This is a genomic window from Burkholderia cepacia complex sp. TUM26381, assembly GCF_057439935.1.
On the sequence record NZ_CM172008.1, the window covers coordinates 743,292 to 800,962 of the forward strand.

Here is a 57,671-nt window from a genome sequence, read left to right on the forward strand (position 1 = left end):
TCCGACAACGAAATCGCTCGAACGCTGGTATCAGATGTACGAGCGATGTCTGGACTTGCCGAAGGAACGTATCTGCCTGAGGCCCCGCTATTCGACAGAACAAAAAAAGGCGGCCACAGACCACTATATGACCCATGACCAGTGTCTGGCAGCAACGACAAAGGCTTTGGGGTATCCGGGACGCGGAACGCTCGTCGCCTGGCTCGACGAGCTGCATCCTGAGCGAAAGAAACGCGTTCTTGGGAAGGCGTCGGGTATTCGGTATGCACCAGAGCTCAGGCAGACAGCGGTCATCGATCTATGCACTCGACGAGAAAGCGCAGAGGAAGTTGCTAAAAAGATTGGCGTGAGCCGCCCAACGCTGTACAACTGGAGAAATCGGTTACTCGATCAGGAGGCCGTTTCAGCCATGACACGCCGCAACGATCCGCCGCAAACCTCGGAGAAAGCGACGCTGGAGCAGCAGATCGAATCACTCCGACGAGACATTCGAAAGCTCCAGATCGAACACGACATTCTGAAGAAGGCCAACGAAATAATAAAAAAAGGCCTGGGCGTCGACCCGCAACTCCTGACGAATCGGGAGAAGACGGCGCTGGTTGATGCCCTGAAACAGACTTACACGCTGCCGGAACTCTTTGCTGAACTGGGGCTCGCCCGTAGCTCCTACTTCTATCACCGGGCACGGATACAAGTTGCCGACAAGTATGCCGGTGTACGCCTTGCCATCGCAGATATCTTTGAACTGAATCACCGCTGCTACGGATATCGCCGAGTGCGCGCGGCACTTGGCAGGCAGAAAGTCTTCATCTCGGAGAAGGTCGTTCGGCGCTTGATGAAGCAGGAACAGCTAAGCGCAGCCACAACGAGGCGACGTCGATACGGCTCTTACGCCGGAGAAATCGGTCCGGCTCCAGAGAACCTTATCAACCGGGACTTCCGCGCCGCAGCACCGAATGAAAAGTGGCTCACAGACATCACTGAGTTCCAGATTCCGGCCGGTAAAGTCTATCTGTCACCGGTCATCGATTGCTTCGATGGACTGGTGATCAGTTGGTCGATCGGTACGCGACCAGACGCCGAGCTTGTGAATACGATGCTCGATGCCGCCATCGAAGCAATCGGTAGCAGCAACAGTCGGCCTGTGGTTCATTCAGATCGCGGTGCGCATTATCGCTGGCCAGGCTGGCTTGCCCGGATACGTGAGGCTAGGTTGATTCGCTCAATGTCGCGCAAGGGCTGCTCGCCCGACAACGCGGCGTGCGAAGGCTTCTTTGGAAGGCTGAAAACGGAACTGTTTTACTCTCGAGACTGGCGGACCGTCAGCACCGACCAGTTCATTGAGGTCGTTGACTCGTACATTCGCTGGTACAACGAGAAACGGATCAAGATCTCGCTTGGCGCACTCAGTCCGATTGAATACCGGGAGAGCCTCGGGCTGACGACATAAACCAGTCCAAGAATTCCGCCGCACCCCCAGATGCGACATTACAACTTTGCTCTTACAAGAAAATTGTCGATAATTGCATTTATGAAAATTATAGTTTGGAGTGCGAATTTATCGACCCGGCGAGCGGGAGGAAACTCGAACTGACACTGATCACAGGGTCCTCGCCGCGTCCGCCGTGCACTCGGTTGAAGCGGTCGGTTTCCCAATCGCAGGAATATAATGTGTCGATCGTGGACAGACTTGCACCTATACGTCAAGCCGTCTCGACCACTGGCCAACCTTCTAAATCCGGGTTCCTCCACGTACATGGCTACCTATCTCGAACTTAAAGCTCAAGCAGAAGCCCTGGCGCAGCAAGCGGAAGAAGCACGGATCGCCGAGCTGGACAGCATCATCACGACGATCCGTGACCAGATCACCGAGTATGGCATCACGGCTGAGCAACTTTTCGGACGACGACGCGCGCCTGCGTCGGGCACGCGTGCGCCGGTTGCGCCGAAGTATCGCGCCCCGAAAACGGGGGCGACCTGGAACGGTCGTGGCAAGGCGCCGCACTGGATTGCACACGCGAAGAACCGCGATCGGTTTTTGATCGTGCAGTGAGTGGGGTTGACGGTTGAGCTCGATGCCTTCACTGCTGCATGATGGAAATTATCGCGCGATATGCCGTGAACGAACGGTCTTGGCTGCCAAGGCGATGGGGCACGGCGAGGTATTTCCATACGCTGAGATGATCGTCAAGGATGGATGGGCTACCTTCACCCGTGACGGCGTCGAAGTGTGGAACTGCAGCGCGCGGTATGCCGCAGCTCACTTCGACATTCAGTCCGCTTAGGAACATCCACAGATGAGCGAACTTGTGCAGATTGCGCCTGGCGTTGTGTTCTCGTCCGATGTACTTGGCGCCGATTGGGTGCGGAAGTATCAACCGGGCGCCGAGCGTACTCAGTCCACGACCCAGCAGAACTCAGCCGTAAAGGAAAGCGATCACGCAGGTCGTACAAGCATACCGGGTCAGTTGTCGTTGTTGTAGAGAACCGACGATGACAGGCACCTTGCGATTGTCGGCCTTCGCGTTACCGCCGACGTTCCTCCCGAGCCGGTGCCCGACGCCTGTACGTGTTTCGTCCGCGAGTGCGTATTTCCAAGGACGTACTAAAGCATTTCAAGCGCCTGACCGACGGCAAGGTGGTGTGGGAACGAGGTGACAGATCGTGGCGGGTTCTACGGCCAGGCGAGGTCTATAGAGGTCGTCAAAAGGACCAGGAAAACGCGAAAATGGCCAAGACCCAGAAGCGCCCCACATCAGTAGCCTGTTCCAACTGCGGCCGTTCGCTCTCTCTCACCCAATACACAAGTGACGGACCGACCGACGGATTCGACAAGAACATGGTCCACGAACGGCACGACGGCACGCTAGCTGGTACGAGCGTTCAGTGCAGCACTTGCGGCCATTACACCATTTTCGTGCGGCGTCGAGATGTCGGAACAGGCAACAGATAGGAAAACCCGACATCGTGCAACGGCTGGCGATATTTGTCGTGGTCGTCAGCCCGATCGGCTTGGATCCGGGCAGGTTTGCGCAGGGCCGACCACGCAAGCCGCGAACTGGTGGGATGGCCGGTGCGAAGGAGCGGATTGAACGCTGGCGACAGTTCTACAATGAACGCCGGCCCGATAGCGCGCATCGCTATCAACCTCCCGCCACGCTCGGTCGAGTCTGGCTATCCGGTGACTCAGGTCAGAGGCGGTGGTCGGTGAAACTCAGCTGTTCGCGGAGATAGCGGACGAACGCCTGCACCTTGGGCGACGGTGCGCGTTCTTTCGGGAACAGTACATTCAGATCCTGCGGTGGGCCTTTCCAGTCCGACAATACGCGGCGTAGCCGGCCCGCCTTGACGTCTGGCTCCATGCTCATGTCCATTGCCAGCATCAGGCCTTGTCCCGCCCGCGCCGCATCGAGGATCAACGCGGGATCGCTCGCGACGATCACCGGATCGAGGGAGTAGTGTTCCGGCTTGCGGCCTGGTTTGCGCAGCGTCCAGATGTAGCAGCCGGTGCCCTTGGCCTGATGCAGAACCAGGGCTGGGTGGTGGTGCAAATCGTCTGGCCCGGACGGCGCGCCGTGGACGTCCAGATACCCGGGGCTGGCATAAATCGATGTCGCGAAGCTGCCGAGGTGCCGCGCGACCAGACTCGAATCCGGGAGGATGCCGAAGCGTAGCGCGATATCCACGTCTTCGGCGAACAGGTCTAGCGGCACATGTGTGGCGACGATCTCGAGCCGAACATCGGGGTAGCGCGAACGGAAGCCGGCGATCAACGGGGCGATCCAGGTGACGCCGAACGAATACGGAAGGGTCACGCGCAGCCACCCACGCGGGCCGTCGCGCAACTGGTGCACCGCGCTTTCTGCCGCATCGAGCCGGTCGACAATCGCGCGGCATTGCTCGAAGTAGGCTGTACCCGCCTCGGTCAACCGTAGCTTGCGTGTGGTTCGGTGCAGCAACTGCGCGCCCAGATGGGTTTCCAGTTCCTGGACGCGCCGGCTAACGGTTGTCTTCGGAATTTGCAACGCGTTGGCCGCGCCGGTGAAACTCCCCGCCTGTACGACGTGGACGAAGACGAGCGTGTCGTTCAGATCCCTTGCCATGGATGCACTCTTGTAGGGAGCGGTCGTGACGATGGAGTGCAAGGCTAACACGTCCATTGTTCCATTGATGGGGCAATGCTTGCCACGACGACGGACTAATCGGCTGCGCGCCGATCCCCTATCTTCGGCGGTACCAAACCAACCGGAGCACCCCATGAATCTCACCGAATACACCGCCATTGACGGAGTCGGGCTGGCTAAGCTCGTCGCCGCCCGGGAAGTTACACCGGCGGAACTGGCGGAATTGGCACGCGTCGCGGCCGACATCGTTAATCCAAGTCTCAACGCGATCGTCGAACATTGGCCGTTCGAGGCAAGCGGACGCGTGTCGCTCGACGGAGGTGGACCGTTGGCCGGCGTGCCTTTCCTGATCAAGGACATCGCAATCTCGATGGCGGGCAGGCGCCTCGAACTGGGTAGCCGCCTCGCGCAAGGATGCGTAGCGGCCGGCGATTCGGTTCTGATGGAGCGCTTTCGCGACGCGGGCCTGGTCACGATCGGCCGGACGACGACACCCGAGATGGCGTTCAGCACGACCACCGAGTCGACGCTTCAAGGGGCGACGCGCAACCCGTGGCAACTCGGATTGAGTGCGGGTGGCTCGAGCGGTGGCGCGGCGGCGGCCGTCGCGGCAGGCGTTGTCCCCGTCGCACATGCGACCGATGCGGCGGGATCGATCCGTGTGCCTGCCGCGTACAACGGACTGTTCGGACTCAAGCCGACGCGCGGGCGCGGTTCGAACGGGCCGGCGCTGGACGAAGTGTTCTCCGGGTTCGGCGTCCAACTGGGCGTCAGCCGCAGCGTGCGGGATAGCGCCGCGTTGCTGGATGCTGTGCAAAGCCGAGACGCGGCGGGCGAACCGTATGTCACGTCCGCGCCAGCGCATAGCTTCCTTTCCGAGGTTGGCCGTGACCCGGGGAGGTTGAAGATCGGCTTGATGATCGACCCGTGGAACGGCGATCGCACCGATCCGGCGATCGCGGCCGCCGTCAGCGACACCGCGCGCCACCTCGAAGGGCTAGGTCATCACGTGAGCCTCGAGACGCCGGGTATCGGGGTGTCGTGGGAGGCGCTCGTGCAGGCGAACGCGACGATCTGGACGGCGACGATGATCGGCTGGATCGACAGCATCGCGGCGTCGACCGGTCGACCGGTCGACGCAACGACGCTTGAGCCGGCGACGCTGGCCTGCGTCCGGTACGGCCGACGGGCGCGGGCGACGGATTACGCAGCCGCCCTGGATATCCGGAACACCGTCACGCGTGCGGTTGGTGCATGGTTCGAGCGGTTCGACGTGCTGTTGACGCCAACGTTGCCGCATGGCGCGCCAGTCATCGGCACCTACGCGCAGGGTTCTGAGTCAATGAATGGGCTCGAGTGGACGGATCGGGTGTTCCGACATTCGCCGTTCACGCCGCCGTTCAATGTCGCAGGCGGGCCGGCGATGTCGGTGCCGCTGGAGAGCGATCCGAAGACGGGGTTGCCAATCGGGGTGCAGTTCGCGGCGGGTTTCGCGCGTGAGGACAGGTTGCTGCGGCTTGCTGGGCAACTGGAGCAATCGCGGCCGTGGAGCCGCCGGCGGCCGGGGGTGTGGGCAGGGAGCCGAACATGACGGCGACGTCTGGCACAGAATGAGGGGCGGCGGACATCGTGAGGGCGCCGGCAATTTGGCCGGCAGCAATGAACACTCGATGGAACCCCACACGATTTCCGCAGATTTGCGTGAGGCGACAATGCAGGTGCAATCCTGCTCGCACGCCGACTTCCCGGTGCGTGCCGAAGCACGCGCGAAACCGGGGCGCCGATCCCGTGGAGCGGCGTTGTCGCCGGAAACGGAGCGGGCCGGGGCGGCCCGATGTGAGTGCGACGCCGGCGTTGGGCTACCTGAAGCGAATGACGTAATCGACGTAGACGTTGATCGGCCGCGACTCTGGGTCGCCGCCGGCAATCGCGTGAGTATGCATGCCCGAGCCCGAGGTAGGACTGCCGTTGGGGTTGTTTTCGGCCAGGTCTACGCCCATCACGACATCGATGACGTGCGTGTCGGTCGGGACATTGGGCATCGAGTGCGAGTGGCCGCCGTCGGTCGTTGAAATGACCGGATTCGCCGGATGCCCCGTCGTCGATACGCTTTGCACGGTCCCGACCGGAATCCGGCCTGCGCCGGCGATGAAGTAGCCGCGCAGGTCGGGCACGGCGAACTTGAGCGGCGCGCTGCCGAATACCGTGCCGATTGCGCCGTACAACGCCTGAAACGCGCTGATGCGCACGAGACTGCCGTCGCAGGGCAGCCATCCCGAAGCCATCAGCGCGGCCTTGATGCCCGGATCGGTGGTATCGCCGCCATAGCTCATCACCGTGCCGATCGGTGGAGCCGACTGGGTCAGAACGTCCGAAGCGATGAGGAAGTCGACGTAGATATTCTCCGGCCGTGTCTCGCGGTCGCCGCCGGTAATCGCATGGTTGTGCTCGCCGGCCTGGGACGAGGTGGTCGTGTCGTTTGTCCAGACCATGCAGTTGTAGGCAGCCGGTCCTGACGCGCCCCACGCCGCGTGGTGGTCGGTCAGCGGGATTCTGGCGATGTTGTGCGAATGGTCGCCGACGCTCGAGACGGCGAGCGCACCCGGCGTGGCAGTCGCATGCAGTTGGGCGGAGCCCACCGCATCTCCGGTGTTGCCACCGGTGTGAAGCGCGTGACGGTTGCCCGCGTTTGGGTCCCGATTCGTCGCGTGGTTGGTGCCGCGCAGAAAATAGCCGCGCAGGTCGGGCGTATTGACCACGCTTTGACCGTCGCCGCCGAAATTGTAGAAAACGGTATTGAAGAGGTTGGGGAAGCGGCTCGTGCCGTATGCCGTGCCGTCGCACTTGAGCCATTTGACCGGGACGGCGGCAAGCGGCCCGCCGAAGGCCGCGATGGCGCCTGCTGGCACCGAGCCGGTGGGCACCTTCGGCTCATCGGCCTTGATGATGAAGTAGAGCGCCACGCTGATCGGCGTGGTGCTGTCGTCGAAACCCGTCACCCCATGGAAATGGGCGCCTGCGTTGTCGGTCTGGGCCGGCGCATTCCAACGCGCCATCGTATACGTCGAGCCGCTCCAGGCCATATGCATGTCCGCGTTCAAATGCTGGCAGCTGTGCGCATGCAGACCATTTGCTTGCAACAACCAGGGCGCGTTGGGCAGCGCGGTTGCGGACTTTTGCAGCGATCCCGTGTTGCTGCCGATGGCGCCGCCAGCGGCGGCGGCAACGCGGGTTGCGGTGTCGGGATCGGTACCGTTCGTGGCGTTGGCCGCACCGCGAGGAAAGCGACTGCGCAAGTCCGGCAGCCGGAAATTGATCGCGTCGCCACCGTTCGCCGTACCGATGGCGTCGAACAGGTCGGGATACTCGCTCGAGCTGCGTGCGCTGCCGTCGCACAGCAGCCAGCCGGCGTCGTTCACGACTTTCAGGATGGCCGGGATGGAAAGGTCGCCTGCAAACGTCGTCACGGTGCCGATCGGCAAATCGCTCAGGGTGAGCGCTTCCACGAAATAGCGGTAGTTCGTCGGCGATGCCGTCGCGAGATCCGGTGCGTGATCGGCCAGATAGCGCGCGCCGGTCTTGTCGGCAGCCATGACCGTCTCGGCCTGCGTGCAGGCTTGCGCGACCAGTTGAACGATCGATAGCGCGGCCTTGATGATGGCGAGATCGAGACTCGTTTGCAGAAACAACGGCTGGCACGGCACGAACACTGTCCGGCCGGGCGCCGACTCGCTGCCGGTACAGAGCAGCAACTCCGGCGTCGGCTGCGCGCTCGTCATCGGCGCAAAGTCGTACAGGAAGGTGTCCGACGCCAGGCGGGCCGACATGGTGTTCAAGGTCTGGCCGACCGTGGTCCTGGAGCCGGTGCCGAACCATCCCGGAAAGTCGGCGGAGGTCGCAGCCGCGGACGCGGCCTCTGCGACGAGTTTTTGGGCTTTGTCGTGCGCCTGGCGTATGAGATCCTGTTGCTGCGCACTTCCGCCATTGAATGAAATGCTCATGTCTCGTTGCCGCCTTAGTTGATGTCGGAAAACTCGTAAATGCAGGCTGCGTAGGCCCAGTACCACGGCGGCTCGATACGGCTGAGCACACTGATGGGCAGCGGCACGGCACATACGCCTTGCTTCGGACCGGCAACATTGGTCCGCATCCGCGCAGCCCAGTTCTGCGGGGTGTCCATGCCCCAGTGAGCGAACACGGCTTGCCGGATCGGCAGGACGGCGGCGGTCGACGAGATGCCGATGCTGCATTCACCGTCGTAAGTCAGGCTGCGCGAATTGAAGTTGGCGCTGCCGACGATCGCGTAGCTGTCGTCGAACAGCGCGAGTTTGGAGTGGATGTAGATGCTCCTGAAATTCGGCGACAGGTCGGGGCATTGAAACTTCGGTTCGTTCGGATCGATCGTGGTGAAGTAACGCACGCCGGAAGTAAAAACGAAACTCGACTGGTCGGTCTGAACGACGTCGAGCAGACTCGTTCCCAGCATGATCGAAGTGCTCTGCCCGCCGATCGCGTAATTGAATGTCGCGTATTCGATCCCTTTACCCGGCAAGAACGTAACCATGGCGCTGCTGCATTGATTCTTCTCGACGGTCACGTTGCCGTTGAAGGTCGCCCGGGTCCACTGGCCCGTATTGATCAGCATGGTCGCGAACGCGATCCGGATCAGGTAGTCCTGGCCTTTCTGATCCTCGGTATCGTTGCCGTTCGTCGGGTAAGGCAGATTGATGATGCACGTGAGGCCCGGCGCGGCATTGACCTTGTTCACCAGCGCATTGACAACGTCGAGATCATGGAAGGTGAAATTTTCGAAGTACACGTAGGCGGAAGCCGTACCGATCTTCTCGATCATCTTCTTCTTGATCTGGGTAAACTTTTCCTCATACTCGGATGACGTGACAAGCACGTCGACCGGTACTGGGGCGTTGCCGTTGAGCGGATTTTCGTAGGGAATGAGCGACGGCGATGTGTTGCATTTTCCCGGCCCGTCGAGGCAGGTATCATGCTTGACGTGATAGCAGGCGAATTTCACGTACGTCGCTTCATTGGCAGGGCCGGTGTCGAAATTGGCCTTGATCCATCGCCGATCGAACTCCTTCTCGACTTCGTCGACGATCGGCCCTTGCAGCAGGACGGCCGTGTCGTGCCAGCTGTGAAAGTTGCCGTGGTCGTACATCGGATGGTCTTCGTCGTCCCAGTAGCTGGGCGTGATGTTGAATCCGCCGACCAGCGCGGTTTTTACGCCATTCACACTGAACACCGCCAGTTTCGAGTGCTGTGAGTAGATCGGCGTGTAGCTCGCCTGAGACCCGTAGGTTTCCAGGCGTGCCTGGACGTTCGCGTACTTCTTCAACGCGTCGCGCGCCCGGTAGTTGTCTCGCCCGTCGACACCCGTGACCCATACGCGCGGATAGAACTTCAGGATGTCGCTGTTCTCGATCATGTGATAGATCGCCGAGGTATCGAACATCAGGACATAGGCTTTCCTGCCCGCATCCGAAACCGCCTTGAACATGTTCTCGAAGGTCGGGCAGACGGGCGGCTGTTTGCCTGCGATGTCGTAGGAGCCGGTTTGTACGGCCATCAACAGATTGCGCAACAGCGGAAAGTAGTTCTCGCCGTCCAGCACCAGCGAACACGAGCCCGTGTTCTTGCCGCCTGCCGAATTGCTCCCTACGCCCATCTGGTACGAGGCGTCGTAGGCTGCATTCGAGATTTGTCCGCTCAGTCCGGCGTTGACCAGCACACTGCCGACGCCCGCGGCCACGGCGGACGCATACAGCAGCGTGGAGCCGATGGCAGCCCCGGTGATGACCGGCCACGCCACCACCACGACAGCGACGGTCGCGATGCCCACGCCCGCCCAGAGGACGATGTCTGCCCAACGCACGGTAAAGGCGACCAGGGCTTCCGGCTTGCGGGCCGCGAGGAATCGCACGTGAGCTGCGGGCGGCTGCGAATACACCGTGCGCAACGCGCTGGTGATGGTCTGCGGAATCTGACTCGACGGAATGGTCTGCGCGTTGAACAGAACGGGAACGTTGGTGGGGCTCGTCAGTTCGAATACCCACTTTCCTGCCTGCGGATTCTGGATCAGGAAGACCTGAACCGACGAACCGGCGAACATGATCAACTGCGTATCGCTGGCGTCGCCGGGGCGAAGGGGGGTGCCATCCGGGCGGTAGACGTTGAGCACGGTCTCCGCCGGGAAATCGCCGCTGTTGAGTGCCTTGTCGAACACGCCTCCGTACAGGTACGGGGTGCCTGCCGCAATGTTGAGCGACTGCCGTCTGTTCGCTGGATGGTGAACCGGCGTGAAGGTGACCGCTCCGGAGGCGGAGCCGGTGTTGCGGGTAGGGCTGGCGTCGGCGAAATCGTTGTCCATCTTCCAGAATCCGACAAGACCGGGCTCGGCGCCACTCAGCCCGTTAAAACGGGTCATCTGGATTTCGGTCGTCGTGATGGCACGGTTCCATATCGTCACGTCTTCGATCACCCCGAGAAACTGGCCGTTCGGCGTGACCGGTCGATCGGTATTTCCAATCAGCACGCGTGTGCTGCTCGATACGTTGAGCGGTGTCGGCAAGGTGGATCGGACCGTGGTCGAAAGCTGCTCGGCATCGAGATAAACCAGCAATGTGCCCGCCTGCCGCACGACGGCAATACTGCGCCAATGCCCGTTCAGCGCGGTAGTCGGTGCCGTGGCCACGGCGTAATATCCGCTGCCACTGTCGGTAGAGACCGTGAGCGCGCCGTCGCCGCCGACGGCAACGACCCACCCCGCGTCGCCGGGGCCGGACTCCGTGGCGGACTTGCGCGAGATAATCGTGCCGCCGCGGGTCGTCTGGAACAGGGCCGTGATCGAGAAGTCGCCGGCTCCAAAGTTGTACGCATTGTTTGACGGGACGACGATCATGCCGCCCGCACCGATCCGCGCGCCCCAGTCGTTGTCGACGTCCTCGTGCATGTCGATCGAGCAGTACGAATAGGCGTTCACGCCCTCGACCCAGACACAGTGATAGACCGGACGGAAGGCCACGCTTCCCACCGGGGTCGCGAAGTTCATCGTCGTGGACGAGTCCGCGAAGTTCCGGTTCATCTCCCACAACCCGACCAGCCCGCTGCTGCCTGGCTGAACGTTGTTGAAGATCGTGTTCACGATTTCGTCGGCCGCGAGGGCGCGATTCCAGAGCGTGACGTCCTCGATCACGCCCTCGAACTGCGCGTTCGGCTCGAGTTCGGGATCGATCCGGCCCATCAGCAGGTCCATGCCGTTGGATACGCTCAGCGGCGTCGGCAGCGTCGACCGGACACTGGCAGCAACGGGGTTACCGTCGAAGTAGATGGTCAAGAGCCCGTTCTGCCTCACGACCGCGGCGCTGTGCCACGTATTGTCCAGCGCCGCGGTCGCGATCGACGTAACGGTGTAGTACCCCGTGCCGTCATCGGTGACCATCCTGATCGCACCCGAGCTCTCCAGCATCAGGTACCAGCCGGCGAACGCCGGCGTCCCGGTCCCAGGTGACTTTCGCGCGAGAAGCGGGCCTGCCTTCGCGGTCTGGAACAGGAGCGTGACGGTGAAGTCCCCGACGCCGAAGTCGTACGCGTGATTGCTGGGTACGCGTACGTACGATGCGGCCGGGATGTACAGTCCGTAGTCGGTTTCCATGTGCGGTCACTGGAAGCGGATGATGTAGTCAACGTTCACGTTGATCGGCCGCGATTCGCTGTCGCCGCCGGACAGCGTATGCGTATGCGCGCCATTGGTGGACGTGGGGCTCTTGTTGGAATTGTTTTCGGCCAGATCCACCCCGGCCACGACATCGATGACATGCGTGTCGGTCGGAATGTTGTACATCGTGTGCTGATGATCGCCGTTCGTCGTCGTGATGACGGGTACGACCGGCGTGCCGGTAGTCGATGTGGTCACGGTGGTGCCGAGCGCCACGGTGCCGGCACCCAGAACGAAGTAGCCGCGCAGGTCGGGCACGTTGAATTTGAGCGGTGCGCTGCCGAACGCCGTACCGATCACGTCGTACAACGCCTGAAAGGCGGTAATGCGAAGCGCACTGCCGTCGCACGGCAACCAGCCGGTGGCCAGCAGCTCAGCGTTGACACCTGGATCGGTGATATCGCCGCCAAAGCTCATGATCGATCCGATCGGCGGGGCGGCCTGAGTCAGGTTGTCATTGGCGACCAGGAAGTCGGCGTAGAGGTTCTCGGGCCGCGTTTCCTTGTCGCCACCTGTGACCGTGTGATTGTGGTCGCCGTCCTGGGACGATGTCGTGGCGTCGCCCGTCCATACCATGCAGTTATAAGCCGCGGGGCCGGATGCGCCCCAGGCTGCGTGATGATCGTTCTGCGGCACCAGCGCGATGTTGTGTGAATGATCGCCTGCGCTGGAAACGTTGAGCGCGCCAGGCGTCCTCGTCGCATAGCCTTCCGCCGAACCGATGGCGTCGCCCGTGTTGCCGCCCGTATTGAGTGCATGCCTGCTGCCGGCATCCGGATCTCGCTGGGTTCGGTGGCTCGTTCCGCGTACGAAGTAGCCGCGCAGATCCGGGACGTTCAGGACGGTTTGCCCGTCGCCGCCGTAGTTATAAAAGAGCGTATTGAACAGATTGGGGTAAAGCGAGACACCGTACGCCGCGCCGTCGCACTTGAGCCATTTCGCAGGCGGCGTGGATAACGAGCCGGCATACGCGCAAATGGCGCCAGCAGGCAAGGTGCCGGTAGGCGTGGCAGGCTCGCTGGCCTTGATGATGAAGTAAAGCGCGACGCTGATCGGGGCAGTGGCGGTGTCGAAACCGGCGAGGGTATGGTAGTGGGCGCCAGCGGTATCCACGGTGGCCGGTGCGTTCCAGCGCGCCATGGTGTAGGTCGATCCGCTCCAGGCCATGTGCATGTCGGAATTCAGGTGCACGCACGTATGCGTGTGCAGTCCCGCGTGTTGCAGCGCCCACAACGCGTTCGCCGGCAGGGCGGTGGCGTATTTTTGAAGCGAACCTGTGTTGTTGCCGGACGCACCGCCGGATGTCGCGGCAATCCGCGCGCCCGCATCCGGATCGACGCCGACGGCGCTGCCGAGCGTACCGCGAATGAAGCGATTTCGCAGATCGGGGAGATTGAAGTTGTTTCCGCTGCCACCATTGGCCGTGCCAATCAACGAGAACAAGGCGGGAAATTTGGTTTTGTCGAATGACGACCCGTCACACAGGTACCAGCCTTGCTGGTTCAGCGCGGTGACGTTGGCGCTTTTGGAAAGATCGCCCCCGTAAGAGACGATGCTTCCGATGGCGAAATTGCTGAGCGTGGCGGTTTGCGAATTCAACTTGAATCTCCTGTATTGGAATCAGGCAGGCCTGCGCGCACTCACGACCGATTGCCGAGAATGGCAGACATGAATTCACACAGGCGACCATGCGTGCCTGCATCAGCCTGAACTGGAAAATTTCTCTACGTATCGTTCGCGCCAATTCGGCGCGCAACTATGCAGCCGGTCTTTAATGATGACCGGATCGATTTTCTGGAATGGGAGCGATGGCGCTTTTAATACGCGACTCCGGATAACAAGATATCTTCCGCAAATTCATCGTAAATTCTCGACAAAAATGCGAAAAATATGAAGTGCCGGGAGGATGCGTCAGATAGCGTCGTCGTTCTATCCGGTCATCGCTGCCATTCGGCGTGCGCTGAAGCGACGACGGCTGTCGCGGCGGTTAAATGCTTGCGCAGCCGCGAAGAGAAAGGTGGAACCGGTGTAGGTACTGTCCGTGCGCGCATCCTTGCCCCCGTATTTCTATTGATTCGTGAGATTGCGGCAGATACTTTGCCAATGCCTCTTGGTCATTGCTATCGGCTCTTTGTCCGATATGCAGGAGACATTGGTGAGAGGATGATAGGTTATCCGAGACACAAGGGGAAGTGAAAAATTGACTTTGTGACGACCGGTTCCATGGTATTTCGAGCGGGGAAATTTTTATAGGAGCGTATGGAAAATAAATAATTCTGTAATCTTGATATCCGAACCCGGGCATACCGGCCGATCCCTGATGTCGCCGCCTGGGGCCGCCGGTTATGGGCCCGGATCCTGGCTTTCGGTTGGCGAGGCAGACATCCTCCTTGTGAGCGTGCCATGCCTCGAACACGAAACGACCGGCCGGCCATGCGTCGTTGCAGCGACATCTTTCTCGCGTAGATCTATTGCACTTCGCCGGGTGGCGAGGTCCTGTTGTCTCAAGGAATACCGACCATGGTGAGAAAACGGGATGGAGAACAAGCAGAGCGAAGATGTGTTAGTCGACGGCGAGTATGTCGCAACGTGCCGGGAGCGCAAACTTAACGCAGTGTCCGGGATTGATCGACCACTACAGAGAGGACCGTGGCCAAGGTGACGCGGCAAGCGCGAAGCGCTATCGAAACCAGCCGTAAAGGAGCGGGTATGGCACAACAGGGGGCAGTGTGGATGCTGTCGGGAGGGGATCTTCGGAACGATCTTCCATTTTTCGGCACAATCGGCTTTATCTTCGGCCTGATTCAATGGTTCGGTTACCGCTACTTCAACAAATCCAACGTTGGCACTGATCTCTTGGTGGAGCACATCGCCTTCAATTCGCTGCTGATGACCGTGATGTTCCTTTGGTTCGCCAAGTGGGCTGTCGAGCGGCTTTGCATCACGCAGGATCGACCGCTTCTCCGTGCGCTGATAGCGCACGTCAGTACTCGCGCCGTAGCCCTTGCCTCGGTCGCGGCTGCGACCGTCATCGGTTTCGGGGCGGCCGCCGCTGTATCCCACAATATTGGCCCGGCCCTGTGGACATGGTATTTCTCACTGTACCTCGTTGCGATGGCCGAGATCGCCGCGAATCCGTTCTTTGGGCCGAATCACTCCAGGCTGAATCGCTGCGCGATGGTCATCGTCATTGTCTCGCCCGTCGCCGCTTCATTTATGCGTTGAGACGAGCCGTCTCCGAAGTGTTGGGCGACATCTGTCACGTGTGGCGCACCGACGCCGCGCTAGACAGTGGTGAGCAAACCAATTGTGACAAGCTGTGGCGAAGCCAACCAATCGCGCAAGGCGCGCGATGAACGAAAACCGCTATGTCCCAAAAGCAGAAAGAGATCGAGCAGGTGCTGAAAGGTGTTCGGGATGGGACACAGACCGGGACCTAAAATCGCCACGCACTGCGGACGTGCAACGAATCGGTAGGCGGGCAGTCTGATCGGGTTCTTCTTTCACTTGCCGCGCGGATGGGCAGCCCGCCCCGAAAGCAGGCGGCCTAATCGGGAGGAGCGAAGCGGGATCGTGCCTCGGCACGGCGACAGACCGCGCAAAGAAGTCGGCAACTGCTTCGCTCAATGCAAGTCAGGCGGTACATAGTGAACCCCGAATTGCTCCGCCAGTTGCGCGAGCCGCCGATCGCGCGTCCAGAGCCGGGTGCTCGGGGTCAACAGCACCGATGCCAGCAGCGTGCAATCCACGGCACCGCATCCGCGCCCATACAGCCGTTCCCGCTCGATCCAGTCCGCTACTTCGCCTGACGTCGCGAGGCGCGTTTGGCGTAGTAACGCGAGATCTCCCAGCGTTCGCGCCCGCGGTTCGGGCGGCGTCCCGCACGTGAGCTCAAGTATCACCAGTGGATGTGTAAGGACGTTATCGATGCGCAGAAGTTGGATAAGCGCCGGTAGTGGCCGCCGGAAATGCTCGACCCACACGGACGTGTCGACCAACACACTCATCGGGAGGTTACCTCAGGAGCGCGGCGCGGGACATCTGCCATGTCGGGCGCGCGACCGCCCAGAGCGGCCAGGCGTTGGCCGGCCTGGACACGCACGAAGGTTTCAAGTGCCGCCCGGAACAGGTCAGCCGGCGGCATGCCCGGTTCGGCGAGTTCGAGTGCGCGCGCATAGAGAGTGTCGTCGACGGTGACGGTGGTACGCATGATGGCTCCTTTGATGCGCTTTTGCATCAATTCTAGCATCAATTCAACAGCGGCTCAGTCGCTGATAAACGGATCACCTGCCGGCCTGAACTGGGGCCGTGACACTTTCGTGGGCGAAGAGGGCCGCGAACTGACCGAATGTTGCGCTGCACAACGGCGCACGCTATAATTTCCTGTTCCCCTTTCTGCGCGCACCAGAATCCGCGAGAGGCATTCCTGCCTCGACTGTCCGTGCGCCATCCCACGATCTCGTTCGCACCCAACAGGCTTGACCAGCCTGTCACGCCCGCGGCGATCGTCGGCCAACTTGTCGAGGAGAATGTATTGGCAAACCCAGTTCGCGACGGCTCAGCATCTCGCGTGATCGCGGTCACGTCAAAGACCAGCCGCCGCACCCCAAAGGAAAAGACGTCGGGCGTCGCAACACCGCTGGACGTGGTATCGATGGCGCGCCAGGACGAGGAGCGTCAACGGCAGATGCGCGCGCTGATCGCCCTGGGCCGTGAGCGCGGCTATCTGACCCACGCGGACATCAACGATCACCTGCCCGACAACTTTACGCAAACGGCTGCGATGGAAACGATCGTCAGCACGTTCAGCGACATGGGGGTGGCCGTCTACGAGCAGGCGCCGGACGCGGAGACGCTCTTGCTGAGCGACGCCGCGCCCGCCGCAGCATCCGATGATCAGGCAGACGAGGAAGCGGAAGCCGCACTGTCGACCGTCGATTCCGAATTCGGCCGCACGACCGATCCGGTCCGGATGTACATGCGTGAAATGGGTGCCACCGAATTGCTAACCCGCGCGGGCGAAATCGAGATCGCAAAGCGTATCGAAGGCGGCCTGCAGGACATGATTCAGGCAATCGCCGCGTGCCCGTCGGTTGTGTCGACGGTTCTTGCCGATGCGGACCGAATCGCTGCTGGCGGACTGCGTATCGACGAACTGGTCGATGGCATCAGCGACGCCGCGGAAGAAGGTGAGGTGGCCCTGGAGTCCGATGACGCCGAGGTGGAAGAGCACGCCTCCGACGATGACACGGACGGCGACGACGTTGATGCGGACGCTGGGGATTCCGAGAAAGCGAACGCGGCCCGCCTCGAAAATCTCACGAACGACAGCCTTGCGATTTTTGCGCGCGTGCGTGCCCTGTTCGAGCAGTCGCTGGATGCGTCCGCTACCGGTAAAGCGCATTCCGCAGCCGTTGCGCAAGTGCGCGCGGAGATTCAGCGCGAACTCGTGCCGATCCGCTTCACCGCAAAAACGATCGACCGCCTGTGTGTCAGCGTGCATGAACAGGTGGCCGAGGTTCGTGCAATCGAGCGCAGCATCCTGGCGATCGCTGTCGACCGCTGTGGCATGTCACGCGAGGCGTTCGTCGAGTCGTTTCCGGGCCACGAGACCGACCTTGAATGGACTAGGCGCACGGCGGCGACTTTGCGACAGTGTGGCGCGGCACTCGAGCGGCATCTGCCGGCCATCCAGGCAGAGCAGCAGAAGCTCATCGACATCGAGGCCAAGGTCTCTCTGCCACTCCAGCAGCTCAAGCAGATCAACCGCCAGATGAGTACCGCAGAGCTGAAAATGCGGCAGGCCAAGCGGGAGATGATCGAAGCGAACCTGCGTCTTGTCATCTCGATTGCCAAGAAATATGTGAACCGCGGCATGCAGTTCCTGGATCTGATCCAGGAAGGCAACATCGGCCTGATGAAGGCGGTGGACAAATTCGAATACCGGCGCGGCTGGAAGTTCTCGACTTACGCGACCTGGTGGGTCCGGCAGGCAGTCACGCGTGCGCTTGCCGATCAGGCGCGCACCATTCGCGTGCCGGTCCACATGATCGAGACGATCAACAAGCTGAACCGGATTTCGCGTGAATACCTGCAACAGACCGGGCAGGAAGCGCCTCCCGCCGTCCTCGCTGAGCGTATGGAGATGCCCGAGGAGAAAGTGCGCAGCATCCTCAAGATCGCCAAGCAACCTGTGTCGCTCGAAACTCCGGTGGGCGACGATGCCGACGCGACGCTAGGCGACATGATCGAGGATGCGTCCGCGAGCTCACCGGTCGAGGCCGCGACTCATGCGAACATGCGCGCAGCGATCGATGAGGCACTTGACGGGCTGTCGCCGCGCGAGGCCAAGGTCTTGCGGATGCGATTCGGGCTCGACACGACTTCTGATCACACGCTCGAAGAGGTCGGCAGGCAGTTCGACGTGACCCGTGAGCGGATCCGTCAGATCGAGAGCAAGGCGATGCGCAAGCTGATGCATCCCAGCCGAGCGGACAAGTTGAGGCCCTTTCTCGAGCGTTGAGCAAGGACCGAAGTGCGCCACATTCCTCTTTCGACACCCCGCTTCAGACCCGCAGCGATCACGCATCGGCGTGATCGCTGCCTTTGTGGGCCGGGTTCGCGGCACGGAGGAGAACTTTGACCGGCTTGATGTTCGCGGCCGGTTCCCTTAGCGCAAGCGGTGACGCAAGCGTATTGCGGCTGTCGAGCTCACGCCGCTGCCGTTACCAACAGGTCTGAATCAGAGTTGATCGATGGACTTTCTATGGCCCACCCGCAAACCGCTAGCGCAGACAGGTGGCGATTGACGACTCGCATTTATCTATGCGGCCTATAGCGATCCGATCACAGCGGATCTGGCCTGCATGATGTAGTCGCACGTTTTTGTCCCAATATGTGGCGCGGCATGATGTTTCACCTGATGTGCACGAGCAGCGTGTAGGCCGGCGCTAGTTGCTCGAACCACCGATGGTCGCTGCCGTCTATCTGCACCAGTTCGCCCAGACACGCACGCCGTGCCCGCGGCTGATAAACCTTCAGCGGCCGCTGCCGGCGCGGAATCCATAGGCCGGAGGCCATTATCAGTGTACGAACTGTCTCGACGGCCAGTTCGATGCCGTGACATTCCCAGAGCTTCTCGCAGGCCAGTGTCGGTCCGAAATCGGCGTAGCGATCGCGGATGATCGACAGCGCCCGGTCGGCGTCTCCTGGGTCCAGACGGCGGTTGCCGGGCTTCGCTCGGTATCCCGACACCAAACCCGCAGGACCGTGCTCAAGCAGCCGGCGAATCTGTCGTGTCGTTAATTCCAGCCGTTCCGCTGCACGGCATGGCTTGAGCTTGCCGTCCGCTACGTCCTGAATGACCTTGAATCGGTCCAGTTCGAGCATCGTGATCCGATCCGTGGCAACCATCGTAGCCTCCGGCGCCGGCCCCCGGCGGCAGAGTAGCGTACGTGGCAAGAAAGCGGACATCTCAATCTAGCCGCCACACAACAAAAAATCCATCATACATATTATGTAAAATCAAGTGGCCAACAAAGCCGGCAGTGCCGTCAGGTTGAATGAGACTGACGGCCTGTCCATCGATCGAATCGCACAGTCACTCCGCTGTTGCACCCGCACCGTCCGGCACTACGTCGCCGGTCGCTCGCCGATTCCATGTCATCGCATCGAGCTACTTAGGTTGCTTGCACGCGAAGCGGATGCGCCGGCCTCCCGCGCCATCGCCGCCTCTATGGTCGAACAACCAGCCGTTGTAGCGCACATCGAACCCGCTCCGGCATCGCTCGACGTTTTGCCCTGCGAAATGCACGCATGGGTCCGTGTCCACGCGTCGCACTCTCAAGCCAACGCAGCTTCGTGCGCTACGTGCGCGGCTGGAACGTCGTTAACAAGATTGGGCCCGCCAAACGCGACGGCACGCTCACGGCCGTCCTGGCCCGCTTGAATACCTCGTCGCTCGAACTACCGCGCTTGTGGCGGACCGGTCCGCGATGGTCCGGAATCGTACCTCCCGCCTATTTCCAAAAAATAAGCGCATCGAAGTGCTTGTTATCTCAATTTAACGATGACAACTTTACTCCGCCACCTTTTGTAATAGGATGTAATCGACTCCGGTGCGAATGCCCCATATATTGAAATTGCTCTTTCACAACCTCTTGGCCATTCGTGGCGCAGTTTTTCAGCCGAAAGAGATTGAGATGCAAAAGATATGTTTGTTTACATGAAACCCGGAGAACAATTATGAATGATCAGAGTGTTTCAACGGCTCGGCGGCGCAAAGCTATCACACCATCACCGCAAGACCTCGAGCGCGGCTATTACGTAACCGAGGATGACAACGGGAGCTGGATTTATCCCGTGAAAGACTTATTTATCTTCGCATATGAGTCGAATCAATTGAGCAGTGACGACAAGAAAACTCTTCGCGCAGCCTTCAAGGCTGCGCTGGATGTTCCAAATCAAATCAAGCAATCCATTGAGAATACCGGAAATCAAGTGGCACTAAATTCGGCATATTTTCTCGATCCGGATATTGTCATCAAAGCGATAAACGACGTAGACGGCATGGCCGAAACCGGGGGCGAGAGTGACGGAGATAGCGGCACCAAAGTCACACTCGAGATCATGGACACATTCTTCCAAGACGTTCTGTCCTCGCTGGGAGGTGATGTAAAGGTAATCCAGGTCTGGCTCCAGGACAAGATGAATGACTTTCAGGTTCAAATTGGATTTGAGAGCAATTACAAGAACTTTGGCAATCTTATTGGCACTGTGGCAATGGCTGGCGATCTTGGCATTCCAACAACTGCGTTTCAGTACATTTACTCGGACTACAGCACTTCTCAATGGATGGAGAAATTGAGCTGTAGCGATACCGTTGCCCAGTCTTACAGCTACAACTACAAGGTGGTTTATTTCGAGTACGATCCTTCTTGAAATATCAAATCCGCCACAATTTCACTTGTCGTTACGATGGTTTTCGGGATGCCTCGTCTATGGAGATGAGGCATCCCCACTTTTCTCATTCGAATGGTAATGCGCTCGCACGGCTCGATAGGCTTCGCGCTCCGCAATGTGATATCGATACTGCCTGACGCGTATCCGGTCGGCGGCACCAAGCCGATCGTGCGTACCGATGCGCTTTTCCATCACATCGTCACCGGCGGCCAGCCGCGGCGCTGCCGCGACTACGACGACGTGCGGCGAGCGTTCTTCGACCACGCGCTGATTCGCTCGCTCGGCTGCGAAAGCGCGATCAACTATCCGGTGCGATGGGCGGGACAGGCGATCGGCTCGCTGAGTCTGCCGCATCAGCAGGCGTGGTGCGACGCTGACGATTTCGCGACGATCGCGCTGTTTGCGTCGCGCGCGGTCGCACCGGTGCTGAAGGCGATCGGGCGCGTGTGAACGGCGGACCGCGTGGATAGGGGCCGGGGAGCCGCGACTCCCCTGCTGCCTGAGCGAAACGGCCCGCATGGACCGTTTTCGTTACGCGATCGTCTGGCTCGCCAGATCCTTCGGCGCCTTCGTCAGCATTTCGGGCCGCTCGCCGACGAGCACCGTATCGTCGAACCGGAAGCCGCCCAGCCCCCATTCGTACAGCCCCGGTTCCGCAGAATAAACCTCGCCCGCGAGCAGCGGCCGGGTATTGAACGCCATGTCCTCCGGGAACTCGTGGCCGATCAATCCCATCCCGTGTCCGGTGCGATGGCGGATCAGATCGGCGACACCGTGCTTCTCGAACACCGCCTGTGCGGCCGCGTCGATCCCGCAGACCGGCTGGCCCGCGATCGCCGCTTCGCACGCCCCTTCGTTCGCCGCGCGTGCGATGTCGAACAATTGCGCCTGCCGCGCAGACGGCTTGCCGCAGAACCATGTGCGCTCGTTCTCGATCACGAGGCCGTTGATGCGCGGAATCACGATGTTTACGAGCCCGTGACCGTTCTCGATCGTCGCGCCGGCCGAGCGCCCGTCGCCATGCGGCGCGCAGCTCGCGGGGCCGGACAGCGTCCAGCAGCGCAGCACCTCGAATTGCTCGCCCGGAAAGCGCCGCGCGGCCTCGGTGACGAACAGCGCGGCCATCGCCATGTCGAGCTCCTGCACGAGGCGGCCCGGGCGGATGTTCTCGCGATAGCGGTCCTGCAGCCAGTCCGACAGCGCGCTCGCGTCGCGCATCAACTGGATCTCTTCCGCATGCTTGACGACGCGAAGCCGGCGCGTTTCGCCGGCCGCCGCTTCGATCCTGAGGCCTGGCAGCAATGCGGCCGCGCGCGACAGCGGGCCGGTGATCGCATCGCATCCGATGCGTGCGCGATGCAGGCCGGCCGCGCGCAACCAGTCCGCGACGCATTCGCTCCACTGGCTCACGAGCGGCAGCCGCTGCTGCACGCGCGGATGCTCGGCATAGTAGTGTGCGTTGTCGACCCACAGATGCCCGGCTTCGCGCGTGAAGCGCCAATGATGTGTCGACAACTCGTTCAACACGGCGAACGGCTCGCCGTTGCGCGGCACGACGCAGAGGATCGGGCGCTCCCACGGGAGCACATCGGTGTGGAAATTAGTGACGAACTGGAAGAAATCGCCTTGCGTGAAGGCGAGTGCGTCGTAGCCTTCGCGATCCATCAGCTCGCGCATCAGGCGAAGGCGGTAGTCGCGAACGTCGCGGCCGAGATGTGCCATGAGTTGCTCCGTTTGTCTGTGACGCCCATATTTCTGCAGTGAATGATGCGCGGCGACGTTTGCCGAATCGGATTCGCCGCCATCATTGACCCACGGCGGACACGAAGAATCGGCCCGCCCGCCATCGCCGCACGCGAGAGACCATGTTCGACACGAACGCCGCAAGCGTCCAACGGATTTCCGTGATAGGGTCATCACTGACATCCATAACGGTTGTCGGTTCGTTCCGCTACGTCGCAGGCAAGGCGATCACGGAGATTCGAAATTGAAAGACGTCTTTCGCCAGCTGGATCTGAATTTGTTGCGCGTGTTCGCGACGCTGATGGACGAACGTAACGTGACGCGTGCGGCCGCGCGGCTGTCGCTTTCGCAGTCGGCGGTCAGCAACGCGCTGAGCCGGCTGCGTCGCTCGCTCGACGACACTCTGTTCGAAAAGACGACAACCGGTATCCGCCCGACAGCGCGCGCACAGGAGCTGTGGGCCGCGATGCAGCCGCATTTCGACGCGCTGAGGCAGGCAATCTCACCGGATACGTTCGATCCGGCGCGCTTCTCCGGCACGTTCACCCTCGCGATGTCGGACTACACGGTCGAGCGTGTGATGCCGCGGCTCGCCGCGTACATGGGCCGATACGCGCCATCCATGCGGATCAGCGTGGTGCCGTACGATCTTGCCAACCTGCCGAACCTGTTCGATCGCGGCGGCGTGGATTTCGCGATCGGCGGCTATCTGAACGACGCGAACCGGAGCAGCGGTATTCGTACGCATGCGCTGTGGCCAATCCAGTGGAGTTGCCTGATGCGCAAAGGGCACCCGCTCGAGAAAGGTGCGTTGACGCTCCCGCGCTTTCTGGGCGCTCAGCACCTCGATGTCCTGTTTCCGGGAACCTCGACTCCGCTCTATGACAGCATCCTCGCCGCGCATTCGCACCGGCGCAACCTGCTACTCACGCTGCCCAACTATTCGCCCGCGCTCGCGATCATCGCGCAATCCGACTTCATCGGCGTGCTGCCAACCTCGCTGCTCGATCTCAGCCCGTACAAGGACTCACTGATTTCGCGCCGATTGCCGGTTCAGATGCCGGTGCGGCCTTACTGCATGATCTGGCATCAGCGCTGGGACAGTCACGCCGCGCACCAATGGCTGCGGCAGAGCATCGCGTCACTTTTCACACAAGCTTCGCCGCGCGCTTGACGCTGAAGCGCTGTCAGTTACGCGCTCGGGTGTGACTATCATCCGGCCCGATCAGCGGGAACCGACCCGTCAAACCATCACCCCTTTCCCATCACGGCGAGATAGTCGTAACGATCCCCGCGGTAGAACGAGCGCGTCAGTTCGAGCGGCCGCCCCTCGGCCGAAAACGAGCGGCGCTCGATGTGCAGCACCGGATCGCCGCTGCGGATGCCGAGCAACGCCGCGTCGAGTTCGGACGCCAGTTCCGCGCGCAGCCGCTGAAGCGCCCTGACCGGGCAAATGCCCGCGGCATTCAGCGCGCCGTACAGCGAATCGCCGAACTCCAGGTTGCCGCCCAGCAGTTCGGCGGCCAGCACCGCGCGCTCGATCGCCATCGGCACGGAATCCGCCGTTCTGACACGCTCCAGGTGCATGACGACCGAATCCGGCGCAAGACCCAGCGCGAGCGACTCCTCCGGCGTCGGGCGACGCAGTTCGCGTTTGACCCAGTGCGATCCCGGGCTGAAGCCGCGGCGGCGCATGTCGTCCGAGAAACTCGTGATCTCGGTCAACGGCTGCTCGACGCGCGCAGACACAAACGTCCCGGCACCCTGCCGCGCTTCGACGAGCCCCTGGCGGATCAGTTCCTCGATCGCGCGTCGCACGGTGTCGCGCGACACCTGCAGTTGCGCGGCCAGTTCCCGCTCGGGCGGAAAGCTCTCCCCGGTCTGCATCGTGCCGTCGACGATGAGCGCGCGCAGCATCCGGGCGAGCCGCGATGCAATCGGCATTCGCGCGCCGCCCGGCGATGGCGCATGCAGCTCGGCCACCTGCGGTGGACTGAACAAGTGCGCGCCCGGTTGCGGGTCGGGCGAAAGAAGGTCATCCAGGCTGCGTTCCGTCATCGATACACTAGAAATGGTCAGGATTGAACAGGCGACACGGTGCGATGCACGGCATCAGGACGGCTTGCGCGACTGCAGCGCATGATGAATCGATCCGCCGTGCTCGACGGACAGCGCCTCGGCTTCGCCGCAGCTCAACCCGGCCAGCAGCATCAGGATCGCGATCCGCGGGCGGTTGCCCGCTTCGGTGAGCGTTCGCGCCGCGACCTCCGGCGAGACGCCGGCGGCCTGCGCGACGATCGATTGCGCGCGGAGTTGCAGCTTGTGATTGTGCACCTGCAGGTCGACCATCAGATTGCCATAGGTCTTGCCGAGCGCAACCATCGACAGCGTCGAGAGCATGTTACAGACCATCTTCTGCACGGTCCCGGCCTTCAGGCGTGTCGACCCGGCCAGGATCTCGGGGCCGCAGTCCACTTCGATCGAGACCTCGGCAACCGCGCCGACCTCGCTCCCGCTGTTGCAGGCCACCGATACGGTCGGACAGCCGATCTGGCGTGCATGACGAAGCGCACCGATCACATAGGGCGTGCGACCGCTCGCGGTCAGTCCGACGACCACGTCCTCGCGCCGCAGGTCGATGCCTTCCAGATCCGCTCGCCCTCTTTCGGCGGAATCCTCGATGCCCTCGGACACCCCGACGAAACCGCCCGCGACGATGCCCACGACTTCCCGCGGCGACATGCTGAAGGTCGGCTGGCACTCCAGCGCGTCGAGATAGCCGATCCGCCCACTGTTGCCCGCCCCGATGTACACGAGCCGCCCGCCCGCGCGGAGCGCCTGCGCGACCATCCGCACGCCCGCCGCGATGGACGGCAACGCACGCGCCACGCATGGCGCGATGAACGCATCCTCGCGATTCATCAACGCCACGCCTTCCTCGATACTCAGTTGGTCGAGGTTGGCGCTGAAGACGTTCGGCTGCTCGGTGATCAAACGGTCCAGCGGCATGGTTGCACTCCACAGGTTGGGTGACGGATGGCCTTGATCATAATTGGTATGGCATTGGTTGTAAATCGTCGATTCAGTGACAGCCATCTCCCGGAAACCGTCGACGTCGGCTCGGCTCACCCCATAGCGCCACTAAACTACTGATAATAAATAGATTAAAGGCGCTCCACACGATCCAGCCCCTGTTATCTCCAGGACGGAAAAGCTATCCACTCAACCTCTGGACAGCTTCTCAAAAACTACCTATTGCCAACCAATATATGAATTGGTACGTTCCAATATATCGACGGTTCAATGTATCCGCCCCCCGGACCGGGGCGGTTCGGTATTCGACAGGAGCAAGCATGGCGGCAGAGACGGCAGAACGGTTCAGGGCACTGGCCCACGCGATTCTCGATGCGATCGGCGGCGCACGGAACGTGCGAAATCACACGCATTGCATGACGCGATTGCGCGTCAACCTCGCCGATCCCGTGCTCGCCGATCCGGCCGCGCTGCGGCAACTGCCCGGCGTGCTGGGCGTGGTGACCGGCGATCCGCTGCAGGTTGTGATCGGCCCGGGCGCGGTCAAACAGGTCTGGGGCGCGTTCGCGCAGGCATTGAGCGAACACGAGGCAAGCGGCACGCGCCCGCAAGACGACGCCCCCGCCGCGAAGCCGGCTGCGCCCGCCCGGCGCGGCAATCACGCCGTGCGCGGATTCCTGCGCCGCATCGCCGCGATCTTCACGCCGCTGATTCCCGCGCTGGTCGGCGCGGGGCTGATCAACGCGCTGGGTGGCCTGCTGCTGCTCTGGGCCCGGCACTCGCCGCCCGACAGCGCAAGCGACCTGACTTTCCTCGCCACCGTCGCGTCGACGATCGGCACCGCGTTCTTCGCGTTCCTGGTCATCCAGGTCGGCATGAATGCGGCGCGCGAATTCGACGGCACGCCGAGCCTCGGCGGCGCGGCCGCGAGCGTGATGATCGTGCCGGCGCTGACCAAGCTCCCCGCGTTCACGCTGCCGCTGCTCGGCGAGATCGCGCTGCGGCCTGGCCAGGGCGGACTGATGGGCGCGCTGCTGGCCGGCGTGCTGGTCGCGCTGGTCGAGCGCAAGCTGCGCACGCGGGTCCCGCCGGCCATCGAGACGCTGGTGACGCCGACGGTGTCGCTGCTCGTCGCGGGCGTCGCGACGCTGTTCGTGTTGATGCCGGTGGCCGACGTGCTGACGAACGGCGTCAGCAAGCTCACCACGCTGCTGTTGAATGTCGGCGGCATGCCGGCCGCGTTCATCCTCGCCGCATCGTTCGTGGGCCTGCTGATGTTCGGCCTGCATCAGGCGCTGATCCCGATTCATGCGCAACTCATCGCGCAGTACGGCTTCACCGCGCTGTTCCCGATTCTCGCGATGTCCGGCTGCGGGCAAGCCGGCGCCGCCTTCGCACTCTATTTCCGCGTCAAGGATGCGGGCCTGAAACAGCGGATCCGCGACACGCTGCCGACCTGCATGCTGGGCGTATCCGAGCCGCTGCTTTACAGCGTCACGCTGCCGCTCGGGCGCCCGCTCGTCACGTCGTCGATCGGCGGCAGCATCGGCGCGCTCGTGCTCGGGTACTTCGCCAGTCACGGCGATTTTGTCGGCGCGACCACGATCGGCCCGGCCAACCTGATGCTGATTCCGCTCGTCACCGGGCCGATGGGGCTGGGCAGCAGCGTCGCGGTCTACTGCCTCGCAACGGCGACAGCCTATGCATCGGCTTTCGTGCTCACGTGGTTCTTCGGGCTGACGCAGGATCAGCGGCGACAGTTCATCCGGCCCGCCCCGCAGCGCGCCGAACCGCTCGCCGACGGGCCGCTGCCGGTACGGCAGCCGCACTGAGCGCGCCGCGCGGCATCGAGACAAGGCGGTCGCACCGGAGTCGGTCGTCTCTTTATCGCCCCATTCAATATGGATAGCTAAATACATGAAAAGCGGAATGGCTTTCGCGCTTGCATGCTTCGTAACGACCTTCGCACATGCGCAATCGAACGTCCTGCTATGGGGGCGCCTGGGCGGCGACGTCCAGTACACGAGCGGCGTGCAGACGTCGCACGGGGCCGCGTCGCGCTGGTCGCAAGGCAGCGACTGGGGCGTCAACATCATCGGCCTGAAGGGCACGGAAGATCTGGGGAACGGCAATCACGCGCTGTTCTGGCTCGAGTCGGCGTTCACGCCGACCGGTTCGCTGGTCGCCGGGCTGATCTTCCAGCGCGCGGCCTGGGTCGGGTTGAAGAACGACACCTTCGGCACGATCCGCTTCGGCCAGGGGCCCATGCTCAACAATTACGTGTGGGAATACGACCCGCTGCTCGAAGAGAATTTCGGCGCCCAGTCGTTCGTCGCCTACCGGAACGGCTCCCGCCTCTCCAACGGCATCCGCTACCTGTCGCCCGACCTGCACGGCTTCTCGTTCGACGCCGAGCTGAACCTGGGCAACAGCCCGACGAGCTTCAATGCGGGCGATCCGGCCAACGCGGGCAAGGCCGGGCGCGCGGACGGCTTCAGCGGCGCCTACACGCACGGCGACTTCCAGGTGCGGGTGGTGTGGGACGAGATCCGCAACGCGCAGGGTATCGAGAACAACCTGTTCAGCTACTCGCGCGAGCTGTTCGTCGGCGTGCGCGACCGGTTCGGCCCGTTTCGCGTGCAGGCCGCCTACACCCACTACTCCGCACCCGACACGCCGGCAGGACTGTCCGATCGCGCCGACCTCTGGTGGGCCGGCCTCACATACGACGTGAACCCGTTTTTCCATCTGCAGGGTGCGGCCTACACGATGAAGGTCGGCCCCGGCAAGTGGACCGCCGATCACGACGGCGAGTCGCGCGTGACGATGGTCGGCGTCGGCTGCATGTACGACCTGTCGAAGCGGACCTTCCTGTACAGCATGGCCGCGCACGTGTTCAACAGCGCCAACGCCAATTTCGGCGTCAATCCACAAAGCCCGGGGCTCGGGCCGATGAACGCCGGCTGGGGCACGAACCCCGCGCCGGGCCATGGACAAACCGGCGTTTATGCCGGCATCGAGACAGTGTTCTAGCCGGCGTGGCCGGTCGGCGCAGTCCCTGCGCATCGCGCCACGTTCTTCCACCTCGCCAACCTGGAGTCGAACCATGCATTCCCGATCCATCCGCCCGCGCTCGTTGGTCGCAGCCGGCGTCGGCACGGCAGCACTGATCGCGCTTGCGGTCACCCATCCACGCGACGTCGATGCCGCATCGTCGTTTACCGTGCTGGACAACACCGCCTATGCCGATGTCTCGCTCGGACACGGCGCGGTCAAGACCAACTTCATCCCGGCCCGTTACTGCCAGCCGCTCACGTACGATGCATCGACAGGCAAGGTGAAGCTGCCGTCGCAGAGCGACTGGGAGGCACTGGTCAACACGTACGATCCGACGCCGGCCGACTCGGCCGGCTATCTCGTGCTCGACTGCGAAAAGCTGTACCTGACCGGCAGCACGGCGACGATTGCCAACCGGTTCGCGATCCTCAAGCAACTCCAGCAATGGACCCAGGCGATTCGCCCCAATCGCGTACTCGGGTGGTACGGGCTCGCGAATGCGGCCAACATCAGCACCGTGGATTCAGCCAGCGCCTATCGCGACATCGCGCAATTGATGGATCTCAACAACGGCCGGACCGCGTATTTCCCGAGCGAATACGTGAAGGCCAACGGGACATCGCCGTATACGGGCGCGGCATGGGCCCCGCAGCTCAACGCCGACCTCGCCACCACCGGGACGATCGATCGCCAGAGCAGCACGGGCACGCATCCGGTGTTTCCGTACGTCTGGCCGCAGTACTACGACCAGAACACGACCTTGATTCCCGCGTCGACCTGGCAAAGCATGCTGAACACGATCCGAAGCACCAGCGCGGCCGGCCTGATCATCTGGGGCGGCCAGAATCCTGCTGTCGAATACGATGCGAACAATGACGGGAACGGGCCGTGGGTTGCGGTCACGCAGGCGTTTCTGGACAGCCTCTGAGCGACGCGTGAGCGTGTCGGGCTACCGTACGGCCGCGCTACGGAGCGAAACGGGCAGCCCGAGGACGATCAGGTGCAGGACGATCGGCACCAGGACGGCATCGTCGACGAGACCGAGCAGCGGTATCGCGATATTGAACGGCTCAAGCGCATAGACGGCGACGAGCCCGAGCACGGGAATCAGCCAACCCGGACGATCAGGGTGGCTCAGGGCGGTCCAAAGGACGCGCAGGTCGCGTCGGGCGGTTTTCCAGAGCAGGAGCAAGCGTCTCATTTGGCGATTCTCCGGTGAGGACAATCGAGCATAGCAGCTTGCCGATTCCCGTGCCGCCCGACCTCGACGCCGGCCATGACTCGACTTTGCAGGTTCGCCGGCCGATGCACGCCTGCGCGACGTCACCGGACTGCGCGCGACGGTTTCCGGAAGCGCGGCATCCGGGCACGCCGTACCGCCACCGCCTTGGCACCGCCGAGCCGCGCGCCGTCATCGCCGGCGCGCGGCCTCGTCGATTACGACTGCGAGAGCCTGCGCAAGCGCTCGACCGCCGACTCCGAACCCGCGGCCGCTCCGCCTGCCGCGATGCGACGCGCTTCTTCGACCGCCGCCTGTTGATCGAGCGGTTTCTGCCCGATGGCCGCCACCGTTTGCGCGGCATCCGCGGCGACGCGCGCCTGGGAGGCCGCCGCCTGCAACGCGCCGAGCCCGGTCGACGCGCCACCGGTGCCCGCACGCAGCCGGCTCAGTTCATCCTGCTGTTGCTGCATCAACTGCGCCCGCTCGCGGTCGGCCTGTGCCTGCGCGAGGTCGGCCATCGCCGCACGCGCTTTCGCGTCGAACTCGTTCACCTGGGTTTCGACGGTCGTCAGAATTTCCTGCAGCGTATCGACGAGTTGCTGGGCGCCGTCCGCTTCGGCCTGACGCCGCGGCAGATCCTGCTTGCGACGCTCGAGATCGTTGGTGAACTGCGTCAGGGTCAGCTCGTTGATCTCCTGCTTTTCGAACTTGTCGATCAGCACGACCGCCGCCTTCATGTCGCCGTCGATGCTCGCCTTCAGATCCGCGGCCGCCTTCTGCGCAGCGCCGTTCTTCTGCCTGGCCTCGGCCAGCTTGACCGCCACTTCGTGCAGCTTCGCCTGAAGGTTGTCGCGGTCGACTTGCGTCGCCGTTTCCGGATCGAATGCGGCGATCTGCTGCGCGAGGCGGTCGCCTACGGTACCAACGTGTTTCGCGAGAAGCGACGAAACGAGTTTCCAGCCAGACATGGTGTGCTCCTTGGTCAATCTTGAGTTGCGAGTTGCGGGTTGCGGGTTGCGAACGGATCGAGGCGGCTTCGCGCCTCAGAAAACCTTGACGCGCAGCGGATCGATGGCAAGACCGGCGAAATAGTCGACCCAGACGGCCTCGTCCGGACGCCCGTCCATCGTCTCGACATGCTCGAAATCGATCCACAGGCGCTCGATCGGGCCACTTTCCTGCGCCGGGCCGGCCGGCAGGCGCCGCACGTATTGCATGAACGAATGCGTCTTCTCGACGCCCTTCTGGCCGACGCCGTCGTCCAGCCGGCGCTCCCTGGCCGTCCACGGCCGGACGTAGTCGCCGCCCGGCGCATCGCGCTCGAAGCCGATCGCGTCGTTGCCGCCGAGCAGCGCATCGACGCGTGCCGGCTGCGTGGCGAGGTGTGCGATCTGGGCAAGCTCGTCGCGATCCATGTCGTAGCGGTCCTGCCCGAGGCCGTAGCCGTGGCCGCGGAAGGCGTCCTGTTCCTCGGCCGTCAGCGGATATTCGCGATACAGGAACTGGTAGTACGCGGTTTCGCGCACATCCCGCGGATCGTCGTTGCCGGTCATGACCTGAAGGAACGCACCCTGCCCGTTCCTGTCCGTGCCCGTATCCGTGTACAGCCGGAAGATCGACAGATCCGCATCGGCGTCGACATGCAGGCGGCTGACCGCGACGATCGGCATCTGCACAGCCGGCGGCACAACCAGCAGCGACCCTTCGAGCAGCGCGAAATCGGCCAGCACCAGCTCGATCATGCCGCCGATACGCGCGCCGAACGGCAGCCCGGTGTCGACCCGCTCCGGTTGATCGACCTGCGCGCGCGCAAGATCGTCGAGGCGCTTTCCGCCGATACGGCGAGCGAGTTCAAGAATTCCCATGTGCGTCGTTTCTCAGAGGCGGTAGTTGGTGTGGGACATGTAGCGTGCCTTCCGCTCCAACCACGCGCGGCGCGCACGTCTGAACAGCGCGACGACAAGCCACACGGCGAGAAAAAGGCCGCCCAACACCACGACTGCACCCAGCCACACGTTCTTGCGTTCCTTTGCCGGCGGCTTCGCCGCCTGGGCATGCTGGACATCGGATGCGGCGACCTCGGCATCCGGCGTCGCATCGTCGTCGGGCGCGTGCCGATACACCGACGCATTGCCCGAATCTGACGCGCGCCTCTCCGGCTGCTGCACGACGACCGTTTCGCGCGGCGCGCTGCTGCGCCCGAGCATATAGCCGAGCAGGAGCCCGTTGCTGCCATTGGATGGCTGTGCCGCGACCGGCGGTGGCGGTGCGCTGTACGACGGCGGCGGCGGCGCGTCGTTTCGCGCCCCGTACGAATGCGGATTGCTGGACGTGCCGTGGTCGGGCGAGTTGCTGTTGCTGGCGTTGCTGCCATCACTGCCGCTGTGCGACGACTCGCTCGAATTCAGCGTCGCAGCCGCGTCACGGCTCGACTGGGCGGCATACAGCGCCCCACCCAGCGCAGTCGCGGCAATGACCTTCTTCGAGCCCGAACTGCTGAACCCCGACTTCCCGGACGTGCCGGACCCATCGGACGGACTGGCCGACGAACGGGCCGGTGCGTCATAAGCGGAAGCGCTCTTGTAGTTCGACGCACTGTATGAGCTGCTGGAGCCGGGGGTCGCACTGTAAGAGGAACGGCTGGAGCTTGAGCCGGGACTCGAACTGTAATCGGAGCGGCTGGAGCTTGAGCTGGGACTCGAACTGTAAGTCGAGCGACTGGAGCTCGAGCTGGGACTCGAACTGTAATCGGAGCGACTGGAGCTTGAGCTGGGACTCGAACTGTAAGTCGAGCGACTGGAGCTCGAGCCGGGACTCGAACTGTAATCGGAGCGGCTGGAGCTGGAGCTGGGACTCGAACTGTAAGTCGAGCGACTGGAGCTCGAGCCGGGACTCGAACTGTAATCGGAGCGGCTGGAACTTGAGCTGGGACTCGAACTGTAAGTCGAGCGGCTGGAGCTCGACCCGTAACTGGAACTGTAAGAGGAGCGGCTGGGGCTGGAGCTGGAGCTGGAGCTGGAGCCGTAACTCGAACCGTAGGAGGACCGGCTGGAACTCGAGCTGGAGCTGGAACTTGAACTGTACGACGAACGGCTGGACCCGGAGCTCGATCCGGACGACGAGCGGCTCGAGCTGAAACCGGAACTCTTGGCAAAGGCGATCGGCGCCGGGCATCCCGTAGCGAGCGCGAAAGCGACCAGTGTCGCAGCGACCTGGAGGCGTGTGGCCTTCATGTTGTTGACGTCCTTGTGGTTCAAAATTGAGTCTGCTCGGGCCAGTCGCCGGTCTCTCAGTTGCCGTTCCGGCCCGTTGTCATGCGCGGGTTTTCGTACCGCCCCGGCGCCATCCGGTTGCGCATGCCGTGCGATACGCGAGCCGAGCCCCCCTTTCGCCGCGCCTACAATCCTAACAAGTCTGAAGGAAGCTTGCGTGACCATTTGACCCCGAATGCATCATTCCGGCGGATTATTTCCCTGGACGATCCGTTTTATCGAACCCGGAGGCATTGCCTTCGGATGGGGCTGGCTGGCTGGCAAGCGCAGGCGCGTGGATTGAAGCGGCAGCCAGGAAGGAAGATCGCCGAACGTTGGCCAAGACCCGCTTTCTGCTGCATCGGCCGCCGGCCGCGTCACGCAGCGCGGCTGGCGACCCGGGATAGTTGCCGCGATGAAATCGTCAGGATGCGCGACAGGCCGAATCGCCTCTTCGTCGGGCGACGGACCAATCCATGGAAACGATGACGCCGGATACCGCGTGGGATTTCCGGCTGAGCGCGGAAGGGGTGGCGAAATACAGGCCGGCAATCAAAATCGTGTCGTCCGAACCGGAAATCGACAAACGCATCGCGAATCGCTGACGGCGCCGCAACGGGCGCATTTCCGATTGTTCACGAATGGCGCGTGCGTCGAAAACCAGGCGCGGCGGCCCGGCCGGACCGCTATCGGTCGATGATCGAAAGGCGACCGCCGCCGGCCGCCCTTCCCCGCGTTACGCCGCGGCCGCTTCCGCCCAGGGCGGCCGGAAATCCAGCCCGAGATGCTGGCTGATCGCCGCGTCGAGCCGCTCGACCGCGTCCCGCTCGATACGCGTGATTCCCGGATGCCAGATATCGACCAGCAGGCAAACCCGCGGCTCGTCGCTGTCGTTCCAGCTCTCATGCTCGAACGTGTCGTCGAATATGATCGCGCGGCGGTCCGGCCACTCGCGGGTCTCGTCGCCGACGCGCAGCCGCGAGCCCTGCGGCACGATCAGCGGAAGCTGGCAGGTCAGCTTGAGATTCGTCGTGTCCGAATGCGGCGGAATCCGCGTACCGCCCTGGATCACCGAAAAGATGAAGGCGCCGCTCGGGCTGAGGAAATCCTGCACCTGCCGCATCAGCGCCGCGGTGCGCGGGCAGCGGCGGCAATTCTCCTCGACCTCGGGCTCGCCCTTGCGCCGGAAATAGAACGACCCCCAGTCGTTGCGCCGGATCGACTCGAACCGTCCCGCCACCTGCTCTTCGTACGGCAGCAGCATCGGCGTGGTCACCTGCGCGAGAAACTCCTCGCGCAGCACGTCGACCGACGCCTCGATCGTCGACGTGAACGCCTCGAGCTCCGGATAATCGGACGCCTCGTACCACGGCTTCCCGTCCAGCCCCGGGAAATAGAACAGCAACGGCCGCTGATGTTTCGGCAACTCGGGCAGCGGAACCCGCCCCGTGTTGATGTTGACGAACTCGATCACGCGTTCGAGCTCCGCTATCCCGTACTGCGACACGAGCGCATCCAGCGTCTCGTGAATCGCGTTGTGCATCTCCTGTTTCAAAGTCGCTCTCCTTGGCTATCGTGGGGTGACAAAACGAAAAAGATTGCCGCTACCGCATGACGCATCGCACCTGAATCGAACCGGCGCGCCCGGCCCTACACGCGCGCCGTCGCCTTCGCCTCTTCCACCGGGCCGGCAGCCCAGCCGCCGATCGACGCGCCGTACCCGGACGCCGCCGCGACCAGCACGCCGACGCCGCACCACACCGCCTGCACGCCCCACTGGCTGACCAGGTAGCCGAGCAGGATCGACGCGATCATGCTGCCGAGCTGGAACACCAGCGAAAAGAACGAGACGGCGCGCGATCGCAACGCATCGGGCGTCCGGTGATGCAGCACCGCGTTGACCACCGCGCCGGCAATGCCGAGGAACAGCGCGACCCCGCTCAGCACGACGCCGAATGCGACCACGTGGTTCGCCCAAAGCGTCAGCACGAGGCTCACGGAAAGCCCGGCGAACGGCAGCGTCACGGCGAGCGCCGGCCGTGCGGCGCAATGCTTCATCACGCGATACGACGCCCAGCCGCCCGCGCCCTTCACGACCAGCATCAGCGTGAGGAACAGGCCGAACGCCCAGGTCGCGCCATGCGTCGGCACGAGCGTCTTCAACACCACCGGCCAGTAGCTTTCCAGCACCGACACGACGCCGCCGAGCAGCATGCAGAGCAGGATCAGCGGCCGCACCGCGCCGCCATGCCACGCAAACCGGACCAGTTCGCGAAGATCGTCGAGCATCCTGCCGGCCGGCGCCGCCTCGTGCGGCGCCTGCTCGGCCTCGGCGAAAAACCACGACGTCAGGCCCAGCAGCACGATGAACAGACCGCACGCGAGCGCCAGGCCGATCTTGTACGGGTTGTCGAACAGGCGGCTGCCGATCAGGTCCGGGAGCACGCCGCCGACCAGCGACATGCTCGCCAGCCCGAGCGCGGAGGCCAGCTCCGCGCGGCCGAGAAAATACGGAATCCGCTTCGTCTCGCCGTGCTCGCGCAGCAGGCCGACGTACCACGCGTCGACGGTGCCGGAACTCATCGCACGCGCGACGCCGAAGCTCGCCGCGGCGAGGTACAGCATCGGCTTCTGGCTGAAACACAGCATCAGCGCGCAGCCGACGCTGTTCATCAGCAGCGAGATGCGATAGGTCCGGATGCGGCCCACGCGGTCGGCCATCGCACCGAACGGCAGTTCCAGCGCGATGGTCGACAGGCTGAACAGCGCCGCGTAAAGCCCGATCTCGAACAGCGTGAAATGGTTGTGCAGCAGGAACAGCGTGACGACCGGCAGCACGAGGCCGAAGGTGCCCCACAACGCCGCCTGCTGCAGGCAGTACCGCAGGTGGACGGTCATCGGCCGTCCTTGCCGCCGGACTCGAGCAGCAGGTACTCGCCGTCTTCCGCGCTGCCGGCGCCGATCTCGACGAAGCCGCACGCGGCATAGAACGCCAGCGCCGGCGCGTTGGCGCGCAGGCACTTGAGCCGGTAGCGCGTGGCCGGCCAGCCCGGCAGCGCGCGCAGCAGCGCCCGGCCGACGCCGCTGCGGTGGCGCGGCCGGTACACGTGCAGGTGATGGATGAAATGGTCGGGCTCCCAGACCGACACGAAGCCGGCAAGCCGCCCGCCGCCGTCCTCGGCGATCCTCAGCCGCTCGCCCTCCGTCTGGACCTCGAAGTCGGCCAGCTGGAACGCACCCGCCGGCTGCCACACGAAAGTCTCGCGGCGCGAGTTCAGGAACAGTTCGCGCAGGGCCGGCATATCGGCGGCCACCGCGTCACGTACGATGATCGTCATGATTCGCTTACCTCGCAGCAGTCGTGGTTGCCGGGGCCGCGCAGCCTGGCAGGCTCGCCATCACGTCGGCAACGAAGCGTTCGGTGTCCCAGCTGCGGTCCACCGTCGCGCCCAGCCGGGTGATGACCGCGCGGCACGACGGCACGATCACCACCAGCTGGTGATTGAAGCCGTCCATCATCGTCACGTCCTCCGGCAGCGACGGAAACCGCCGCGCGCCGCCGACGCCGGCGTTCAGCCACAGATGCGCGCCGAGCCGGCCGTCGTGCCGCGCCGCCTGGGGCGTCGCCATGAACCGCACCCAGTCGGGATCGACGATGCGCGTGCCATGCCACACGCCGTGCTGGAGGATCAACTGGCCGAGCTTCGACCAGTCCCGCGCCGACGCCAGCATGTAGCTGCCGCCGACCAGCGTGCCCGACGCGTCGGGCTCCATCATCGCGGTGCGGATGCCGAGCGGCTCGAACAGCCGCGCCCGCGCGAACGGCACGATGTCGAGCGGCTGCGGCGAGACCGCCCGCGCGACGATCTTCGCGACCAGCACGCTGCCGCCGCTCTGGTAGTCCACCTCGCGGCCGGGCGCGACCTTCAGCGGCCGGCTCGCGACGAAGCGCGCCATGTCGGTCGACTGGTACAGCATCTTCGTCGTGTCCGAGCCGGGCAGATAGCCTTCCTGGTAGTCCAGCCCGCTCGTCCATTGCAGCAGGTTCCGCAACTGGATCGCCTGGCGCGGATCGCCGGGCGATGCCCAGTCGTCCAGCAGGCGATCCTGCGCGAGCGTCAGCTTGCCGTCGCGGGCCAGTACGCCCGCCAGCAATGCGGTAACCGTCTTCGTCATCGACCAGCCGAGCAACGGGGTGTCGGCCGTGACGCCCGGCGCGTACCGCTCGCCGACGAGCTTGCCGTCCTGTCGCACGACCACGGCCAGCGTGTTGCGCAGCGACCCGGGCGACGGCTCCGCCACCGCGCGCTCCAGCACGCTGCGCAGCGCCGGCGGAACATCGGACGGCACAGCATCGCCGGCGGGGTCGACGTTGTCGGCATCGGCCGCGGCGGGCGGCAGCGCGAGGCCGCGGCCCTGTATGCGCAACGCGTCGAGCGCGTCGGCCGGCGCGAGCGTGCAGCCGAGGCCCGGCCGGTACAGCGCGACCGTCGCGCGCAGCACGCCGAGCCCGGCGGCCTCGACGGTCTGTCGCGCACGGTCGATCCGGTACGTGACGAAGTTGAACAACGGATTGATCGGCTTCACTTCGCGCGCGAACACGGCGCGCGCATTGCCGTCGCCGCCGGCGAGCACGCGCACGCACAGGTAATGCGACGCATAGCCGGTCGCGGCGGGCAGCGCCCAATACAGCACGCCCGCGGCAATCACCAGCAGCAGCACGGCGGTGGCGGCGAGCATCTTGAAGACGGTAGCGACACGGGACGGATGACGATCCGGCATGGGGAATGTTTTCCTGGTTCGACGATTCGACGAGACGGTGCAGGCGGCCGCGCGGCCGCCCGCGCTCAGAGGATGATTTCCTTCTTCAGGTACAGCCGCTCGGACTGGATGTCGTGCGCGTGGCAGCGCGCGATCAGCTTGTCCGATTCGACGATCGGCAGCGAGGTCGGCGCGTATTCGATGCTGGAGATGAACTTGAGCCACGGCTCCGCGCCCATCGCATAGACGAACACCTGGCGCGGTGCGAAGCACTCGACCAGCGGCCACGCACGCTCGCAGTCGGAGCCGTTCAGCCGGCGGTTCTGGTCGAACTGCCGCCCGAGCGGCTCGTTCAGGAGCGCGCCGTACAGCCAGGACATCGGCGCGCCTTCGCACTCCATGCCGATGAACAGCGTGCCGATCCGGCCGATGCGCTGCGCGATGCGCTGGTACAGCTCCGGCTGCAGGTTGTTCGAGTCGGCCGCGAACAGCATGCTCTTGCCGTCCACCTTCAGCGCGAAGGCCATCTTCGCGGCGATATGCAGATCGCCGTGCTCGCCGAGGAACGGCAGCGCCACGATCTCGCCGCCCGGCACGGGCACGCTGTCCAGCTCGCCGACCTCGACGACTCGTTCGAACCCGCACGCCTCGAGCGCGAGCCGGATCGACGGGTCCTGCAGGAACCCGCCGTGGCTGCGCGGCACCACCAGCGTGCCGATCCGGTGCCGTAGCTGCAGCAGGCTCTCGAGCACGATGTGATCCTGGTGGTTGTGAGTCAGCAGCACGTAGTCGATGCGCTCGGGCAGATCCGCGAACGTGAACGGATCCTCGCCCTGGCCGAGCGGATAACCGACGATCGGATCCGTCAGCAGCGAAAATTCCGCGGTTTCGACCAGCACCGTCGCATGGTTGAAGTAGCGCACCCGCACCGGCTGCTGCCCCGCGCGCGCCGGTGCCGACGGCGGGCGCGGCGGCGGCGCGTCGGTGAACCAGGTTTCGAGCGCCGCGCGCCGGGCGGCACCGCCCTCCGCATGCGCGAGCAGACGGTCGATCAGGTCCGGCGCGGCGCCCGCGTGGCGGGCCGCGAACAGCTCGTCGTACAGCGCGTCACGGAACGGCAGGCGGATCTGCACCATGTGCTCGTCGGGAAAGCGCGGCGTGCTGAGCATGAAGCTCCGGTCGTCGCTGGTCGCGAGGAAGCCGTTCACGCTCTGCAGCGCGTCGAGATAGCCGGCGCTGTCGTACAGCAACCGCTCGAACAGCCGGTACGACGCGTGGCCGCGCAGGTCGTAGCCCAGCTCGACGAACCCCTTCAACGGCTCGGGCACCCGCGCATACAGCGGCGACAGCGTATCGCCGCCCCCTTCCCGTGCAAGCAGCTCGTCGAGCTCGCGCAGCGCGTCCGCCAGCGCCAGCAGCGGCGCGGCGCGCGTGCGGGTGTCGCGGATCAGCGCATCGACCGCCGGCACGAGCTCCCGGCCGCCGTTGAGGAACGGCCCGCCGGCCATCTTCGCGGCGGAACGCCGGTGCAGCTCCGGCGCGCGGATGAAGGACTCCATGATGCGCAGGTGTACCTGCTTCATCACCAGCGCGCAGGTCGCCGGCTGCAGCAGGAACGTCCACGCATACCATTGATTGATCAGCGGTTCGAAGACGACGTTCGGTTTCAGGTAGATCTGGGTCATGTCAGGAATGATCGTGTTCGACTACGGGAACGGCTGCGTCGGCGACAAGCGCGAGCGCGGCCTCCATGTGCTCGCGCCACCGGCGCAGCAGTTGTTCGGCGGTGGCGCGCGTATGCACGGCGTCGCTGTAACGGCACTCGAACGCGAGTTCGCCGTCGCCCGCGACGCAAACGAGGTTCAGCAGGTGCGAACGTTCGTCGGTCGCCGCGCGGTCCGCGCCCACCGCCTCGGTGGCGGCGGAGAACCATGCGGACGGGCGCGCAGCGGCCGCCGACACGAAATCGACGCTGACCTGCGGCTGCACGCAGCGCCGCCACGCGTCGAGATCGACGCCGGCGGGCGGCGGTTCGTCCGCGCCGCCCAGCGCGGCCGGCGGCAGCGCGGCGAGCGTCGCCTCCCATTCGCGCAGCGCCGCGACGCTCGGCACGCCGGCGTGATGCGGCAACAGCAGCGGCACGTCACAGACGAAGCAGCCGACCGCGCGCTCGACCGCCGGCCCGTCGTCGAGCCAGTCGCGGCCGTGCCGGCCGAGATCGGCGACCACCGCGCCCCCCGCCCAATCGGTCAGTGCGCGCGCGGCCGCCGCGATCGCGACGGTGGCGGCTTTCACGCGCAGGCGCTGCGGCACGACGGCCAGCAACCGTCGCGCGGCCTCGCCCGTCAGCCGGTCGCGCACGACCTGCTGGCTGGCCTCGGCGTTCTCGCCGCGTGCCGCGTGCCGATCCCGCGGCAGCGCGACGTTGCCCGCCATCGGCGCGAAGTACGCGGCGGTTGCGCCGGCCTGCCGCGCGGCGGCAATGCGGGCGTCCAGCGCGCGAAGATAGGCCGGGTACGCCAGCGTCGGCGCGGCCAGTGCCGGCGTCCGGCCGTTCGCATGCGCCGCATACGCGTTGGCGAGGTCGTCCAGCAGCACCGCCCAGCCATGGCTGTCCGCCACCAGCCCGTGCACGACGAGCAGCAGCCGGTCGCCGGCCGCACCGCACCGGTAGTGCGCGATCCGGATCAGCGGCCCGTGGGCCAGATCGAAGCCCTGCTGCAGCGTCGTGCTGTGCGCGGCGATGAAGCGCGCCGCATCGTCTGCCGAGCCGAGGTCGTGGCTGCTGAAGCAGCGCTGCGCGGCGTCTGCGTCCGCAGGCGCGACGCGGCCCGGCAGCGTGTCGTGGTCGAATACGCAGCGCAGCCCCGGGTGCGCGTCGAGCAGCGAACGGAACGCAGCCAGCAGCGCGTCGGCGTCGAGCGGCTGCGCGGCCTGAACGAGCAGCGAGCGGTTCCAGTGGTGTGCGTGCGGGCGCTGCAACACGCGCCGTTGATACGGCGTCAACGGGAACCCGGACACCTCGTCCGCCTCCGGTCGCGCCGCCAGCGGCCGCAGGCAATCGGCCAGGTCCGCGAGGGTCGGACTGGCGAAGAAATCCTGCGGATCGACCGCCCAGCCCGCCCGGTTCAGTTGCGCGACGGCCCGCAGCACCAGGATGGAATCGCCGCCCAGCCCGAAGTAGTTGTCGTCCCGGCCGATCCGCTCCAGCCGCAGCACGTCGCGCAGCACCGTCAGCAGCGCGCGCAGCGGCGGCGTTTCGTCGCCGCCCGCGGCCTCGTCGGGCAGCACCGCCGTCGACACCCACTGGCGGTCGATCTTGTCGCCGGACGTCTTGGGCAGCGACGGCACGATGGCCAGCGCATGCGGCACCAGATGCGCCGGCGCGACGCGGCGCAGCGCGCGCAGCCGCTCGCGCGCCGCCTCGCGTGGCATGTCCGGCGCGCCCGACGCGCCGGGGCCGACGACGATGAACGCCTCCAGGCGCGGCGCCAGCGCGTCGTGCCCGCTCGACAGCCGCACCGCCGCCTCGCGCACGCCGTGCTGTTCGAGCAGCAGCGCCTCCACTTCGGCCAGGTCGACGCGCACCCCGCGCACCTTGATCTGGCGATCGCCGCGGCCGAGGTAGACCAGCGCGCCCGCCGCGTCGCGCCGCACGAGGTCGCCGGTGCGATACATGCGCGCGCCCGGCTGTCCGGAGAACGGATCCGGCAGGAACGCCGCGGCCGTCTGCCCGGGGCGGCCCGGGTAGCCGCTCGCGAGCGCGCTGCCGCCCAGGTAAAGCTCGCCGCGACACAGCGGCGGCACCGGTTGCAGGTGCGCGTCGAGCACATAGGCCGTGGTGCCCGGCAGCGGCGCGCCGATCGGCACGTCGCGTTCGTCCGGGCGCGCATCGGCCGGCACGTCGTGCACGACGGACGTGATCACGCTTTCCGTCAGCCCGTATGCGTTCATCAGCGCCACGCGGCCGCCCGTCACGGCGCGCCATGCCTGCACCGCCGCGAGCGGCACCGTCTCGCTGCCCGTCACGACCAGACGCAGCTGCGCCGGCAGCGCGGCCTCGCCGAGCCGGATCGCCCGCACCCATTCGCGCCAGAACGACGCGGGCAGGTTGAGCACGGTCGCGCGTTGCGCGTCGAGCAGGCCGCTGAACGCACCGAGCGTCGACCACGCCGCGCGGTCGAGCAGCAGCAGGCAGGCGCCGGTGGACAGCGCCGTGAAGATCTCCTCGATCGACACGTCGAACACGAGCGACGAGAACTGCACGACCCGGTCGTCGGCCGTCATGCGATACGCGGCGCACAGCGCCTGGATCTTGTGCGCGACCGCCCGATGACTGACGTCGACGCCCTTCGGCACGCCGGTCGAGCCGGACGTGAACAGCGTATAGGCGGCCTGTTGCGGATCGATACCAGCGGGCAGCGCGCCGGCGGGCGTGTCGCCAAGCGCGGCGAACGTGAGCGCCGCGCAGCCGGGCCACGCAAGCGGCGCCGCTGCGGCGTCGTGCACGAGCAGCACCGGCGCCGCCTGCGACAGGATCGCGTGCTGCCGCACAGCCGGCGCGGCGGGATCGAGCGGCAGGTAGGTCGCCCCGGCGCGCAGCACGCCGAGCAGCGCCACCAGTGCGTCGAGCCCCGTCGGCAAGCACAGCGCGACGCGGTCGCCGGCGCGAACGCCGTGCGTGTGCAGTGCGCCCGCGACCTGCTCCACCCGCGCCCGCAGCGCCCCGTAACTGAGCGTCTCGTGCGCCGTGGCAACCGCGGGCGCAGCGTTGCCGGCCGTCAGCGTGCCCGCCAGCAGCGACATGAGGTCGGACGCGGCCCACGCGGACGCGTCGGCCGTCCCGGACGCCGCTTGCCATGCCTGCCGCTGCGCAGCCGACAGCACGCCCGCGTCGCCCAGCGGCGCATCGTCCGGCAGCGTCAGCAGGAGATCCAGCGCCGCCTGGAACTGTTCGACCACCTCGTCCGCCTCGCCCCGCTCCAGTGCGCCGTCGCGCGTCAGCAGCACGCCGCCGTAGCCCGCGCCGTCGCGATGCAGGTTCATCGTCAGGTCGTATTCGGTTTCCGTTTCCGGCGTGTCCTCGAACGCGACCTCCAGCGCGCCGGTCTGCACGGTGCGAACCGGCGCCTCCTGCATCGAGAACACCACCTGGAACAGCGGCGTCAGCGACGTGTCGCGCGGGCCCGCGAAGCGCTCGACCAGCTTCTCGAACGGATAGTCCTGGTGCGCGTGCGCGGCCATCACGCAGTCGCGCACCCGCTCGATCCATGCCCGCGTGCTGCTGGCTGCCGGGAATGCCACGCGCAGCGCAAGCAGGTTCACGAAGAAGCCGACGAGTCCTTCGGTGCGGCTCGACGCACGGTTGGCGACCGGCGAGCCGACCACCAGGTCGCGCTGCCCGGTGCGCCGCGACAGCATCAGCAGGAACGCGGACAGGAACACGACGTATGGCGTCGTCCGCAAGCGCCGCGCCAGCGCGTCGACCTGCGCTGCGCGTCCGGCGTCCACCGCGACGCGGCCGCTGTGCGCGAGGCGCCCGGGCGTGCGTGCGCGGCGCCGGTCGCCGCCGAGGTCGAGCACCGGTGCGCCGTCCAGATGCGCCCAGAACGTCTCGTGCGCCGCGTAGTGCCCGGCGGCGAACTGCGCCGCCTGCTCCTCGCTGTAGTCCGCGTAATCCCACGCGGGCGGCGCGGCGTCCGGCGCGCGCCCCTGGCTCGCCGCGGCGTACAGCGACGCGAGATCCTGCGCGATCAGCCGGAACGACCAGCCATCGACGACGATGTGATGGAACGACATCAGCAGGCACGCGCGGCGCGGCCCGAGATCGAGCAGCCGCGCGCGAAACAGCGGCGGCCGAGCGAGATCGAACGGCTCCGCCCGCAGCGCGTCGCGATGCTGCGCGATGAACGCGCGCCGTGCGTCGTCCGTATCGCCTGCGTACGCATGGATCGACAGCGCGACCGCCGCGTCGGCATGCACGTGCTGCTCGCCACTGCCGTCCGGCCCCTCGTGAAACGACGTGCGCAGCACCGGATGGCGCGCAACCAGCCCGGCGAGCGCCGCGTGCAGCGCGGCGCGATCGACATCGCCGTGCAGGTGCAGACATTGCGGCAGATGAAAGACCGAACCGCCCATGCCGAGCCGTTCGAGCGTCCACAGCCGGCGCTGCTGGAACGACATCGGTGCACGACGCGGCCCGGCGGCCGGCAGGCCGTGCTGCGTCGTTGCCACCCGCCCGGCGGGCTGCGCCGGTTCGGCCTGCACGCGAATCGCGCGAGCCAGCCCGTCGATCGTCGGCGCACTGAAGAACGCCTCGAGCGTCAGCTCCGCATTCAGCCGCTCGTGAATCCGCGTAAGAACGCGCCCGGCCAGCAGCGAATCGCCGCCCAGTTCGAAGAAATCGTCGGCCGGCGTGATCCGCTCATGGCCGAGGCACTCCGTCCAGATGCGCGTCAATGCGTGCCGCACGTCATCGGTTTCGACCGGAGCGGCGGGCGGCGTGTCGGCCACGGCCGGTGCAGCCACCGACGCAACGGCCGGCGCCTCCGGCTGCGCGCGCTCGATGGGGCCGCCTTGCTGGGCGGGCAGCCAGTGACGCGTCCGCTCGAACGGATAGCCCGGCAACGGCAGGCGCTTGCGGCGCTCGCCCGCGTACGCGTCGCGGCGTGTCAGGCGCGCGCCCTTCGCCCACAGCCGGCCGTAGCCGGTGAGCAGGGTCGCCATCGTGCGCGGCGTGCGCTCCGTGAAGCTTGCCAGCACTGCGTCGGCCGGCGCGCAGCGATGCCCGCGCACCAGCGCCGCCAGCACGTCGCGCGGGCCGATCTCGACCCACAGCGCGTCGCCCAGCGCCGCCAGCGTCCGCACGCCCGCCGAGAAGCGCACGGTGCCGAGCACGTGCGCGGCCCAGTACGCCGGATCGGTGGCGCGCCGCGCGTCCAGCAGCGTGCCGTCGAGGTTGGAGATCAACGGGATGCGCGGCGCGCGCAGCGTCATCGTCGCGGCATGCGCCTGCACGCGCGCGGCCGCGTCCGCCATCATCGGCGAATGGAACGCATGCGACGACGCGAGCCGCGCATGCGCGATACCCGTGTTGCGCAGGTGCGCCGCGAACACGTCGACCGCATCCACCGGGCCGGACACCACGCACTGCAGCGGCCCGTTGACCGCCGCGACGGCGAGCGCCGGCGGCAGTTGCGCGGCCAGCTCGTCTTCCGCGATCGATACGGACAGCATCGCGCCGGCCGGCTGCGCCTGCATCGCCGCGGCACGCGCCGCCACGAGGCCGACCGCCTCGTCGAGCGAGAACACGCCCGCGCAGCACGCGGCGACCAGTTCGCCGACGCTGTGGCCGATCAGGTAGTCCGGCGTCACGCCCAGCGCAGCCCATGCCTGATACAGCGCGTACTCGTACGCGAACAGCAGCGGCTGGACCAGCGCCGTATCGGTGGTGCTCGCGTCGCCCAGCAGATAAGGTTCGAGCGCCAGCCCGGCCGCGCCCGCGAACCGCCCGCACACCTCGTCGAGCGCGGCGCGGAACACCGGGTTCTCGCGATGCAGGTCTTGCGCCATGCCGGCGGCCTGCACGCCCTGCCCGGTGAACAGGAAAATCACCGGGCGCGCGTGCGGCGCGTCGTCGATGGCCGGCGATACACCCGCCGCCAGCGCATCGAGCGCCGTGTCGCGCGACTCGGCGACCACGAACGCCCGGCACGCGTGGTCCTGCCGGGCGGCCTGCAGCGTATGCGCAACGTCGGCCAGCGCCCATTCCGGGTGGCGGCGCAGCGCGGCGGCGAGGCCGTCCGCCGCGCGCCGCAGCCCGTCCGGCGTGGCGGCCGACAACCGCAGGCAATGCGCGGCAGCGGCCGTCGGCGCGTCCGCCTCGGGCGGCGCGGCTTCCAGGATCACGTGCGCATTCGTGCCGCCGATGCCGAACGAACTGACGGCCGCGCGGCGCGGCGCAGCGCCGCCGTCCGGCCAGTCGGCCGCTTGCGCCGTGATGCGGAAGGCCGCGTCGTCGAGTTCGAGCAGCGGGTTGGGCGTGTCGAAGTGCAGCGTGCCCGGCACCTTGCCGCGTTCGAGCGCGAGCGCCGCCTTGATCACGCCCGCGAGCCCCGCCGCGCTGTCCAGGTGCCCGACGCTCGTCTTGACCGCGCCGAGCATGCGCGGCGCACGCACGGGGTGCTGTCCGTAGGTCGCCTTCAGCGCGGCCATTTCGATCGGATCGCCGAGCAGCGTGCCGGTGCCGTGCGTCTCGACATAGCCGACCGACGCGGCGTCCACGCCGGCGTCCGCCAGTGCGGCGCGGATCACCCGTGCCTGGCCCGCAGGGCTCGGCGCGGTGTAGCCGGCCTTGTCGTGGCCGTCGTTGTTGATCGCGGAGCCCTTGAGGACCGCATACACGTGATCGCCGTCGCGGCGTGCGAGATCGAGCCGCTTCAGCACCACCGCACCCGCGCCGCTGCCCTCGACGGTGCCGCTCGCGGCCGCGTCGAACGCGCGGCAATAGCCGTCCGCGGAAAAGATCCCGCCGGTGCGGTGCAGGTAGCCCGGCACACCGTCGACGCCGATCGACGCCGCACCCGCGAGCGCGAGTTCGCAATCGCCCTGCGCGACCGCGCGTGCGGCCATGTGCAACGCGACCAGCGACGTCGAGCACGCGGTGTTCAGCGTGACCGCGGGGCCGGTGAGGTTCAGCCGGTACGCAATCTGCGTCGCGGGCTGGTTGAGCACGTTGATCTGGTACAGCCCGAGCGCCTCGACCGCGTCGCGGTTGCCGAGCACGTGGTTCGCGAGGTACTGGCTCGCGCCCACGCCGACGTAGACGCCCACGTCGCGCGCGGGCCCGGGCCCGGCGTAACCGGCGTCCTCGAGCGCGCGATAGCTTTCCTCCATCAGCTTGCGCTGCTGCGGATCCATGATCTCTGCCTCGCGCGGCGTGTAGCCGAAGAACGCGGCATCGAAACAGTCAGGATCGCGTATCAACCCGCGCGCGGCGACGAAGCGCGGATTGCCGAGCAGGTCGTCCGGCACGCCGAGCGCGCGCAGCCGCGCGTCGTCGAGCCGGGTGATGCCGTCCTCGCCCGCGAGCAGCATGTGCCAGAACTGCTCGACGTCGTCCGCGCCCGAAACGGCCGCGCTCATCCCGATGATCGCGACGTCGCGGCTGTCGACCGGCGACGCGCTTGCGGCCGCAGCCGCGCCGCCGGCGCCGGTTGACGGCTCGCCAGGCGCGGACAGCCAGCCGGCCAGCGTGCGAATGGTCGTGTAGCGGAACAGGTGATCGATGTCCACGTCGCGGCCGAACTCGCGACGAAGCCGCGCCTGGCACTGGATCAACGCGAGCGAGTGGCCGCCCGCGTCGAAGAAGTTGGTGTCCGGATCGATCTCGGCGAGGCCGAGCACGTCGCGCCAGATCGCCGCGACCGCGGCCTCGGCATCGCCAGGCGTACGGCGTGCGGCGCCGGCGGGGCCGGGCGTGCCGGCCGCGTCGAGCGGCCAGTCGGCCAGCCTGAGGCGATCGATCTTGCCGCTGCCGGTCATCGGCATCGCGTCGAGCATGACGATCCGGTCGGGCACCATGTACGGCGGCAGCGCCTGTTGCGCATGCGCCTTCAGCGCGCCGTCCGGCAGCGCGCCTGCCGCCTGCACGAACGCGCAGAGCACGGCGCCCGCGCTGCCCGAACGCGCCAGCACCGCGACTTTGGCGACGCCCGGATGGCGGCCCAGCACCGACTCGACTTCACCCGTCTCGATGCGGAAGCCGCGCACCTTGACCTGCTGGTCGTCGCGGCCCACGAATTCGATGTCACCGTGCCGGTCGAAGCGGGCCAGGTCGCCGGTGCGATACAGCACGCGATCCGCGTCGCCCGTCGCATACGGGTTCGGCACGAAGCGCTCCGCGCTCAGCTCGGGCCGGTTCAGGTAGCCCGACGCCAGCGCCCGCCCGGAGAGGTACAGCTCGCCGGTCACGCCGATCGGCAGCCGCGCGAGATCGGGCGCGAGGATATGCGTGCCGACGTCGCCCACCGCGCGGCCGATCAACACGGGGCCGCTCGTGCAGCGCCACACGGTTGCGTAGATGCTGGCCTCGGTCGGGCCGTATGCGTTGAACAGCGGCGTGTGCGGCAGCACGCGCGCCGCCAGCTCGACGGTCGCGGGGAGCAGCGGCTCGCCGGCAGCGAACACGGCGCGCAGCGGGCTCGCCGCGCCGGCGTCGAGCGACTGCAGGAACAGGTGCAGCATCGACGGCACGAAATTGACCACCGTCACGCGATGCCGTTCGATCGCGCGCTGCAGGTAGCGCGGATCGTACTGGCCGTCCGGCCGCGCGATCACGATCGCGGCGCCCTTCATCAACGGCCATAGCATTTCGGTAAGCGAAACATCGAACGATTGCGCGGTCTTCCACAGCACGCGATCGCCCGCCGCCAGCGGATAGGTGTGTGCGAGCGCGTCGAACAGCGCGAGGATGCCTTCCTGGCGGCACAGCACACCCTTCGGCGTGCCGGTCGAGCCGGACGTATAGAGAATGTAGGCCGGGTCACCGGGGCTCACGCGCGGCGCGGCGGCCAACGCGGCCTGCCCCGCTTCCGCCAGCGCCGCCTGCTCGACGAATTGCACGCCGCACGCGCGCAGGCAGGCGGGCGCGGCGGCATCGCCGACGATCGCCACCGGGCGCGCGTCATCCACCATGAAGCGATGGCGCGCTTCCGGCAACGCGGGATCGAGCGGCAGATACACGGCGCCGATCCGGAACAGCGCGAGCACGGTCTGCAGCGTCGCCGCCGTGCGGCCCGCGCACACCGCCACGACGTCGCCCTGCCGCACGCCCAGCGCGGTGAGCGCCGCCGCGCGCCGGTCGCACTGGTCGAGCAGCGCCGCATAGGTCGTCTCGCCCGCGTCGTCGATCAGCGCGACGGCGTCCGGCGCGGCGGCCGCGCACGCGGCGAGCCGCTCGCCGACGCTCGCGCCAACCGGCAGCCCCGGCTTCGGCGCCGCCCAGTCGTCGAGCCGCGCGAGCGTGGCAGGCCGCAGCCACGCCGCCGCGGGCGCGCCGGCAAGCCGCCGCAACGCTTCGTGCTGCGCGTGCGCGATGTCTTCCGCGTCGGCACGCCGCAGGCTGTCGGCCCGGTAGCCGACGATGCAGCGCAGCCGCTGGTCGCTCGCGGAGACGGAGAAATCGACCTGCACCGGAAAGCTGTTGACCGCATGACCGTCGCGGCCCGCGAGCATCCGCACGTCCGCGTCGTCCAGCTCGCGCAGCACGTGGAAGCTCGTGAAATTGAACAGCACCTCGCCCAGCTCGATCCCGCCGTTGTCCTGCCGGATCTGCTGCGACGGATAAAAGCGGTGCCGGAAAATGCCCGACTCGATCTCGAACACCTGCCGCGCCTGAGCGGCGGGCGACGCTGCGTCGTCGAGCGTCGCGCGCACCGGCACCGAATTCAGGAACAGCCCGACCGCGCGCTCCGCATGCTCGGTCTCGGGCCGCACGTGCGTCACCATCGACGTGAGCACGTCGCGCCGCCCGCTCAGCGCCTGCAGCGCGCGCAGGTGGGCGGCGAGCAGCACGCTCTTGAGCGGGACGTTCGCGTCGCGCGCGAGCGCGCGCAGCGCCGCCTCCAGTTCGACGGAGACCTCGACCTCCAGATAATCCACGCGCTCGTCCGCTGCGTCGCCGATCAACGGCGCGCGACGCAGCGACAGCGCCTGCGCGCCGTCGAGCTGGCCGCGCCAGAAATCGCGCTGGGCCGGATCGGCGAGCGCCGCCTGTTCGAGTTCGATGAAATCCCGGTAACCGGCCTGCACCGGCACGTCGTCCGGCCGGGTCTGCGCGCCCGCCAGGCCCGCCGTGTAGAGCCGGATGAATTCGGTGGTCAGCGCGGCCTCGCTCCAGCCGTCGAGCATCGCGTGATGGAAGCTCCACACCAGCTTGAAGCGCTGCGCCGCCAGCTTGAACACGAAGCAGCGAAACAGCGGCGCGGCGGCGATGTCGAACGCGGCGAACCGCTCGCCGTCCATGAACGCGGCGATCCGGGCGGCCTGCGCCGTCGCGTCGAGCGCAGTCAGATCGGTGACCGCCAGCGGAATGCGCGCCGTGTCGAACACGAGCTGCAGCGGCACGCTGAACCCCTCCGTCCGCAGCGCGGTACGCAACGCCGGATGACGCGCCGACAGCCGGTCCAGCGCGCGCACGAGGCAGGCTTCGTCGTACGCATAGGCGACCTCGTAGCCGATCACGTCGTGGTACAGGCTCGAACGCTCGTGCCGCAGGCTGTGATAGAGCATCCCCAGTTGCAGGCGGCTGAGCGGATACGCGTCGACGACGCCGGCCGGCAGCCGTGCGCGGTCCGCTTCGCTCGTCAGCGGCGCGCGGGGTACGACGGCCTCGGCCGGCGCACCTGCACCTGCACCTGCACCTGCCCCCTCGCCGCGCTGCCGCTCGATGTGCTCGCCCAGCGTACGCACGCTCTGGTGGACGAACAGGTCCTGGATCTCGAATTCGAGCCCGTGGCGCTGCGCCTGCGCCTTCAGCCGGATCGCCAGCAGCGAATCGCCGCCGAGATCGAAGAAACCGTCGTCGAGGCCGAACCCGCTGCGACCGAGCACGTCTTCCCACAACGCGCGCAGCACGCGCTGCGTGTCGGTCAGCGTCTCGGGCGCCGTTTCGGCGGCCGCCTGCGCCTGCGCAGGGGCAAGTTGAGCGAGCGCAGCCCGGTCCACCTTGCCGTTCGCCGTCAGCGGAATGTGCGGCACCGCGTGCAAGCGCGCCGGCACCAGATGATCCGGCAGCGACGCCCGCAGCTGCGCGCGCAGGCCGGCTTCGTCCGGCGCATCCACGCCCGCGCCCGGGCTTGCGGTCCAGTACGCGACGAGCTGCTTGTCGCCCTGCGGCGTCGCGTCAACCGTCACGACGGCGGCCTGCACGCCGCGGCATGCAGCCAGCGCCGCCTCGATTTCCGCGGGCTCGATCCGGTAGCCGCGCAGCTTCACCTGCCGGTCGCGCCGGCCGAGGTAATGCAGCGCGCCGTCATGCGCCCAGTAGCCGACGTCGCCGCTGCGGTACATGCGGGCGCCCGGCTCGCCGCCGTAAGGATCGGGCACGAACGCGGCAGCGGTCAGGTCCGGCCGGTTTGCGTAGCCGTGCGCGACGCCGAGCCCCGCGATGTAGATGTCGCCCGCCGCGCCGGCCGGCAGCGGATTCAGGTCGTCGTCGAGCACGTACACCGACGTGCCCTGGATCGGCATGCCGATCGGTACCGTGCGCCCCGCCGCCGGCTCGCCGCGCACCGGGTACGCGGTCGCGAACGTCGTGGTCTCGGTCGGCCCGTAGCCGTTGACGACCTGCCCGCGTTCCAGCAGCGCGCGGGCGCGCGCCACATGCGGCAGCGACAGCACGTCGCCGCCGCAGACGAGATAGCGCAGCCGCCGCAGCGCGTCCGGCGCGTGATCGACCATCGCCGCGAACAGGCCGCTCGTCAGCCACAGAATCGTCACGCGTGCGTCGACCAGCAACGGCCCGAGCTGGTCCAGCGACGCATCCCGCCCGACCGGCACGACGAGCGACGCGCCGTTCAGCAGCGCGGTCCAGATCTCGAAGGTCGACGCGTCGAACGCGGTCGGCGCGAACTGCAGGAACACGTCGTCCGGCGTCACGTCGAGATAGGTCGGCCGGTACGCGAGCCGCAGGATCGCCTGTTGCGGCACGATGACGCCCTTCGGACGATCGGTGGTCCCCGACGTGTACATCAGGTACGCCGGCATCTGCGCCGGCAGCCCGCTCGCGACGAACGCGCCGTCGCGCGCGGCGATCTCGTCGTCGTGGTCCTCGAGGACGATCAGGTTCAGATAGCCGTCGCGCAGCGCGTCGGTGCGCGCCACCACGTCCTCGCGCGTGACGATCACGCTCGCCTGGCTGTCGTCGAGCAGGAAGCGCAGCCGGTCGGCCGGATAGCGGCTGTCGAGCGGCACATACGCGCAGCCCGCGTTGAGCACCGCCAGCATCGCGACAATCAGTTCCGCGCCCGGCTCGAGACACAGGCCGACGGTCGAGCCCGGCGACACGCCGAGATCGCGCAAGTGATCCGCCAGCCGGTTCGCGCGGGTGTTCAGCGCGTGGTAATCGAGCGTCGCGTCGCCGTGGCGGATCGCCGGGCGGCCCGGATGCTGCCGCGCGAGCGCGTCGATCACCGAGCCGATCGAGTCGGGCAGCGGCTGCCCGAGCGGCCGGCTCTGCCAGCCGCGCAGCGCGTCGAGCGTGGGCGCGTCGCCGCGCGCGAGCGTGCCGAACGGCGCGTCCGGCTGCGCGGTCAACACGTCGAGGTACTGCACATAGGTGCGCGACAATCGCTCGATATCGGCGGCTTCGAACAGATCGGTGCGGAACACCGTGCAGCAGCGCACGCCATCGGACGTCAGCTCGGCGAACAGCGTCAGGTCGAACTGCGCGTAGCGGTACAGGTCGTCGCGCACCGTCATCGCCGGCATCCCGGCCGGTGCCGCCGGCCCGGCGGCGCCGGGCACCGCACCTTTCGTGTCCTGCAGCACGAAGTTGACCTGGAACAGCGGGCTGCGCGCGGAATCGCGCGCGACGCCGACCTGCTCGACCACCTGGTCGAACGACACCGCCTGATGCCGCAGCGCGTCGGCGACGGTGTCGCGCTCGCGCTCGACCAGCGCGGCGAACGTGGCACTGCCTTGCCGCGCAGTGCGCAACGCGAGCAGGTTCGCGAAGAAGCCGACGATGCGCTCGCTGCCCGGATGCACGCGGTTCGACGCGGTCGTGCCGATGCAGAAGTCGTCCTGGCCAGCGTAGTCGCCGAGCAGGCACCGCCACGCGGCCAGCATCACCGTGAACAGCGTGCCGCCCTGCCGCCGCGCCAGCGCTTCGGCCCGCGCGCGCACGGCGGCGGGAATCGTGAAGAACGCCAGTTCACCGTCGTGCGCGCGCCGCGACGGGCGCGGCAGCGCGAACGGCAATTCGAGCGTCGTCGCGCCCGTCAGCCGCTCCTGCCAGTACGCAAGACTCGGCGCGCTGTCCGCGGCGCTGCGCGCCTGCTGCCACAGCGCATAGTCCGCATAGTGCGGCCCGTCGTCGGCCCGCGGCTCAGGCTCGCGGCCCGCCAGCCGCGCCGCGTAGGCCGACCACCAGTCGGCCAGCATCAGCTCCAGCGACCACCCGTCGACGATCAGGTGATGGGCGGTCAGCACGAGAATCTGCCGGTCGTCGTCGAGACGATGCAGCGACGCGCGCAGCAGCGGCCCGTGCGCAAGGTCGAACGGCTGCGCGATTTCGGCCGTGATCGCGCGGGCGATCTCCGCGTCGGTCACGCCCGCCGCGTGACGGTGTACCGGCAGCGATGGCTCGTGCTCGGCATGCACACGCTGGTACAGGCTGCCGTCGCGCTCGTCGAACGTCGTGCGCAGCGCTTCGTGCCGCGCGACCACGTCGCGCAGCGCCGCCTGCAGCGCTGCCTCATCGAGCGTGCCCGCGATCTCCAGCACGTGCGGCACGTGGAAATGACCGGCGCCACCGCTGATCGCCATCTGCACCCACATCCGCAACTGTTCCGCCGACGCGGGCAGGTCCGCCGGCCGAGCCTGGCGGGTAATCGCGTCGCGGTTGCCCGCGCCACGCTGCCTGCCGAACGCTTCGAGCAATTGGCGACGCTTGTTTTCGGTGGAATCGTTATGCGACATCAAACCAGCTCTCCCGACGATGAAAACACTGTGAGTAGTTCGTCCATGTCGTCCGGCGCGAGGCGCTCGAGCAGCGCTTCCAGGCGGTCCTCCTGCTGGGCCTTCTGGCCGAGCGCCACCAGCACCTGCGCGCTGAACCGGTCAAGCTGCGGCGCGCCGAACAACAGCGGCGGCGACAACAGCAGCCCGTAGCGGCCATTGAGGCGCCCGATCAGCTGGATCGCCTGCACGGAGCTGCCGCCGAGCATGAAGAAATGGTCGTCCGGCCCGATGTCGGCGACGTCCAGCACGGCCGACCACTCGGCGGCGACCTCGGCCTGGAACGGCGTCTTCGCGCGCACCTCGGCACCGCGCGCGCGCGTCTCGAGCGCCGCGTCGGCGAGCTGGGCCAGGCGCTTGCGGTCGATCTTGCCGGCCGGCAGCAGCGCGATGCGCTCCACCACGTCGATGCGGGCCGGACGCATCGCGTCGGGCAGCCGCGCGGCCAGTTCCGCGTGCAGCGCGTCCGCCGGCCAGCTGTCCCACCCCGCGGCCGGCTCGACGAACGCGTGCAGCAGCCGCACCCGCCCCTGCACCCGCACCGGCACCACCGCGCACTGCGCGATGCCCGGCAGCGCCAGCAGGCATGCCTCGATCTCGCGCAGCTCGATCCGGTTGCCGTTGAGCTTGACCTGCTCGTCGCGCCGGCCGAGGTAATGCAGCTCGCCGTGCTCGCCGAACATCGCGATATCGCCGGTGCGGTACATGCGCGCCCCCGGACGGCCTGCGTATGGATCGGGCACGAAGCTCGCCGCGGTGAGGTCCGGGCGGCCGACGTACCCTTGCGCGAGCCCCGCCCCGCCGATGTACAGTTCGCCCGCGCTGCCGGGCGGGCACGGCTCGAGGCCCGCGTCCAGCACGTACAGCGACACGTTGTCGATCGGCCGGCCGATCGGCACGCCGGCGCGCGCATGGGCCTCGCCCGGCTCGCAATGCCACACGGTCACGTCGATCGCGGCCTCGGTCGGCCCGTACAGGTTGGCGAGCCGCACGCCCGGCAACAGCCGGTGGAAGCGCTCGGCCTGCTCGGCGAGCAGCGCCTCGCCGCTGCAGACGACCAGCGCGAGATCCGGGAAGCGCTGCCCGGGCGCCGCGTCCAGAAATGCGTTCAGCATCGACGGCACGAAGTGCGCGACCGCGATGCGCGCGTCGCGCAGCAGCACGGCGAGCCCGGCCGGGTCCTTGTGCAGCTCGGGCGGCGCGATCACCAGCGCATGCCCGCTCTGCAAGGTCCACAGGAATTCCCAGACCGACACGTCGAAGAAGTACGGCGTTTTCTGCAGCACGCGCACCGGCGCGGCATCGGCGAGCAGCGAGCCGTGCCAGTCGAGCCGGTTGACCAGCGCGCGATGGGTGTTGGCGACGCCCTTCGGCGTGCCGGTGGAGCCCGACGTGTAGATCACGTACGCGATCCCGTCCGGGTGAATGCGTTGCTGCGGCAGCGGTTCGGCGGCCAGCCAGATCGCGCGCTCGTCCAGCGCATGCCGCGCGACCGGCCCGGCGGGCAGGCGTGCCAGCAGGTGCCGCTGCGTGAGCAGCAGCGCGAGCCCTGCATCGTCGACGATGCGCCGCAGCCGGTCCGGCGGCGCGGCGGGATCGAGCGGCACGTAGGCCGCGCCCGCCCGCATCACCGCGAGGATCGCCAGCACCATCTCCGTCGAGCGCTCGCAGCACAGCCCGACGAGGGCCCCCGGCGTCACGCCGCGCGCCGCGAGAAAGCCCGCGAGCCGCGCCGACAGCGCATCCAGTTCGCGATAGGTCAGTTGCTCCGCACCGAACCGGACGGCCGGTGCATCCGGCGTCGCGGCGCACTGCGCGGCGAAGCGGGCCGGCCAGTCCGTCGCGTCGATCGTGCGCGCGGGCCCGTGCCAGTATTGTGCGAGCCGCGCGCGCTGCTCGGGCGCCAGCAGGTCGACCGCGAGCGCGGGCTGTGCATCGTCGTCCAGGTACGCGCGCAACAGCCGGCCGAAGCGCGCGGCGAACTCCCCGATCCGCGCCGGCGGCAGGCAGCCGGTGTCGTATTCGAGGTTCACATGCAGGCCGTCGGGCGTCAGCTGATACGCGAAGTTCAGGTCGAACGGCCGCTCGGCGGCGACCACCGGCAGCAATTCCGCGTGCACGCCGTGGAATGCGAGCGGGGCATCCTGCACGAAGAACGCTTCCGTCACGCCGACGTTGAAGACGGGCGTATCGGCCAGCGAACGCGTGCGCCGCAGCGCCGTCACGAGATCGGTCAGCGACAACTGCTGATGGTGCTTGCTTTCCGCACGCCGGGCAGTGGTGCGCGCGACGATATCGCGGAACGTGTCGCCCTGCCGCAGCGAAAAGCCCATCGGCAGGTTGTTCACGAAGCATCCGCTCGCATCGCGAAACTCCGGCGAGCGCATGTTGACGGGATAGGTCACGACCAGCTCGCGCACGTCCTGCCAGCGGGCCAGCGCGATAGCGAACAGGCTCGACAGCACGAGAAACGGCGTCGAGCGGCTCGCGCGGGCCCGTGCGCGCAGCCGGCGCGTGGTGTCCGCGTCGAAACGCATCCGGTGGATGCGCCCCTCGCGCGGCTCCGCCGATGCCGCTGCGTCGAATTCGACCCCGAGCGGCGCATGCGCGAGCACGCCGAGCCAATAGGCCAGATCTTCGTCGTAGCGCGGCGACGCGCGGTACGCGGCTTCGAACGCGAGCTGCTCGCCGAGATCCCGCAACGTGCAGGCGGGCGCCGGGCCCGCGCCGAGCGCGTGGTTGTACAGCGCCGTCAGCCGCTGGTTGATGTACACCGCGGAAAACGCATCGGAGATGATGTGCGGAAAGCTGAGCACGAGCCGGTGCGCGTCGGCATCCTCGCGCAGCAGCGCGAAGCGGAACAGCGGCGCGTCGTCGAGCGCGAACACGTGCGCCGCGCGCGCGGCGATCCATGCGTCGGCCTCGGCGGCGTCCAGCTCCGGCGCCACCCGCGCGTCGCGGTAGTCGAGTGCGACCGTCACCCGGTCATGCACTTCTCGCACCACGCGGGCGTCGTCCATCCGGAACGTGCTGCGGCAGCCTTCGTCATGCTCGTGGACGAACGCGTCCAGCGCGCGCCGCAGCGCGTCGCGATCCAGCGGACCCGACAGGCGGTAGACGAGCGCGGTCGTGTAGGCCGACGAGTGCGGATTGAGCTGCCACTCGAGCCAGAAGCGGTACTGATAGGCTGAAAGCGAAGTGGTACGCATGGTGGCCCCTGTCTGGATGCATGAAGGACGTGAAGGACGGCGCGGCGAGTCGATCCCCCCGCGCCGCGCGTCAACGGACCGCGTGGTCCGCGACGTCCGGTTCCGTGAAATGTTCCGCGATGCAGTGGCGCAGCCGCGGCCCGAATACGGCCGCGATGTCGTCGGCCGAATACGGTGCGATGGCATCGTCGATGCCGAGCGCGCGGTCCACTTCCTGCTGGAGCCGCGTGAAGATCCGCTGCGCGGCGCGCTCGTCGTGCAGGTACGTATTGAGCGCGACCGCCGTCGCCCGCGCCGCCGCCGCGTCGAGCCCGTGCGCCGCAAACGCGTCGGCCGACCATTCGTCCGCGTCGCGCGGCGCGTCGCGCATGGCGTCGATCTCGGCCAGCAGCGCCGGCCCGTCGGCGCCGAGCGTGGCCATGCACATCCGGTCCGCCGCGGCGACGAGCTGGTTCAGCCCGGCCGTCATCTGGCGCAGCACCGTCCCCGCCGGCCATTGCCGCGCACGCGCGATCTCGGCCTCGTCGCCCTGCAGCAGCATCGCCAGATCCTCGCGGGCGATCTCGTGCGCGAGCGGGCTCGTGTGTTCGGTGGACCAGTCCTCGAAGCGCGCAAGCGCCTCGCGGAACGCGTGCGTGTGCGCGTGGCCGGGCGCCGCGTCGAGCGCGACGATCAGCCCGCGCAACTGCTGCGCCGCCCGCACCGCGAACAGGTATTTTTCGGCTTCGAGCTTCAGGAACGCCGCCGCGTAGCGATAGAAGCCGGGCTCGGCCGCGCTCGCTTCGGCGCCCGCCAGCGAAGCCGGCTCGATCATCGCGCGGTAGGCTTGCTCGACCA

At 66.3% G+C, this 57,671-nt stretch carries 36 protein-coding genes and 2 pseudogenes (2 of these 38 cut by a window edge); 15 read left to right on the plus strand and 23 right to left on the minus strand.

Going from position 1 to position 57,671, the window contains the following annotated elements; translation table 11 throughout:
• From ACWMMN_RS35230 to ACWMMN_RS35245, 4 genes and pseudogenes are all read left to right on the plus strand, one after another.
• Positions 1–1,450 carry the 3' portion of an IS3 family transposase gene (locus ACWMMN_RS35230; RefSeq protein WP_175999484.1) on the plus strand. 89 nt of this gene lie to the left of the window's left edge, so 1,450 of the gene's 1,539 nt are visible here — the last part of the coding sequence; its start codon lies beyond the left edge, outside the window; it ends in the stop codon at positions 1,448–1,450.
• 306 nt (positions 1,451–1,756) lie between these two features.
• Positions 1,757–2,053 (plus strand): H-NS histone family protein, encoded by a 297-nt coding sequence (locus tag ACWMMN_RS35235; RefSeq protein WP_486424153.1) that lies wholly within the window; start codon positions 1,757–1,759, stop codon positions 2,051–2,053.
• A gap of 531 nt (positions 2,054–2,584) precedes the next feature.
• Positions 2,585–2,953 carry a DUF6953 family protein gene (locus tag ACWMMN_RS35240; protein ID WP_420874416.1) on the plus strand — a complete coding sequence of 123 codons (369 nt, stop codon included), beginning with the start codon at positions 2,585–2,587 and terminating at the stop codon, positions 2,951–2,953.
• A gap of 116 nt (positions 2,954–3,069) precedes the next feature.
• Positions 3,070–3,234, plus strand: a pseudogene (locus tag ACWMMN_RS35245) (integrase core domain-containing protein); the annotation flags it as partial.
• On the opposite strand, the gene ACWMMN_RS35250 reads toward ACWMMN_RS35245, so the two are convergent.
• Positions 3,192–4,103 (minus strand): LysR family transcriptional regulator, encoded by a 912-nt coding sequence (locus tag ACWMMN_RS35250; RefSeq protein ID WP_059242466.1) that lies wholly within the window; start codon positions 4,101–4,103, stop codon positions 3,192–3,194. The pseudogene ACWMMN_RS35245 and the gene ACWMMN_RS35250 overlap by 43 nt on opposite strands.
• A gap of 154 nt (positions 4,104–4,257) precedes the next feature.
• On the opposite strand from ACWMMN_RS35250, the gene ACWMMN_RS35255 reads away from it, so the two are divergent.
• Positions 4,258–5,715, plus strand: a complete 1,458-nt coding sequence (locus ACWMMN_RS35255) for an amidase (protein WP_486424154.1) — start codon at positions 4,258–4,260, stop codon at positions 5,713–5,715.
• 268 nt (positions 5,716–5,983) lie between these two features.
• Here the strand turns inward: ACWMMN_RS35255 and ACWMMN_RS35260 are convergent, their stop codons facing one another.
• Genes ACWMMN_RS35260 through ACWMMN_RS35270 form a run of 3 tightly spaced genes read right to left on the minus strand, consistent with a single transcriptional unit; the run spans position 5,984 to position 13,455 of the window.
• A complete protein-coding gene (locus ACWMMN_RS35260; RefSeq protein ID WP_486424155.1) occupies positions 5,984–8,125 on the minus strand; it encodes a tail fiber protein in 2,142 nt (713 codons plus the stop codon).
• A gap of 14 nt (positions 8,126–8,139) precedes the next feature.
• Entirely contained in the window at positions 8,140–11,793 is a 3,654-nt protein-coding gene (locus ACWMMN_RS35265; protein WP_486424156.1) for a LamG-like jellyroll fold domain-containing protein, read from the minus strand.
• 6 nt (positions 11,794–11,799) lie between these two features.
• Complete coding sequence (locus tag ACWMMN_RS35270; protein WP_486424157.1) at positions 11,800–13,455, minus strand: tail fiber protein; 1,656 nt, start codon at positions 13,453–13,455, stop codon at positions 11,800–11,802.
• A gap of 1,050 nt (positions 13,456–14,505) precedes the next feature.
• Between ACWMMN_RS35270 and ACWMMN_RS35275 the strand changes: the two genes are divergently transcribed.
• Positions 14,506–15,081 carry a hypothetical protein gene (locus tag ACWMMN_RS35275; RefSeq protein WP_486424158.1) on the plus strand — a complete coding sequence of 192 codons (576 nt, stop codon included), beginning with the start codon at positions 14,506–14,508 and terminating at the stop codon, positions 15,079–15,081.
• A 398-nt stretch (positions 15,082–15,479) separates the two neighbouring features.
• Here ACWMMN_RS35275 and ACWMMN_RS35280 read toward each other — a convergent pair whose 3' ends face one another.
• Positions 15,480–15,863, minus strand: a complete 384-nt coding sequence (locus ACWMMN_RS35280; protein ID WP_174993892.1) for a type II toxin-antitoxin system VapC family toxin — start codon at positions 15,861–15,863, stop codon at positions 15,480–15,482.
• Positions 15,860–16,066: a type II toxin-antitoxin system VapB family antitoxin gene (locus ACWMMN_RS35285; protein WP_174993891.1), complete on the minus strand. Its 207-nt coding sequence runs from the start codon at positions 16,064–16,066 to the stop codon at positions 15,860–15,862. The genes ACWMMN_RS35280 and ACWMMN_RS35285 overlap by 4 nt, the downstream gene beginning before the upstream one ends.
• Positions 16,067–16,543: 477 nt before the next feature.
• Between ACWMMN_RS35285 and rpoD the strand changes: the two genes are divergently transcribed.
• The gene (gene rpoD / locus ACWMMN_RS35290) at positions 16,544–18,379 is read left to right on the plus strand and encodes an RNA polymerase sigma factor RpoD (protein ID WP_404823527.1); all 1,836 of its coding nucleotides are present in this window, start codon (positions 16,544–16,546) and stop codon (positions 18,377–18,379) included.
• A 398-nt stretch (positions 18,380–18,777) separates the two neighbouring features.
• Here rpoD and ACWMMN_RS35295 read toward each other — a convergent pair.
• Positions 18,778–19,269 (minus strand): annotated as a pseudogene (locus ACWMMN_RS35295) (transposase family protein); the annotation flags it as partial.
• 831 nt (positions 19,270–20,100) lie between these two features.
• Here ACWMMN_RS35295 and ACWMMN_RS35300 point away from each other — a divergent pair.
• Together ACWMMN_RS35300 and ACWMMN_RS35305 are read left to right on the plus strand one after the other, a co-directional pair.
• Positions 20,101–20,796, plus strand: coding sequence for a hypothetical protein (locus ACWMMN_RS35300; protein WP_155627346.1), 696 nt, complete (start codon positions 20,101–20,103; stop codon positions 20,794–20,796).
• 138 nt (positions 20,797–20,934) lie between these two features.
• A complete protein-coding gene (locus ACWMMN_RS35305) occupies positions 20,935–21,267 on the plus strand; it encodes a GAF domain-containing protein (protein WP_174993888.1) in 333 nt (110 codons plus the stop codon).
• A gap of 81 nt (positions 21,268–21,348) precedes the next feature.
• On the opposite strand, the gene ACWMMN_RS35310 is transcribed toward ACWMMN_RS35305, so the two are convergent.
• On the minus strand, positions 21,349–22,539 hold the full coding sequence (locus ACWMMN_RS35310) for a M24 family metallopeptidase (protein ID WP_059241775.1): 1,191 nt from the start codon (positions 22,537–22,539) through the stop codon (positions 21,349–21,351).
• A gap of 265 nt (positions 22,540–22,804) precedes the next feature.
• On the opposite strand from ACWMMN_RS35310, the gene ACWMMN_RS35315 reads away from it, so the two are divergent.
• Positions 22,805–23,734, plus strand: coding sequence for a LysR family transcriptional regulator (locus ACWMMN_RS35315; protein ID WP_059241778.1), 930 nt, complete (start codon positions 22,805–22,807; stop codon positions 23,732–23,734).
• A gap of 77 nt (positions 23,735–23,811) precedes the next feature.
• Here ACWMMN_RS35315 and ACWMMN_RS35320 read toward each other — a convergent pair whose 3' ends face one another.
• Positions 23,812–24,504, minus strand: a complete 693-nt coding sequence (locus ACWMMN_RS35320; protein ID WP_256087421.1) for a GntR family transcriptional regulator — start codon at positions 24,502–24,504, stop codon at positions 23,812–23,814.
• Positions 24,505–24,672: 168 nt separating this feature from the next.
• On the minus strand, positions 24,673–25,569 hold the full coding sequence (gene murQ / locus ACWMMN_RS35325) for an N-acetylmuramic acid 6-phosphate etherase (protein WP_486424159.1): 897 nt from the start codon (positions 25,567–25,569) through the stop codon (positions 24,673–24,675).
• Between the two features lie 344 nt (positions 25,570–25,913).
• On the opposite strand from murQ, the gene ACWMMN_RS35330 reads away from it, so the two are divergent.
• From ACWMMN_RS35330 to ACWMMN_RS35340, 3 genes are all read left to right on the plus strand, one after another.
• Complete coding sequence (locus ACWMMN_RS35330) at positions 25,914–27,425, plus strand: PTS transporter subunit EIIC (RefSeq protein WP_486424160.1); 1,512 nt, start codon at positions 25,914–25,916, stop codon at positions 27,423–27,425.
• Between the two features lie 97 nt (positions 27,426–27,522).
• Positions 27,523–28,626: a porin gene (locus tag ACWMMN_RS35335; protein ID WP_342706401.1), complete on the plus strand. Its 1,104-nt coding sequence runs from the start codon at positions 27,523–27,525 to the stop codon at positions 28,624–28,626.
• Between the two features lie 73 nt (positions 28,627–28,699).
• The gene (locus ACWMMN_RS35340; RefSeq protein WP_256087424.1) at positions 28,700–29,578 is read left to right on the plus strand and encodes a hypothetical protein; all 879 of its coding nucleotides are present in this window, start codon (positions 28,700–28,702) and stop codon (positions 29,576–29,578) included.
• A gap of 21 nt (positions 29,579–29,599) precedes the next feature.
• On the opposite strand, the gene ACWMMN_RS35345 is transcribed toward ACWMMN_RS35340, so the two are convergent.
• The 4 genes from ACWMMN_RS35345 to ACWMMN_RS35360 all read right to left on the minus strand — a co-directional run bounded on the left by ACWMMN_RS35345 (position 29,600) and on the right by ACWMMN_RS35360 (position 32,079).
• Complete coding sequence (locus ACWMMN_RS35345) at positions 29,600–29,851, minus strand: YkvA family protein (protein WP_059241788.1); 252 nt, start codon at positions 29,849–29,851, stop codon at positions 29,600–29,602.
• Positions 29,852–30,087: 236 nt separating this feature from the next.
• Positions 30,088–30,696, minus strand: coding sequence for a hypothetical protein (locus ACWMMN_RS35350; RefSeq protein WP_256087425.1), 609 nt, complete (start codon positions 30,694–30,696; stop codon positions 30,088–30,090).
• A gap of 219 nt (positions 30,697–30,915) precedes the next feature.
• Positions 30,916–31,737: a DUF2491 family protein gene (locus ACWMMN_RS35355; protein ID WP_059241792.1), complete on the minus strand. Its 822-nt coding sequence runs from the start codon at positions 31,735–31,737 to the stop codon at positions 30,916–30,918.
• A 12-nt stretch (positions 31,738–31,749) separates the two neighbouring features.
• Complete coding sequence (locus ACWMMN_RS35360) at positions 31,750–32,079, minus strand: hypothetical protein (protein ID WP_059241794.1); 330 nt, start codon at positions 32,077–32,079, stop codon at positions 31,750–31,752.
• A 19-nt stretch (positions 32,080–32,098) separates the two neighbouring features.
• Here ACWMMN_RS35360 and ACWMMN_RS35365 point away from each other — a divergent pair, with 19 nt between their 5' ends.
• Positions 32,099–32,440: a hypothetical protein gene (locus tag ACWMMN_RS35365; RefSeq protein ID WP_155627348.1), complete on the plus strand. Its 342-nt coding sequence runs from the start codon at positions 32,099–32,101 to the stop codon at positions 32,438–32,440.
• Here the strand turns inward: ACWMMN_RS35365 and ACWMMN_RS35370 are convergent.
• Positions 32,435–33,046: a hypothetical protein gene (locus ACWMMN_RS35370; protein ID WP_486424161.1), complete on the minus strand. Its 612-nt coding sequence runs from the start codon at positions 33,044–33,046 to the stop codon at positions 32,435–32,437. The genes ACWMMN_RS35365 and ACWMMN_RS35370 overlap by 6 nt on opposite strands.
• Positions 33,047–33,377: 331 nt before the next feature.
• Here ACWMMN_RS35370 and ACWMMN_RS35375 point away from each other — a divergent pair, with 331 nt between their 5' ends.
• Positions 33,378–33,530, plus strand: a complete 153-nt coding sequence (locus ACWMMN_RS35375; protein ID WP_226196796.1) for an ATP-dependent Clp protease proteolytic subunit — start codon at positions 33,378–33,380, stop codon at positions 33,528–33,530.
• Positions 33,531–33,859: 329 nt separating this feature from the next.
• On the opposite strand, the gene ACWMMN_RS35380 is transcribed toward ACWMMN_RS35375, so the two are convergent.
• From ACWMMN_RS35380 to ACWMMN_RS35415, 8 genes are all read right to left on the minus strand, one after another.
• Positions 33,860–34,678, minus strand: coding sequence for an aspartyl/asparaginyl beta-hydroxylase domain-containing protein (locus ACWMMN_RS35380; RefSeq protein WP_081052122.1), 819 nt, complete (start codon positions 34,676–34,678; stop codon positions 33,860–33,862).
• 95 nt (positions 34,679–34,773) lie between these two features.
• Positions 34,774–36,021 carry an MFS transporter gene (locus ACWMMN_RS35385; protein ID WP_059241800.1) on the minus strand — a complete coding sequence of 416 codons (1,248 nt, stop codon included), beginning with the start codon at positions 36,019–36,021 and terminating at the stop codon, positions 34,774–34,776.
• The gene (locus ACWMMN_RS35390; protein WP_486424162.1) at positions 36,018–36,461 is read right to left on the minus strand and encodes a GNAT family N-acetyltransferase; all 444 of its coding nucleotides are present in this window, start codon (positions 36,459–36,461) and stop codon (positions 36,018–36,020) included. The genes ACWMMN_RS35385 and ACWMMN_RS35390 overlap by 4 nt, the downstream gene beginning before the upstream one ends.
• Positions 36,462–36,468: 7 nt before the next feature.
• Positions 36,469–37,905 (minus strand): serine hydrolase domain-containing protein, encoded by a 1,437-nt coding sequence (locus ACWMMN_RS35395; protein WP_486424163.1) that lies wholly within the window; start codon positions 37,903–37,905, stop codon positions 36,469–36,471.
• A 65-nt stretch (positions 37,906–37,970) separates the two neighbouring features.
• Entirely contained in the window at positions 37,971–39,569 is a 1,599-nt protein-coding gene (locus ACWMMN_RS35400; RefSeq protein ID WP_226196798.1) for an MBL fold metallo-hydrolase, read from the minus strand.
• Between the two features lies 1 nt (position 39,570).
• Positions 39,571–53,586 (minus strand): amino acid adenylation domain-containing protein, encoded by a 14,016-nt coding sequence (locus ACWMMN_RS35405; protein ID WP_486424164.1) that lies wholly within the window; start codon positions 53,584–53,586, stop codon positions 39,571–39,573.
• The gene (locus ACWMMN_RS35410; RefSeq protein WP_486424165.1) at positions 53,586–56,834 is read right to left on the minus strand and encodes a non-ribosomal peptide synthetase; all 3,249 of its coding nucleotides are present in this window, start codon (positions 56,832–56,834) and stop codon (positions 53,586–53,588) included. Before ACWMMN_RS35410 ends, ACWMMN_RS35405 begins: the two co-directional genes overlap by 1 nt.
• A 70-nt stretch (positions 56,835–56,904) precedes the next feature.
• Positions 56,905–57,671 carry the 3' portion of a hypothetical protein gene (locus tag ACWMMN_RS35415; protein WP_486424166.1) on the minus strand. 643 nt of this gene lie beyond the right edge of the window, so only the last 767 of its 1,410 coding nucleotides appear in the window; the start codon falls outside the window, past its right edge; the stop codon is at positions 56,905–56,907.

Excerpts from the sequence above, each read along its gene's own strand:
- ACWMMN_RS35235 (WP_486424153.1), top strand. The coding sequence starts at position 1,757 with ATGGCTACCTATCTCGAACTTAAAGCTCAAGCAGAAGCCCTGGCGCAG.
- ACWMMN_RS35250 (WP_059242466.1), bottom strand. The coding sequence starts at position 4,103 with ATGGCAAGGGATCTGAACGACACGCTCGTCTTCGTCCACGTCGTACAG.
- ACWMMN_RS35255 (WP_486424154.1), top strand. The coding sequence starts at position 4,258 with ATGAATCTCACCGAATACACCGCCATTGACGGAGTCGGGCTGGCTAAG.
- ACWMMN_RS35260 (WP_486424155.1), bottom strand. The coding sequence starts at position 8,125 with ATGAGCATTTCATTCAATGGCGGAAGTGCGCAGCAACAGGATCTCATA.
- ACWMMN_RS35265 (WP_486424156.1), bottom strand. The coding sequence starts at position 11,793 with ATGGAAACCGACTACGGACTGTACATCCCGGCCGCATCGTACGTACGC.
- ACWMMN_RS35280 (WP_174993892.1), bottom strand. The coding sequence starts at position 15,863 with ATGAGTGTGTTGGTCGACACGTCCGTGTGGGTCGAGCATTTCCGGCGG.
- ACWMMN_RS35285 (WP_174993891.1), bottom strand. The coding sequence starts at position 16,066 with ATGCGTACCACCGTCACCGTCGACGACACTCTCTATGCGCGCGCACTC.
- rpoD (WP_404823527.1), top strand. The coding sequence starts at position 16,544 with ATGCGCGCGCTGATCGCCCTGGGCCGTGAGCGCGGCTATCTGACCCAC.
- ACWMMN_RS35300 (WP_155627346.1), top strand. The coding sequence starts at position 20,101 with ATGAATGATCAGAGTGTTTCAACGGCTCGGCGGCGCAAAGCTATCACA.
- ACWMMN_RS35310 (WP_059241775.1), bottom strand. The coding sequence starts at position 22,539 with ATGGCACATCTCGGCCGCGACGTTCGCGACTACCGCCTTCGCCTGATG.
- ACWMMN_RS35320 (WP_256087421.1), bottom strand. The coding sequence starts at position 24,504 with ATGCCGATTGCATCGCGGCTCGCCCGGATGCTGCGCGCGCTCATCGTC.
- murQ (WP_486424159.1), bottom strand. The coding sequence starts at position 25,569 with ATGCCGCTGGACCGTTTGATCACCGAGCAGCCGAACGTCTTCAGCGCC.
- ACWMMN_RS35330 (WP_486424160.1), top strand. The coding sequence starts at position 25,914 with ATGGCGGCAGAGACGGCAGAACGGTTCAGGGCACTGGCCCACGCGATT.
- ACWMMN_RS35335 (WP_342706401.1), top strand. The coding sequence starts at position 27,523 with ATGGCTTTCGCGCTTGCATGCTTCGTAACGACCTTCGCACATGCGCAA.
- ACWMMN_RS35340 (WP_256087424.1), top strand. The coding sequence starts at position 28,700 with ATGCATTCCCGATCCATCCGCCCGCGCTCGTTGGTCGCAGCCGGCGTC.
- ACWMMN_RS35345 (WP_059241788.1), bottom strand. The coding sequence starts at position 29,851 with ATGAGACGCTTGCTCCTGCTCTGGAAAACCGCCCGACGCGACCTGCGC.
- ACWMMN_RS35355 (WP_059241792.1), bottom strand. The coding sequence starts at position 31,737 with ATGGGAATTCTTGAACTCGCTCGCCGTATCGGCGGAAAGCGCCTCGAC.
- ACWMMN_RS35360 (WP_059241794.1), bottom strand. The coding sequence starts at position 32,079 with ATGCTCGGGCGCAGCAGCGCGCCGCGCGAAACGGTCGTCGTGCAGCAG.
- ACWMMN_RS35370 (WP_486424161.1), bottom strand. The coding sequence starts at position 33,046 with ATGCCCGGCGCCGATCGCCTTTGCCAAGAGTTCCGGTTTCAGCTCGAG.
- ACWMMN_RS35385 (WP_059241800.1), bottom strand. The coding sequence starts at position 36,021 with ATGACCGTCCACCTGCGGTACTGCCTGCAGCAGGCGGCGTTGTGGGGC.
- ACWMMN_RS35390 (WP_486424162.1), bottom strand. The coding sequence starts at position 36,461 with ATGACGATCATCGTACGTGACGCGGTGGCCGCCGATATGCCGGCCCTG.
- ACWMMN_RS35395 (WP_486424163.1), bottom strand. The coding sequence starts at position 37,905 with ATGCCGGATCGTCATCCGTCCCGTGTCGCTACCGTCTTCAAGATGCTC.
- ACWMMN_RS35400 (WP_226196798.1), bottom strand. The coding sequence starts at position 39,569 with ATGACCCAGATCTACCTGAAACCGAACGTCGTCTTCGAACCGCTGATC.
- ACWMMN_RS35405 (WP_486424164.1), bottom strand. The coding sequence starts at position 53,586 with ATGTCGCATAACGATTCCACCGAAAACAAGCGTCGCCAATTGCTCGAA.
- ACWMMN_RS35410 (WP_486424165.1), bottom strand. The coding sequence starts at position 56,834 with ATGCGTACCACTTCGCTTTCAGCCTATCAGTACCGCTTCTGGCTCGAG.